The sequence below is a fragment of the Neisseria polysaccharea genome, assembly GCF_963392925.1.
In the GTDB taxonomy this organism is placed as follows: Bacteria; Pseudomonadota; Gammaproteobacteria; order Burkholderiales; family Neisseriaceae; genus Neisseria; species Neisseria polysaccharea.
In genome coordinates this window covers 1-54,765 of sequence record NZ_CAUJNZ010000009.1, presented here as the reverse complement: position 1 = coordinate 54,765, position 54,765 = coordinate 1, and the positions used below count along the sequence as shown (strand labels likewise).

General features: G+C 52.1%; 57 protein-coding genes, 3 tRNA genes, 2 pseudogenes and 1 riboswitch. Of the genes and pseudogenes, 36 read left to right on the top strand and 26 right to left on the bottom strand.

All coding sequences use genetic code 11. The features are described 5' to 3' along the window. Positions 1–578: 578 nt before the first annotated feature. From RDY34_RS07095 to acpP, 3 genes are all read right to left on the bottom strand, one after another. A complete protein-coding gene (locus RDY34_RS07095; protein WP_115437556.1) occupies positions 579–1,706 on the bottom strand; it encodes a glycosyltransferase family 4 protein in 1,128 nt (375 codons plus the stop codon). Between the two features lie 380 nt (positions 1,707–2,086). Continuing rightward, positions 2,087–3,334, bottom strand: coding sequence for a beta-ketoacyl-ACP synthase II (gene fabF, locus RDY34_RS07090; protein WP_003753346.1), 1,248 nt, complete (start codon positions 3,332–3,334; stop codon positions 2,087–2,089). A gap of 155 nt (positions 3,335–3,489) precedes the next feature. Further along, positions 3,490–3,726 (bottom strand): acyl carrier protein, encoded by a 237-nt coding sequence (gene acpP / locus RDY34_RS07085; protein WP_002215574.1) that lies wholly within the window; start codon positions 3,724–3,726, stop codon positions 3,490–3,492. Between the two features lie 231 nt (positions 3,727–3,957). Between acpP and RDY34_RS07080 the strand changes: the two genes are divergently transcribed. Beyond that, positions 3,958–4,965, top strand: coding sequence for a quinone-dependent dihydroorotate dehydrogenase (locus tag RDY34_RS07080; protein WP_025456860.1), 1,008 nt, complete (start codon positions 3,958–3,960; stop codon positions 4,963–4,965). Positions 4,966–4,980: 15 nt separating this feature from the next. After that, positions 4,981–5,160 (top strand): hypothetical protein, encoded by a 180-nt coding sequence (locus RDY34_RS07075; RefSeq protein ID WP_003753341.1) that lies wholly within the window; start codon positions 4,981–4,983, stop codon positions 5,158–5,160. A gap of 132 nt (positions 5,161–5,292) precedes the next feature. Here the strand turns inward: RDY34_RS07075 and RDY34_RS07070 are convergent. From RDY34_RS07070 to RDY34_RS07060, 3 genes and pseudogenes are all read right to left on the bottom strand, one after another. Continuing rightward, positions 5,293–5,819 (bottom strand): annotated as a pseudogene (locus RDY34_RS07070) (IS1595 family transposase); the annotation flags it as partial. Between the two features lie 152 nt (positions 5,820–5,971). Next, on the bottom strand, positions 5,972–6,805 hold the full coding sequence (locus tag RDY34_RS07065) for a DUF4198 domain-containing protein (RefSeq protein ID WP_003753332.1): 834 nt from the start codon (positions 6,803–6,805) through the stop codon (positions 5,972–5,974). A gap of 87 nt (positions 6,806–6,892) precedes the next feature. Further along, positions 6,893–7,039: pseudogene (locus RDY34_RS07060) on the bottom strand (IS1595 family transposase); the annotation flags it as partial. Between the two features lie 79 nt (positions 7,040–7,118). Here RDY34_RS07060 and RDY34_RS07055 point away from each other — a divergent pair. The 4 genes from RDY34_RS07055 (at position 7,119) to RDY34_RS07040 (ending at position 11,412) form a co-directional block, all read left to right on the top strand. Continuing rightward, a complete protein-coding gene (locus tag RDY34_RS07055) occupies positions 7,119–7,472 on the top strand; it encodes a hypothetical protein (protein ID WP_003753328.1) in 354 nt (117 codons plus the stop codon). 209 nt (positions 7,473–7,681) lie between these two features. Further along, positions 7,682–8,140, top strand: a complete 459-nt coding sequence (locus RDY34_RS07050; protein ID WP_308073652.1) for a DUF2247 family protein — start codon at positions 7,682–7,684, stop codon at positions 8,138–8,140. Between the two features lie 102 nt (positions 8,141–8,242). After that, positions 8,243–11,035, top strand: coding sequence for a DNA polymerase I (gene polA / locus RDY34_RS07045; protein WP_308073651.1), 2,793 nt, complete (start codon positions 8,243–8,245; stop codon positions 11,033–11,035). Positions 11,036–11,091: 56 nt separating this feature from the next. Beyond that, complete coding sequence (locus RDY34_RS07040) at positions 11,092–11,412, top strand: hypothetical protein (RefSeq protein ID WP_003753320.1); 321 nt, start codon at positions 11,092–11,094, stop codon at positions 11,410–11,412. Positions 11,413–12,411: 999 nt separating this feature from the next. Here RDY34_RS07040 and RDY34_RS07035 read toward each other — a convergent pair. After that, positions 12,412–12,645, bottom strand: a complete 234-nt coding sequence (locus tag RDY34_RS07035) for a YgdI/YgdR family lipoprotein (RefSeq protein WP_003753310.1) — start codon at positions 12,643–12,645, stop codon at positions 12,412–12,414. A 146-nt stretch (positions 12,646–12,791) separates the two neighbouring features. Between RDY34_RS07035 and RDY34_RS07030 the strand changes: the two genes are divergently transcribed. The 3 genes from RDY34_RS07030 (at position 12,792) to RDY34_RS07020 (ending at position 16,256) form a co-directional block, all read left to right on the top strand. Beyond that, entirely contained in the window at positions 12,792–13,037 is a 246-nt protein-coding gene (locus RDY34_RS07030; protein ID WP_003753308.1) for a helix-turn-helix domain-containing protein, read from the top strand. Positions 13,038–13,157: 120 nt separating this feature from the next. Then, a complete protein-coding gene (gene uvrD, locus RDY34_RS07025) occupies positions 13,158–15,365 on the top strand; it encodes a DNA helicase II (RefSeq protein ID WP_003753306.1) in 2,208 nt (735 codons plus the stop codon). 351 nt (positions 15,366–15,716) lie between these two features. Beyond that, complete coding sequence (locus RDY34_RS07020) at positions 15,717–16,256, top strand: SMI1/KNR4 family protein (protein ID WP_003753301.1); 540 nt, start codon at positions 15,717–15,719, stop codon at positions 16,254–16,256. A gap of 369 nt (positions 16,257–16,625) precedes the next feature. On the opposite strand, the gene pyrH is transcribed toward RDY34_RS07020, so the two are convergent. From pyrH to RDY34_RS07000, 4 genes are all read right to left on the bottom strand, one after another. Then, the gene (gene pyrH / locus RDY34_RS07015; protein ID WP_219224539.1) at positions 16,626–17,345 is read right to left on the bottom strand and encodes a UMP kinase; all 720 of its coding nucleotides are present in this window, start codon (positions 17,343–17,345) and stop codon (positions 16,626–16,628) included. A gap of 243 nt (positions 17,346–17,588) precedes the next feature. After that, the gene (tsf, locus tag RDY34_RS07010) at positions 17,589–18,443 is read right to left on the bottom strand and encodes a translation elongation factor Ts (RefSeq protein WP_002223203.1); all 855 of its coding nucleotides are present in this window, start codon (positions 18,441–18,443) and stop codon (positions 17,589–17,591) included. A gap of 128 nt (positions 18,444–18,571) precedes the next feature. Next, complete coding sequence (gene rpsB / locus RDY34_RS07005) at positions 18,572–19,300, bottom strand: 30S ribosomal protein S2 (protein ID WP_002230071.1); 729 nt, start codon at positions 19,298–19,300, stop codon at positions 18,572–18,574. A 175-nt stretch (positions 19,301–19,475) separates the two neighbouring features. Next, a complete protein-coding gene (locus RDY34_RS07000; protein WP_308073649.1) occupies positions 19,476–19,709 on the bottom strand; it encodes a hypothetical protein in 234 nt (77 codons plus the stop codon). A 77-nt stretch (positions 19,710–19,786) separates the two neighbouring features. Here RDY34_RS07000 and RDY34_RS06995 point away from each other — a divergent pair, with 77 nt between their 5' ends. The 3 genes from RDY34_RS06995 to RDY34_RS06985 all read left to right on the top strand — a co-directional run bounded on the left by RDY34_RS06995 (position 19,787) and on the right by RDY34_RS06985 (position 22,869). Beyond that, positions 19,787–20,368 (top strand): 5-formyltetrahydrofolate cyclo-ligase, encoded by a 582-nt coding sequence (locus tag RDY34_RS06995; RefSeq protein ID WP_301668848.1) that lies wholly within the window; start codon positions 19,787–19,789, stop codon positions 20,366–20,368. 60 nt (positions 20,369–20,428) lie between these two features. Then, the gene (locus RDY34_RS06990; RefSeq protein ID WP_308073647.1) at positions 20,429–21,019 is read left to right on the top strand and encodes a GNAT family N-acetyltransferase; all 591 of its coding nucleotides are present in this window, start codon (positions 20,429–20,431) and stop codon (positions 21,017–21,019) included. A gap of 383 nt (positions 21,020–21,402) precedes the next feature. Beyond that, the gene (locus RDY34_RS06985; protein ID WP_308073646.1) at positions 21,403–22,869 is read left to right on the top strand and encodes a malate:quinone oxidoreductase; all 1,467 of its coding nucleotides are present in this window, start codon (positions 21,403–21,405) and stop codon (positions 22,867–22,869) included. A gap of 186 nt (positions 22,870–23,055) precedes the next feature. On the opposite strand, the gene RDY34_RS06980 is transcribed toward RDY34_RS06985, so the two are convergent. From RDY34_RS06980 to RDY34_RS06950, 7 genes are all read right to left on the bottom strand, one after another. Then, positions 23,056–23,430, bottom strand: coding sequence for an ACP-like domain-containing protein (locus RDY34_RS06980; RefSeq protein WP_096108937.1), 375 nt, complete (start codon positions 23,428–23,430; stop codon positions 23,056–23,058). A gap of 183 nt (positions 23,431–23,613) precedes the next feature. Next, complete coding sequence (locus RDY34_RS06975; RefSeq protein ID WP_003712989.1) at positions 23,614–23,913, bottom strand: helix-turn-helix domain-containing protein; 300 nt, start codon at positions 23,911–23,913, stop codon at positions 23,614–23,616. Between the two features lie 143 nt (positions 23,914–24,056). Then, entirely contained in the window at positions 24,057–24,836 is a 780-nt protein-coding gene (gene map, locus RDY34_RS06970) for a type I methionyl aminopeptidase (RefSeq protein ID WP_003712988.1), read from the bottom strand. A 39-nt stretch (positions 24,837–24,875) separates the two neighbouring features. Then, positions 24,876–25,499, bottom strand: coding sequence for a hypothetical protein (locus tag RDY34_RS06965; RefSeq protein WP_308073645.1), 624 nt, complete (start codon positions 25,497–25,499; stop codon positions 24,876–24,878). 7 nt (positions 25,500–25,506) lie between these two features. Beyond that, positions 25,507–26,115, bottom strand: coding sequence for a BON domain-containing protein (locus RDY34_RS06960; protein ID WP_025456626.1), 609 nt, complete (start codon positions 26,113–26,115; stop codon positions 25,507–25,509). 63 nt (positions 26,116–26,178) lie between these two features. Next, positions 26,179–26,772 (bottom strand): phosphoheptose isomerase, encoded by a 594-nt coding sequence (locus tag RDY34_RS06955; RefSeq protein ID WP_003750235.1) that lies wholly within the window; start codon positions 26,770–26,772, stop codon positions 26,179–26,181. A gap of 4 nt (positions 26,773–26,776) precedes the next feature. After that, positions 26,777–27,124, bottom strand: a complete 348-nt coding sequence (locus RDY34_RS06950; protein WP_003750236.1) for a YraN family protein — start codon at positions 27,122–27,124, stop codon at positions 26,777–26,779. 45 nt (positions 27,125–27,169) lie between these two features. Here RDY34_RS06950 and rsmI point away from each other — a divergent pair, with 45 nt between their 5' ends. Next, entirely contained in the window at positions 27,170–28,045 is an 876-nt protein-coding gene (rsmI, locus tag RDY34_RS06945; RefSeq protein ID WP_003750237.1) for a 16S rRNA (cytidine(1402)-2'-O)-methyltransferase, read from the top strand. 34 nt (positions 28,046–28,079) lie between these two features. On the opposite strand, the gene RDY34_RS06940 is transcribed toward rsmI, so the two are convergent. Beyond that, a complete protein-coding gene (locus RDY34_RS06940; protein ID WP_003750238.1) occupies positions 28,080–28,610 on the bottom strand; it encodes a cytochrome b in 531 nt (176 codons plus the stop codon). Positions 28,611–28,889: 279 nt separating this feature from the next. Between RDY34_RS06940 and obgE the strand changes: the two genes are divergently transcribed. The 7 genes from obgE to RDY34_RS06905 all read left to right on the top strand — a co-directional run bounded on the left by obgE (position 28,890) and on the right by RDY34_RS06905 (position 35,266). After that, on the top strand, positions 28,890–30,044 hold the full coding sequence (gene obgE / locus RDY34_RS06935; protein WP_115437554.1) for a GTPase ObgE: 1,155 nt from the start codon (positions 28,890–28,892) through the stop codon (positions 30,042–30,044). A 53-nt stretch (positions 30,045–30,097) separates the two neighbouring features. Then, on the top strand, positions 30,098–31,045 hold the full coding sequence (locus tag RDY34_RS06930) for a DNA cytosine methyltransferase (protein ID WP_003750484.1): 948 nt from the start codon (positions 30,098–30,100) through the stop codon (positions 31,043–31,045). Then, on the top strand, positions 31,042–32,094 hold the full coding sequence (locus RDY34_RS06925) for a HaeII family restriction endonuclease (RefSeq protein ID WP_025457481.1): 1,053 nt from the start codon (positions 31,042–31,044) through the stop codon (positions 32,092–32,094). Before RDY34_RS06930 ends, RDY34_RS06925 begins: the two co-directional genes overlap by 4 nt. Before the next feature lie 15 nt (positions 32,095–32,109). After that, complete coding sequence (gene cysS, locus RDY34_RS06920) at positions 32,110–33,531, top strand: cysteine--tRNA ligase (protein ID WP_308075263.1); 1,422 nt, start codon at positions 32,110–32,112, stop codon at positions 33,529–33,531. 83 nt (positions 33,532–33,614) lie between these two features. After that, positions 33,615–34,394, top strand: a complete 780-nt coding sequence (locus RDY34_RS06915; RefSeq protein ID WP_308075264.1) for an exodeoxyribonuclease III — start codon at positions 33,615–33,617, stop codon at positions 34,392–34,394. Beyond that, entirely contained in the window at positions 34,381–34,725 is a 345-nt protein-coding gene (locus RDY34_RS06910) for a hypothetical protein (protein ID WP_096108942.1), read from the top strand. The genes RDY34_RS06915 and RDY34_RS06910 overlap by 14 nt, the downstream gene beginning before the upstream one ends. Before the next feature lie 10 nt (positions 34,726–34,735). Continuing rightward, a complete protein-coding gene (locus RDY34_RS06905; RefSeq protein ID WP_115119754.1) occupies positions 34,736–35,266 on the top strand; it encodes an alpha/beta hydrolase in 531 nt (176 codons plus the stop codon). A gap of 93 nt (positions 35,267–35,359) precedes the next feature. Here RDY34_RS06905 and asd read toward each other — a convergent pair whose 3' ends face one another. Further along, positions 35,360–36,475, bottom strand: a complete 1,116-nt coding sequence (gene asd / locus RDY34_RS06900) for an aspartate-semialdehyde dehydrogenase (protein WP_308075265.1) — start codon at positions 36,473–36,475, stop codon at positions 35,360–35,362. Positions 36,476–36,651: 176 nt separating this feature from the next. Between asd and RDY34_RS06895 the strand changes: the two genes are divergently transcribed. Further along, complete coding sequence (locus tag RDY34_RS06895) at positions 36,652–37,233, top strand: RDD family protein (protein ID WP_308029888.1); 582 nt, start codon at positions 36,652–36,654, stop codon at positions 37,231–37,233. A gap of 61 nt (positions 37,234–37,294) precedes the next feature. On the opposite strand, the gene folD is transcribed toward RDY34_RS06895, so the two are convergent. Then, positions 37,295–38,149: a bifunctional methylenetetrahydrofolate dehydrogenase/methenyltetrahydrofolate cyclohydrolase FolD gene (folD, locus tag RDY34_RS06890; protein ID WP_025457474.1), complete on the bottom strand. Its 855-nt coding sequence runs from the start codon at positions 38,147–38,149 to the stop codon at positions 37,295–37,297. A gap of 222 nt (positions 38,150–38,371) precedes the next feature. On the opposite strand from folD, the gene RDY34_RS06885 reads away from it, so the two are divergent. The 7 genes from RDY34_RS06885 to RDY34_RS06855 all read left to right on the top strand — a co-directional run bounded on the left by RDY34_RS06885 (position 38,372) and on the right by RDY34_RS06855 (position 42,694). After that, positions 38,372–38,449: transfer RNA gene (locus RDY34_RS06885), tRNA-Pro, on the top strand. 24 nt (positions 38,450–38,473) lie between these two features. Continuing rightward, positions 38,474–38,550: transfer RNA gene (locus RDY34_RS06880), tRNA-Arg, on the top strand. Positions 38,551–38,577: 27 nt separating this feature from the next. Then, a tRNA-His gene (locus tag RDY34_RS06875) sits at positions 38,578–38,653 on the top strand. 211 nt (positions 38,654–38,864) lie between these two features. Then, positions 38,865–39,371, top strand: coding sequence for a D-glycero-beta-D-manno-heptose 1-phosphate adenylyltransferase (rfaE2, locus tag RDY34_RS06870; protein WP_308074763.1), 507 nt, complete (start codon positions 38,865–38,867; stop codon positions 39,369–39,371). Then, complete coding sequence (locus tag RDY34_RS06865; RefSeq protein WP_308074762.1) at positions 39,368–41,146, top strand: bifunctional biotin--[acetyl-CoA-carboxylase] ligase/type III pantothenate kinase; 1,779 nt, start codon at positions 39,368–39,370, stop codon at positions 41,144–41,146. Before rfaE2 ends, RDY34_RS06865 begins: the two co-directional genes overlap by 4 nt. An 11-nt stretch (positions 41,147–41,157) precedes the next feature. Continuing rightward, positions 41,158–42,024 (top strand): SPOR domain-containing protein, encoded by an 867-nt coding sequence (locus RDY34_RS06860; protein WP_308074761.1) that lies wholly within the window; start codon positions 41,158–41,160, stop codon positions 42,022–42,024. A gap of 490 nt (positions 42,025–42,514) precedes the next feature. Then, complete coding sequence (locus RDY34_RS06855) at positions 42,515–42,694, top strand: hypothetical protein (protein ID WP_042508118.1); 180 nt, start codon at positions 42,515–42,517, stop codon at positions 42,692–42,694. Between the two features lie 93 nt (positions 42,695–42,787). Here the strand turns inward: RDY34_RS06855 and RDY34_RS06850 are convergent, their stop codons facing one another. The 5 genes from RDY34_RS06850 to RDY34_RS06830 form a co-directional block, all read right to left on the bottom strand. Beyond that, positions 42,788–43,576, bottom strand: coding sequence for a thiazole synthase (locus RDY34_RS06850; RefSeq protein WP_308184510.1), 789 nt, complete (start codon positions 43,574–43,576; stop codon positions 42,788–42,790). A 75-nt stretch (positions 43,577–43,651) separates the two neighbouring features. Then, positions 43,652–43,846, bottom strand: coding sequence for a sulfur carrier protein ThiS (gene thiS / locus RDY34_RS06845; RefSeq protein WP_061692960.1), 195 nt, complete (start codon positions 43,844–43,846; stop codon positions 43,652–43,654). Between the two features lie 114 nt (positions 43,847–43,960). Further along, entirely contained in the window at positions 43,961–44,608 is a 648-nt protein-coding gene (locus RDY34_RS06840; RefSeq protein ID WP_107863696.1) for a DUF4304 domain-containing protein, read from the bottom strand. 135 nt (positions 44,609–44,743) lie between these two features. After that, positions 44,744–45,361 carry a thiamine phosphate synthase gene (thiE, locus tag RDY34_RS06835; RefSeq protein ID WP_003749919.1) on the bottom strand — a complete coding sequence of 206 codons (618 nt, stop codon included), beginning with the start codon at positions 45,359–45,361 and terminating at the stop codon, positions 44,744–44,746. A 20-nt stretch (positions 45,362–45,381) separates the two neighbouring features. After that, positions 45,382–46,482 (bottom strand): FAD-dependent oxidoreductase, encoded by a 1,101-nt coding sequence (locus RDY34_RS06830; RefSeq protein ID WP_003749918.1) that lies wholly within the window; start codon positions 46,480–46,482, stop codon positions 45,382–45,384. A 157-nt stretch (positions 46,483–46,639) separates the two neighbouring features. After that, positions 46,640–46,744, bottom strand: a riboswitch (TPP riboswitch). 227 nt (positions 46,745–46,971) lie between these two features. Between RDY34_RS06830 and tldD the strand changes: the two genes are divergently transcribed. The 8 genes from tldD to RDY34_RS06790 all read left to right on the top strand — a co-directional run bounded on the left by tldD (position 46,972) and on the right by RDY34_RS06790 (position 54,424). Beyond that, positions 46,972–48,456, top strand: a complete 1,485-nt coding sequence (gene tldD, locus RDY34_RS06825) for a metalloprotease TldD (protein WP_308074759.1) — start codon at positions 46,972–46,974, stop codon at positions 48,454–48,456. 149 nt (positions 48,457–48,605) lie between these two features. Then, positions 48,606–49,265: an amino acid ABC transporter permease gene (locus RDY34_RS06820; protein WP_308074757.1), complete on the top strand. Its 660-nt coding sequence runs from the start codon at positions 48,606–48,608 to the stop codon at positions 49,263–49,265. Beyond that, positions 49,255–49,923 carry an amino acid ABC transporter permease gene (locus tag RDY34_RS06815; protein WP_118778402.1) on the top strand — a complete coding sequence of 223 codons (669 nt, stop codon included), beginning with the start codon at positions 49,255–49,257 and terminating at the stop codon, positions 49,921–49,923. Before RDY34_RS06820 ends, RDY34_RS06815 begins: the two co-directional genes overlap by 11 nt. A 1-nt stretch (position 49,924) precedes the next feature. Then, on the top strand, positions 49,925–50,656 hold the full coding sequence (locus RDY34_RS06810) for an amino acid ABC transporter ATP-binding protein (RefSeq protein ID WP_308074756.1): 732 nt from the start codon (positions 49,925–49,927) through the stop codon (positions 50,654–50,656). A 74-nt stretch (positions 50,657–50,730) separates the two neighbouring features. Beyond that, the gene (locus tag RDY34_RS06805) at positions 50,731–51,594 is read left to right on the top strand and encodes an amino acid ABC transporter substrate-binding protein (protein ID WP_308074755.1); all 864 of its coding nucleotides are present in this window, start codon (positions 50,731–50,733) and stop codon (positions 51,592–51,594) included. 309 nt (positions 51,595–51,903) lie between these two features. Beyond that, the gene (gene prmC, locus RDY34_RS06800) at positions 51,904–52,725 is read left to right on the top strand and encodes a peptide chain release factor N(5)-glutamine methyltransferase (RefSeq protein WP_308074754.1); all 822 of its coding nucleotides are present in this window, start codon (positions 51,904–51,906) and stop codon (positions 52,723–52,725) included. Between the two features lie 85 nt (positions 52,726–52,810). Beyond that, positions 52,811–54,199, top strand: coding sequence for a Na+/H+ antiporter family protein (locus tag RDY34_RS06795; protein ID WP_002218192.1), 1,389 nt, complete (start codon positions 52,811–52,813; stop codon positions 54,197–54,199). Next, positions 54,200–54,424, top strand: coding sequence for a SlyX family protein (locus tag RDY34_RS06790; protein ID WP_304677282.1), 225 nt, complete (start codon positions 54,200–54,202; stop codon positions 54,422–54,424). Positions 54,425–54,765 lie beyond the last annotated feature (341 nt).

Sequence of the window (54,765 nt, the reverse complement as noted above, 5' to 3'; positions counted from 1 at the left end):
ACCGCTGAAAAAATTTCAAGCGGCATTTTTATCAAATGCAAAAATATCCCGTCATTCCCGCGAAAGCGGGAATCCGGAAACTTAACGCTGCGGCAATTTGTCGGAAACGGCTGAAACTCAAAGAGCTAGATTCCCACCTGCGCGGGAATGACGGCGGGGGCGGTTTGGTGGTTTGGATTGGTTTTGGTGGGCTGAAGCCCACCCTACAGCCCGCCCTACACATCTGAAACTCAACGAACCTGGATTCCCGCTTTCGCGAGAATGACGAGGGTTTGGCGGGAATGCCGAGGGTTTGGGATTTCTGTTTTTGAATTTCTGTTTTTGTGAGAATGGCAAGATTTTCGGTTCTTGTATGGATAACGAGATTTTAGATGGCGGGAATTTGTCGGGAAAACAGCAACCCTCCGCCGTCATTCCCACGAAAGTGGGAATCTAGAAACTCAAAGTTGCAAGAATTTATCGGAAATGACCGAAACTCAACGAACCTGGATTCCCGCTTTCGCGGGAATGACGGGGGTGTGGCGGGAATGACGGGGGTTTATCAGAAATGACCGAAACTCAAAAGTCGGCAGCCTTGTTTACGCCTTCAAAATATCGAGCAATTTCAAATCGACTTTTTCGGCATCGAATTTATCTTTGGCAATCGCATAACTTGCATTCCCCATCAGGCGGACGGCTTCCCTGTTTTCGATAAAATAAATCATTTTTTCGGCCAAGATGCGGGGATTCCAAGGTTCGATCAGGAAGCCGTTGACCTTGTCGGCGACCGTTTCCCTGCATCCGGGGACATCCGTCGTAATCACTGCCCTGCCGACGGCCATTGCCTCCTGAGTGCTTCGGGGAACGCCTTCCCTATAAGACGGCAATACGAATATATGATGCGCCTTTATCACTTCGGAAACATTGTTTACAAAACCGGGGAAACGGATAATATCGCGGGCGGCAAGGCGTTCCAAATCGCCCCCCCCCCCGCGTGATTTGTCGATTGCGCCCAAAGCGGTAAAAACTGTATCGGGGTATTTGTCCTTAACCTGTTCCGCCGCCCGAATAAAATCATCAATCCCTTTTTCTTTCAGAAATCTGCCGATAAAGAGAAATTTTACGGGTTCTTTTTCATCGGGAATATCCGCCTCGGAATAAGGATATTGCCGCAAATCCAGACCGATTCCGCCCAAAATATGGATGTTTTTTATTTTGATGCCGTATTTGTCCGTCAGTTCGTCTTTGTCGTCGGGGTTTAATACAATCAGGCTTTCCAACATCGGCAGGGCAATGCGGTATAAGGCAATCAAAATCCCCTTTATGATTTTTGTTTTTAACGGTATGCCTTCCGGCTGCGGGGTAAATGCGAATCCCAAACCTTCCAGCATCCCGACGATTCTGGGCACGCCTGCCAGTTTTGCGGCAAAAGTGCCGAAAATCACGGGTTTTGCGAAATAAGGGAAAACCAAATCCGGCGATATTTTTTTGAGTTCTTTAAAGATGAGGAAGGTGGATTTTATATCGGAAAACGGGTTCAGCCCGCTGCGGTTTGAACGGTAGGTAACGGGTGTAACCCCCATTTCCCTGATAATATCCAATTCATTATCGGAAAACTCCGATACAAAGGCATACACCTGATGGTTTTTGCCGATTAATTTTTTAATGACGGGGGCGCGGAAACCGTAAATGCTGGATGCGACTGTTGTGATAAAAACGATTTTCATAAGGCGGACACCTTGAATATGGATTGGAAATGCGGTCTGCTACGGCAGGGTTTCATCCTGCAATCCGGCAAGGCTTGGGTTTGCCTGCGTATTATAGTGGATTAAATTTAAACCAGTACGGCGTTGCCTCGCCTTAGCTCAAAGAGAACGATTCTCTAGGGTGCTGAAGCACCAAGTGAATCGGTTCCGTACTATTTGTACTGTCTGAGGCTTCGTCGCCTTGTCCTGATTTTTGTTAATCCACTATATAAGGCGGTTGTTTGCGGTTTGATAAGGCTGATTTGCGTGCCGCGAAGTGCCGGCAACGAGCGGGGTGTTTTGAAAATGCCGTCTGAAACGGTTTCAGACGGCATTTCGATGTCGGCGGCAGCTTTGCGGAATCAGCCTTTGAAGCGTTTGAACACCAGCGTGCCGTTGGTACCGCCAAAGCCGAAGGAGTTGGAAATGGCAACGTCGATTTCCGCGTCGCGCGCTTCGTTGGCGCAGTAGTCCAAATCGCAACCGGCTTCGATATCTTGTTCGACAAGGTTGATGGTCGGTGGAACTTTGCCGTCATGTATTGCCAAAATGCTGTACACGGCCTCCACGCCGCCCGCCGCACCGAGCAGGTGGCCGGTCATGGATTTGGTCGAGCTGACGATGGTTTTGTAGGCGTGTTCTCCCAAAGCGCGTTTGAGGGCTTTGGTTTCGTTGGCATCGCCCAAGGGGGTGGACGTGCCGTGTGCGTTGACGTAATCCACGTCTTCGGGATTCAGTCCGGCATCTTTCAGTGCGCGGGTAACGGCGAGCGCAGGGCCTTCTTCGTTCGGCGCGGTAATGTGGTAGGCATCGGAACTCATCCCGAAGCCGACGATTTCGGCGTAGATTTTCGCGCCGCGTTTTTTGGCGTGTTCCAATTCTTCCAACACCAATACGCCCGCGCCTTCGCCGATAACGAAGCCGTCGCGGCCTTTGTCCCACGGACGGGAAGCGGTGGCGGGGTCGTCGTTGCGGGTGGAGAGGGCTTTCATCGCAGCAAAACCGCCTACGCCCAAAGTGCTGATCGCGCCTTCGGCACCGCCTGCAATCATTACGTCCGCGTCGCCGTATTTGATCAGTCGGGCGGAGTCGCCGATGGCGTGCGCGCCGGTGGTACAGGCGGAAACCATCCCATAGCTGGGACCGCGGTAGCCTTTGAGGATGGTAACGTGTCCGGAAATCAGGTTAATCAGCGAACCGGGGATGAAGAAAGGGTTGATTTTGCGCGCGCCGCCTTCGATTACGGCTTTGCCGGTGGCCTCGATGCTGGGCAGTCCGCCGATGCCGGAACCGATGTTCACGCCGACGCGGTCTTTATCGAGGTTTTCCACATCGTCCAAGCCCGAATCGGCGATTGCCTGCAATGCGGCGGCAATGCCGTAGTGGATGAACACGTCCATCCGGCGTGCTTCTTTCGCGCTGATGTATTGTCCGATGTCGAAACCGCGCACTTCGCCGGCGACACGGCTGTTGATGTCGGATGCGTCAAAGCGGGTAATCGCGCCGATGCCGCTTTTGCCGGCGAGCAGGGTGTCCCAAGCCTCTGCGACAGTGTTGCCGACAGGGGAAACCTGACCTAAGCCTGTAATGACTACTCTTCTCTGACTCATGATAACCTCGCTGTTGGTTGTCGGAATGGGGGCATATGCGGCTGTCGTGCAGATGCCGTCTGAAATTTGCGGCAGGGGTTCAAACAGTTTGCCATATAAGGGAAAAGCCTCTATTGCGCGGTGCAGCAGAGGCTGTTGTGTCGGGCGACGACCGGTTAGCCGTTGTGGGCATTGATGTAGTCGATAGCCAGTTGAACGGTGGTGATTTTTTCGGCATCTTCGTCGGGGATTTCGCAACCGAATGCTTCTTCCAAAGCCATTACCAGCTCTACGGTGTCCAAAGAGTCCGCGCCCAAGTCGTCTTGGAAGGAAGATTCGTTTTTCACGTCGGCTTCATTTACGCCCAGTTGTTCAGCAACAATTTTCTTAACTTGTTGTTCGATGTTTGACATATCAGTCGTTCCTTTATGCCTTGCGGCAGGTTGTTTAAGGGAAATAAATCGGTGGTATTGTACCGACTTTTAATAGAGTTTTCTATCTAATGCTTATTATATCAATATTTGCCGATTTGTACATTTTTGGGTGCGGCGGGTTTTGTCGTTCAAGTTTGACCTGTGTGCCGTATGTTTGGCAGGATTTCGGTTAAAATGACGGCATTTTCATCTGAAGCAGAAAGCCCTGTCATGTATCCACTTGCCCGCCGCATCCTGTTTGCACTCGATGCCGAGAAAGCCCACCACTTCACGCTCGACGCGCTCAACATGGTTTATAAATTGGGTCTGATTCCCGTAACCGACAACCGTACCAAACCTGTAAAACTGATGGGTATGGATTTGCCCAACCCTGTCGGACTTGCCGCAGGGCTCGATAAAAACGGCGAATACATCGACGCATTGGGCGCGCTCGGCTTTGGTTTCATCGAAATCGGCACGGTAACGCCCAAACCGCAGCCCGGCAACCCGCAGCCGCGCCTCTTTCGCGTTCCCGAATATCAAGGCATCATCAACCGCATGGGCTTCAACAACCACGGCATCGATGCCATGATTCAAAACATCGAAAAAAGTAAATTCAGCGGCGTGTTGGGCATCAACATCGGCAAAAATGCAGTTACGCCGATTGAAAACGCCGCCGATGATTATTTAATCTGCCTCGAAAAAGCCTACGCACACGCAAGTTACATTACCGTCAATATTTCCTCGCCCAACACCAAAAACCTCCGCGCGCTGCAAGGTGGCGACGAGTTGAGCGCATTGCTTGAGGCTTTGAAAAACAAACAGGCACAGCTTGCCTCTGTATACGGGAAATACGTTCCGCTCGCCGTCAAAATCGCCCCCGATTTGGATGAAGCACAAATCGAAGACATCGCCCACGTTGTCAAATCCGTCGAAATGGACGGCATCATCGCTACCAATACCACCATCGATAAATCAAGCCTCGGCAGCCATCCGCTCGCAGGCGGGCAGGGCGGTTTGAGCGGTCTGCCCGTTTATGAAAAAAGTAATCGGGTGTTGAAGCTGTTGGCAGACCACATCGACGGCAAGCTGCCGATTATCGGCGTAGGCGGCATTATGGAAGGCGGGGACGCGGCAGAGAAAATCCGCTTGGGCGCGACCGCCGTCCAAGTGTATAGCGGATTGATATACAAAGGCCCGGCATTGGTCAAAGAATGTTTGAAGGCTTTGGCGCGATGACGCGATCCGCCCAAAATGCCGTCTGAAAGCACGTTTTGCCGTTCAGACGGCATTTTCGTTTCCTTTTTCCGCCTACCGCCCCTTGAAAATCCCTTACGCGCCGCCCTGTTTGAAACAAAGCAAACGCCCACCGCGAACCGGACAATCTTGATACGCAGCCAAAGCAAGTCCGGCGGTAAGTTGTTAAACATATGAATAATTGATATAAAAAATAATTTTATGCCGTGGTGGACGGTTTGAGAAAACGCAAAATATTAACGGCGTTGAAATTCATTATGTGGAAAATAAGGATATGGGGATAAAAATAGATGGGACTGTCCTAGATGACTAGGATAAACTCGAATTTACTAATTGTTTTAAGATGGAAATTTGAACTTTTATCTCACTGTTGTTAAAACGCCATTCGCACTCCTTTAAATACAGCCCAAAAATGCTCTTTGGGAATGCCGTTAAACTTGCGTAAATGACGTTTTGCCCGGTTCCAAAAGTTCTCAATTCCATTGATATGGTTTTGTCGTTCAGTAAAATGTGTGCTGTGATTGATACGAAAACGAAGTTTCAGCGAAGCTAAAATGGCTAAATTCGCCCACATCTAATACATCATAGCTACGATAACAATCCGTATAAACAATGCTGTCAGGTTTCACTTGTTCACGGATTATAGGAAATAAAGTAGCGGTTTGAGTATTCGGTACAGTAACCGTATAAACCTTACCATTTCGCTTCAAAAGACCGAATACGGCGACTTTACCGGCAGCACCGCGACCGCGTTTACCTTTGCGTTGTCCGCCAAAATAACTTTCATCTGCTTCTACTTCGCCATCAAACATTTCCAAATGTGGACTGTTTTGATAAAAGTGTGGTTTTGATCGGCTGCAACCGTGTCCGTTTTGCCCAATTAAATGGTGATGAGTTGGAAACATTCTCCTGTTTTTTAGAAATTTGGGTTATGAATTAGAATAAATGAAGGCCGTCTGAAAGTTCAGACGGCCTTTTTTAATGGTTGTTAATGATGATGGTGGGCATGGCGTGCGGCTGCGCGTTTGGTACCGACAGGCACAATCAGCGTTGCGTAAGTATTGTCTTTCTGACATACGCTTTTATCGCCGTAATCGGTCTCGTTCACGACTTTGATTTTCCACAAACCGTCAATCAGAGTAATCACATTGACCACGCCGTTTTTATCGGTTTTGCCGGAGAAGCCTTGAGGTTCGCGGTGGTCATGGGTTGATTCCAAGTCCATTTCCGCCAAAGTGTCCGAGCTGGCGGTAACGGTGGCTTTAACCAAAGGCTCGCCTTTGTATAGGACTTTGACCGGCAAAATACCGCCGGCTTTGACTTCGTTCGGATTTTTCAGCGGAACCAGTTCCAGCTCTTGGCCGATAGGGCGGGTCAATACAGCTTCATCAACTGCGCCGTTGCCCACTTGGACAAAGCTCTTGCCGAACATTTGCGCCTGTTCGCAATAGGTTGAACCGGCCAGCTGTTTCAAGGTTTGCTGTTTCCAGCCGTCTTGGTTTTTCGACCAGAAAGTCGGTTTGTAGGTTGCGCTGACCCAGTAGGAGCCTTCAGGCAAAGCGGCTTTGGAAACGTATTGATAGTTTTCGCCTTTATTTACCAAATCAACGGTTTTCTTTGAGCTGCCGGTCAATTGCAGCGGTTTGAAAATATGTACGCGGTCGTCGGCGATTTTTTCGACATTGGGGAAGTCATGGCTGTAACCCAAATCCGCATGCAGGATTTGGCCGGCAGGCTGATGTGTCGGTGCAGCCACCCAAACATCGTGCGCTTGCGCCACTGCGCCCAATCCCAGCAATCCTAAAAGCATCCATTGTTTCATAGTTTCTACACTCCATTTTGTTGTTGAATGAAAGGCCTTGTATTTTGGCGAGTGGAAACATTACTCTTATTTGCATTTTTTGTAAATAATAAGTAATCGTAAACGATGAGAATAATAGGCTGCGGTATTTTTATTAACGCCTACTAACTCTGCTGCTGTTCTTGCAGTTATACCTGCGACAAATAGCTCAATGAGTTTATTTTGTTTATACTGGCTTAGACGACTTTTTCTCATAGGGATAATTCTAACTTAATTTGAATTTCCCTAGTTATCTAGGACAGCCCCAAATAGATTTTAAGTTTAAGGATTCGATATGTTTAAGGACGAACTAAATGAATTTATCCGATTGATATCCGATCCAGAAAGTGAATTGGATGAATGGTATTTGAGTGATTTTAAAGATGAACATATATGGAAAATGCAAAGTTACGAAGCATTTTCATGTTTGCGTGAAGCAGTCCCCTATTTGTTTGCTTATCCCCGATACGGGTATGAACTGTTGGAGATAATTTCCGCGTTAAAAGAAACATCTGATACGACAGAATTATTTTATGAGCCAGGTATCGTGCCTTTGCTGATTGATTTATATAAAGAAGATAGTTATCTGATAAATATGGTCAAACGGATATTCAACTGTCGTTATGGCAAATTTTCTCCATCCGGATGAAAAAACGGATTGGAGAAATTTGGATGATTTATTCAATGAGTTGGTTTTAGAGGAATTGCAGGCTTCATTTATGGATTGGTATCCGACTGTTGAAGAGGCAATCAGCCGTCATTTGGAAGACTTTTCGTAACAGGCGTCAATCGAAAGGGGCAGAATGACGGGGCAGGCAAACTGATGCGTGAACACGGAGCAGGCAACCGGAGTAAAAAATGAACCTTGATTTAACCGCGCAAAAAGTCCGCCTTTCTTGGAAGGATATTCTGTGGGGATATGAGAGTAAATACTTGGGTTGGGCTGATGTAGTAGCTTATGCCCGAAAAATGACGCTTTCAGATCATGATGAACGCGTGTTCAAGCTATCTTTAATCAACAAATCCAATATTCTTGAATTAAAACCTGTTCTGGAAGATTTGGCTTCGGAAATGAGTGGCTATTCCCCTAAAAATTGGCTGTACGTCCTCTTAAGCGATGTATTCCATAGAAAAGAAGAATTTGAGGATCCTTTGGGGGAAGTTGAAAAAATTTATGCAGATTTCGATTATCCGGAAGAAATAGAATCATTTGTCAGATATATGCCGCCTAAAGACGGTTATATTCCTTCTGCCCACAGCTATGAAGAAAATATTGCCCGGCTGTATCTCAATTGGGCAAAATATTTGGGCAGATAAGGCAGGCCAGATTCAAATGCCGTCTGAAATGGGCTTTCAGACGGCATTTTGATTATCCCTTATAATTAGGTCATTTTTATTTTCTCATCAGCAGATACTATCATGGCAACCATTCACACCCTTCTCCTCGTTGACGGCTCTTCTTATCTCTACCGCGCTTATCACGCGATGGCGCAGTTGACTGCGCCTGACGGTGCGCCGACGGGTGCGCTTTATGGCGTGTTGAATATGTTGCGTCGTCTGCGCTCGGATTATGTGCACGATTATTGCGCGGTGGTGTTTGATGCAAAGGGCAAGAATTTCCGCCACGAGATGTTCCCCGACTATAAGGCGACGCGCCCGCCGATGCCGGACGATTTGCGCCCGCAGGCGGAAGCCTTGCCGGATTTGGTGCGCCTGATGGGCTGGCCGGTATTGGTGATTCCGCAGGTAGAAGCGGACGACGTTATCGGCACTTTGGCTAAGATGGCTAGCGAAGCAGGGTGGAACGTGGTGGTATCTACCGGCGATAAGGACATGGCGCAGTTGGTGAACGAGCGCGTAACGCTGGTGAACACGATGAGCGGCGAAACGCTGGATATTGAAGGCGTGAAGGAAAAATTCGGCGTGCGCCCCGACCAAATCCGCGATTATCTCGCGCTGATGGGCGACAAGGTGGACAATGTGCCGGGCGTGGAGAAGTGCGGCCCGAAAACGGCGGTGAAGTGGCTGGAAGCCTACGGCTCGCTGGCTGGTGTGATGGAACACGCTGCGGAAATCAAGGGCAAGGTCGGCGAAAACCTGCAAGCCGCGCTGCCCCAACTGCCGCTTTCGTATGATTTGGTAACGATTAAAACCGATGTGGACTTGCACACCGAGCTTTCAGACGGCCTCGAAAGCCTGCGCCGCACTTCGCCGAAATGGTCGCAGCTTGCGGTCGATTTCAAACGCTGGGGCTTCCGCACTTGGCTGAAAGAAGCGGAAAGCCGTATGCACGAAGCGGCGGACGGCGATTTGTTCGGCAGCGATACGATAGGCGAACAGGCGGCGTTGGACATGGAAACGTCGTCTGAAAAAATCATAGAACATGCCCCAGCCCCCGAAAAGCTGGATTATCAAGCCGTTACCACCGAAGCGCAGTTTGCCGCCTTGTTGGACAAACTGGCTCAGGCGGACACAATCGGCATCGATACGGAAACCACGTCATTAGACGCGATGAACGCCTCGTTAGTCGGCATCAGCATTGCGTTCCAAGCAGGCGAAGCGGTTTACATTCCCATAGGACACAGCCTGACTGCCGCGCCCGAACAGCTTGATTTGCAAGACGTATTAGGCCGTCTGAAACCGCATTTGGAAAACCCAGCCCTGAAAAAAATCGGGCAAAACCTCAAATACGACCAACACGTTTTCGCCAATTACGGCATCGCCCTGAACGGCATCGCCGGCGACGCCATGCTCGCTTCCTACATCATCGAGAGCCATCTCGGACACGGCTTGGACGAGTTGTCCGAACGCTGGCTGGGCTTGGAAACCATTACCTACGAATCGCTGTGCGGCAAAGGCGCGAAGCAAATCAGTTTTGCCGATGTCGCCATCGGGCAGGCGACCGAATACGCCGCCCAAGACGCCGATTTCGCCCTGCGCCTCGAAGCGCACCTGCGCGCGCAAATGGATGTCAAACAGCTTGAAATGTATGAAAAAATGGAGTTGCCCGTCGCGCAGGTATTGTTTGAAATGGAACGCAACGGCGTGCAAATCGACCGCGCCGAACTCGCCCGCCAAAGCGCGGAACTCGGCACCGAGCTGATGAAACTCGAACAAGAAGCCTACGCAGTCGCAGGCCAGCCGTTCAACCTCAACTCGCCCAAACAGCTTCAAGAAATCCTGTTCGACAAAATGGGCATCCCCACCAAAGGCCTGAAAAAAACCGCCAAAGGCGGCATTTCTACCAACGAAGCCGTGCTCGAACAGCTCGCGCCCGACTACCCCCTGCCTAAAATCATCCTGCAAAACCGCAGCCTGGCAAAACTCAAATCCACCTACACCGACAAACTGCCCGAAATGATTTCGCCCAAAGACGGCCGCGTGCATACCACCTACGCCCAAGCCGTCGCCATTACCGGCCGCCTCGCCAGCAACAACCCCAACCTGCAAAACATCCCCATCCGCACTGCCGAAGGCCGCCGCGTGCGCCGCGCCTTTACCGCACCGCAAGGCAGCGTCATCGTTTCCGCCGACTATTCCCAAATCGAGCTGCGCATCATGGCACACCTCTCCGGCGACAAAACCCTCATCGCCGCGTTCCAAAACGGCGAAGACGTACACCGCCGCACCGCCGCCGAAGTATTCGGCATCGCCCCCGAAAACGTCTCGCCCGAACAACGCCGCTACGCCAAAACCATCAACTTCGGCCTCATTTACGGCATGGGGCAATACGGCCTTGCCAAATCATTGGGCATCGACAACCTTTCCGCCAAAAACTTTATCGACCGCTACTTCGCCCGCTACCCCGGCGTCGCCGAATACATGCAGCGCACCAAAGAACAAGCCGCCGCCCAAGGCTTCGTCGAAACCCTGTTCGGCCGCCGCCTCTACCTGCCCGACATCCGCAACAAAAACGCCAACGCCCGAGCCGGAGCCGAACGCGCCGCCATCAACGCCCCCATGCAAGGCACCGCCTCCGACCTTATCAAACGCGCCATGATAGACGTGTCCCGCTGGCTGGTTTCAGACGACCTGAAGAGCAAACTGATTATGCAGGTGCATGACGAACTGGTACTGGAAGTACCTGAAGCCGAACTGGATTTAGTCAAAGAAAAACTGCCGCAGATTATGGCGAAAGTGGATGAAGGGATGTTGAAAGTGCCGCTGGTGGCTGAGGTTGGCGTAGGGGAGAATTGGGAAGAGGCACATTGAGAATGCACAAGTATTGAACTGTTACGTTTTGATTTATCAAAATTTAAGGAAGTAAAATGCTCGATTCTAATGATTGGAAATCAATAGTATTAAACATTGTTTGCGGTATTGTTACAGCTGTCATTATAGGTATATTTACCGGTTTATGGAAAAAATCCAGATATAAATGTCAAGAATGGGTATCTGGAAATTCTGATCGGATACCTGTTCAAGATACGTCGTTTTATCCTAATGATATAAAAGCCAAGAGGAGGTATGAAGTAAAAAAATTTATTGGCGAAGTGTCTTTTTATACACTTACTTATTTGATTATTTTGGTATCTTTTCCTATGCCAATTTATTCAACGACCCTTTTGGTACAAATCGGCTTTATTTGAGTCAGGCCAAATATATTGGAATGTATTTTCCTGAAATCTCAATGACTGGCGGATACGCTAATATTTTTGTATGGTTCATTACGCTTACCTTATATGTTCCAATTTTTGGACTGTCTAAGTTAATGACAAAGTATTTATGGTATCCGTTGACAAACATATTTTGGGACTATAACGAAAATTTGGATAAAGTTGGATTTCTCATTTTTATTGCTTTGAAATCATTATTTATATCAGCTTGTGTGCAGTGGTTATTTTTTGATACGGAATTTTTGCAGGCATTGGAAAATGTCTTAATTTTAACTGTTTTTTCAATTGTTTTTGCACTATCACAAAATCGACGCCAGTAAGCCGTAGCCTGGATACCTATTTAGTTGCGCGCGACGGTTGAAACCCAAAACCCGCCCCATGCCGTCTGAAGCCCGACAATCCGGGTTTCAGACAGCATCGGGCTCCTGCTGCGTTTTCAGATGGTGCGGATTTGTCGGCCTGAAATGCCGGATACGCATTTTGCCATCATTTGAAGATATTTTAACTGGTTGTGTTTTAGTAATCTGTTGATTTCAATTATCCGCAAGGGGAAAGACAATTATTTTTCAGTTAGGAAGAAAAGCTATCATATTAAATACATTGAAGATAATTATATCTATCAACACTATATTAAAACACAGCCTGTTAATTTATCGGACTAAAACAACTTTATCTGCCCCCGCCTGTTTCGCGGCACTATTTTGAAACGCAGCCGTTTGTTCCAGCGGTGTTTGAACAATCGGTACGACTCCGGCTGTTGCAAGGCGGTTATTCCTAAGTTCGGGCGGCAAACCGCCCTACCGGATACAAAATATTTTCCTCGCCGTTGCGGGATTGAAACCCATCCGGACACCGCCTTGTTTTCAGGATTTGCGGGAAAAAAAGTAATGTGCCCCTTTGGCTGGGTGCAATATATAAGGCTTCCCCGCGCCCGGCCGCGTGCCAACCGTCGTCAGGCGGTCTTGAGCCTGCTTAACGGTATCCCCTCATCAGGCTGTAACCGTTGGCTTTCATGCAGTAGAAAACCAGCTTGGCGGCTTTCTGTTTTTCCAAACGGTTTGCATCGACATCCTTGCGGCAGTAGCCCAATTGGTCGAGTGCCTCTTGCTTGGAGACCCCGTCCTTATGCCAATATACATACGGTGTGGCGCAGGCAGCCAAGAGGGCTGCCGATACCGACATCAAAGCAATACGGTTCACTCTCATTTTTTACCCTTCTGAATAAAATTTAAAAAATTTTGATGTGCCGCATTTGAAATATTATTCTATTTTACAAATTTATTCAACTATAGTTTTATTTTAACAAGCTATAGTTTATTGTTTGAATATTGGGATTTTTCCATACTCCCTGTATGGAAAAACCGACCACCCCAAACCCCTACCGCCTTATCTTCGCCCAAAATATGAGGCAGGTCAGGCGTTTGAAAGAGCTTTCTCAAGAAGAGTTGGCTTTCAGTGCGCGCGTAAGCAAAACCTATATCAGCGAAATAGAACGCGGCAGCCGTTCGGTTTCCATTGATGTGATGGGTCAGATTGCCGATGCGTTGGGTATGCCTTTGGAAGAACTGGTTAGAAAAGACCTGCTGCAACTCAGATAATGTCGGCGCACCCGCCCTATGCCGCCGCCGTCCGCCATCGTACAGTTTCTGTTTTGTTTTCAAACGGCATCCTTCCGTTTCTATTAAAATAGCGCATTCCACTTTTCAGACGGCATCCCTATGTTTCCCGACCAATCCGCCCCCAATCTGCTGCAAGGCTTGAACCCCGAACAACTCTCCGCCGTAACCTGGCCGCCGCAATCCGCCCTTGTGCTGGCGGGCGCGGGCAGCGGCAAAACGCGCGTGCTGACCACGCGCATCGCATGGCTGTTGCAAACCGGTCAGGCAAGCGTGCATAGCATTATGGCGGTAACGTTTACCAATAAAGCCGCCAAAGAAATGCAGACCCGTTTGGGCGCAATGATTCCCGTCAACGTCCGCGCCATGTGGCTCGGCACGTTTCACGGACTCTGCCACCGTTTTCTACGGCTGCACCACCGCGACGCAGGCTTGCCGTCTTCCTTTCAAATCCTCGACAGCGGCGACCAGCTTTCCCTGATCAAACGCCTGCTCAAAAGCCTCAACATCGCCGAAGAAATCATCGCACCGCGTTCGCTGCAAGGCTTTATCAACGCGCAAAAAGAATCCGGCTTGCGCGCTTCCGTGTTGAGCGCGCCCGACCCGCACACAAGCCGCATGATCGAGTGCTATGCCGAATACGACAAAATCTGCCAACGCGAAGGTGTGGTCGATTTTGCCGAACTCATGCTCCGCAGCTACGAAATGCTGCAAAGCAACGAAATCCTGCGCCAGCATTACCAAAACCGCTTCAATCACATTCTGGTCGACGAGTTCCAAGACACCAACAAGCTGCAATACGCCTGGCTTAAACTTATGGCGGGCGGCAACGCGGCGGTATTTGCCGTCGGCGACGACGACCAAAGTATTTACCGATTCCGCGGCGCGAACGTCGGCAACATGACCGCGCTAATGGAAGAATTTCACATCGACGCGCCCGTCAAACTCGAACAAAACTACCGCTCCGTCGGTAATATCCTCACCGCCGCCAACGCCGTCATCGAAAACAACGACGAACGCCTCGGCAAAAACCTGCGCACCGACGCCGAAGCAGGCGACAAAATCCGCTACTACTCCGCCTTTACCGACCTCGAAGAAGCCCAATTCATCGTGGACGAAACCAAAGCCCTCGAACGTGAAGGCTGGGATCTGGACGAAATCGCCGTCCTCTACCGCAGCAACGCCCAATCCCGCGTTATCGAACAAAGCCTGTTCCGCAACGGCATCCCCTACAAAATCTACGGCGGACTGCGCTTTTACGAACGCCAAGAAGTCAAACACGCGCTTGCCTACCTGCGCCTCGCCGTCAATCCAGACGACGATAACGCCCTCTTACGCGTGATTAACTTCCCACCGCGCGGCATCGGCGCACGCACCATCGAAAACCTTCAGACGGCCTCAAACGAACAAGGCATCACCCTTTGGCAGGCTGCCTGCAACGCCGGCGCAAAAGCTACCAAAATCGCCGCCTTCGTCCGCCTGATTGAAGCCCTGCGTAACCAAGTCGGACAAATGCCCCTGTCCGAAATCATCGTCGGCATCCTCAAAGACAGCGGCCTGACCGAACACTACCGAACCCAAAAAGGCGACAACCAAGACCGCCTCGACAACCTTGACGAACTCGTCAATGCCGCCATCGAGTTCAAACCCGAAGACAGCAACTTTGAAACCCTGCCCGATAACATTTCAGACGACCCCGCCTTCCCCATCCTCGCCTTCTTGAGCAACGCCGCCCTCGAATCCGGCGAAAACCAAGCAGGCGCGGGCGAAAAAGCCGTCCAACTCATGACCGTCCATGCCGCCAAAGGCTTGGAATTCAACGCTGTCTTCCTCACCGGCATGGAAGAAGGCCGCTTCCCCAGCGAAATGAGCCTTGCCGAACGCGGCGGCCTCGAAGAAGAACGCCGCCTCATGTACGTTGCCATCACCCGCGCCCGCAAACGCCTCTACATCACCATGGCACAGCAAAGAATGCTGCATGGGCAAACCCAATTCGGCATCGTCTCTCGTTTCGTTGAAGAAATCCCGCCCGAAGTATTGCACTACCTGTTCGTCAAAAAAACCGCCTACGACAGCTACGGTAGCCCGCGCCAAACCACCGTACAACGGGACAAAATCCTCGATGACTTCAAACAGCCCCAAACTTACGCAGGCTTCCGCATCGGACAAAACGTCCGCCACGCTAAATTCGGCACTGGTGTCATCATCGATGCCGTGGACAAAAGCGAATCCGCCCGACTGACCATCAACTTCGGCAAACAAGGCGTAAAAGAGCTGGACACCAAGTTTGCGAAATTGGAAGAGGTGTAAATTTAAAATGTAGGTCGAATACTTGTATTCGACAAAAACATTTGACGCGTCTATCGTTTCCGAAAAACCGCTGTTGGAAATGTCGGATTCAAAAATCCGACCTACGGCAAAAAACGTAGTAAGGACAAGGCAAAAGGCCGTCTGAAAACGGGAAGGGCAATTTTGCCGCAACCGCCGCCGTCATTCCCGCGAAGGCGGGAATCCAGACCTTTCGGTACGGAAACTTATCGGATAAAAGGTTTCTTTAGATTCCACGTCCTAGATTCCCGCCTGCGCGGGAATGACGGACGGTAAAAGCCGGGTATAGATACCCACCCTCTGTTATCACTGAAATCAATAAGGAAGAACATTATGTCCCAAGTTTTTAAAGATTTTGATTTGCCCTCTGTGTGGGAATCCGACAGTTGGGCAGATGAAAACTACAAAGAAGCCCCGTTTACCCCTGAAATTTTGGCTGCCGTAGAAAGTGAGCTAGGCTATAAATTGCCGCAAAGTTTTATTGAATTGATGGGAGTACAAAACGGCGGGATATTTATAAAAACCTGTTTTCCAACCACGCAGAGAAATTCGTGGGCGAAAGATCATGTGCAAATTTGCGAGGTATCGGGCATCGGTTTTGAAAAAGAAGGAAGCCTGTGCGGCGAAACAGGGCAAAAACTTTGGCTGGAAGAATGGGAGTATCCTCCTATCGGCGTGTATTTTGCCAACGACCCGTCAGGCGGTCATGCCCTGTTTGCCTTGGACTATCGGGAGTGTGGAAGAGACGGAGAGCCGAAAGTGGTGTTTGTCGAACAAGAATTGGATTTTGAAATAGTCGAACTTGCCCCCGATTTTGAAACCTTTATCCGCAGCTTGCGGTATGAAGATGAGTTTATTGACGAAGAAATATAAAACGGCGGTTGAAAAACTGAAATCATCAAGTGAAAACGGGCGAAATAACGGGTAACCGTTTGAATCCTTAAGGGAAACAGTTTGGCGGAACGTGCCGCCTGTTTTCGGCGGTTTTGTCGGTGCTTAGGTCAAACCTTTACGGCGTTGCCCTTATGCCGATTTTGTCCGCCTGCTGCAAGGCGGTTTGTCTAATGAAAGGAAAAATGCCGTCTGAACATTGTTCAGACGGCATTTTCAAATGGAAGGCAATATAGTCGGCATATGAAAAATTGATGCGTGAGGCAGGATGGGTTTAGGCTTGTTAATCTCCATATAATAAATGGCTGTCTGAAGCCCATATGCGACTATATCTGCCGGCCTTATGGGCAATCAGCAGTGAACCAGCGTGCCCTCGTCTTCGCCGGTAATGACGCGTTTGAGCGAGCCTTCTTTGGCGATGCCGAAGACGACAATATTGAGCTTGCGTTCGCGGCAGAGCGCAAAGGCGGTCGCGTCCATGACTTTGAGGTTTTTGTTCAAGGCTTCGTCAAAAGTAATGGTTTCGTAGCGTGTTGCGGATGAGTCTTTTTTGGGGTCTGCGGTGTACACGCCGTCGACGTTGGTGGCTTTGAGCATCACGTCGCAGTTCATTTCTGCGCCGCGCAATGCGGCGGCAGTGTCGGTCGTGAAGAACGGGTTACCGGTACCGGCGGCGAAAATCACGACTTTGCCTTCTTCCAAATATTGGATAGCTTTGGGGCGGGCGTAGGTTTCGGCGATTTGCTGCATAGACAGTGCGGATTGTACGCGCGCTTTGATGCCCAAGGTTTCAAATGCGTCTTTGAGTGCCAAGGCGTTCATCACGGTCGCCATCATACCCATGTAGTCGGCAGTGGCGCGGTCCATACTGCCTGCTTGGGCGGATACGCCGCGGAAAATGTTACCGCCGCCGACAACGATACCGACTTGCACGCCCATTCTCACGATTTCGGCAATTTCGCCGACAGTTTGAACGATGGTATCGTGATTGATGCCGAATGGATCGGAACCCATCAGGGATTCGCCGGAGAGTTTCAGTAATACGCGTTTGTATTTGATTTGCTGTGTCATAAGATATTCTGCTTTCTCGTTGGGGATGTTGCCGGCTTCCGGACGGGATGCCGTCTGAAAGGTGTATGCCTTGGCGGGGCGTATGCGGCGTGCCGGCGGTATGAAAACGGGCGGCTGAATTTGCCGCCGCTGTTTTCGGGCGGCGCGGGCATTTGAACCCTGCCGCCGGAAAATATGGGCCTTTCCCAAAAAAAAGCACCCTGATTCGTTTGGAATCTAGGTGCTTTCTTTTTCATAAGTGCCTTACACTTTAGCAGCGGCAGCAACTTCGGCTGCGTAGTCAACAACGGCTTTCTCGATACCGTCGCCTACTTTGTAGCGTACGAAGCTGATCACTTCAGTGCCGTTTTCTTTAGCGAATTGGGCAACAGTTTGGTCAGGGTTCATCACGAATGCTTGGCCGTTCAGAGTGATTTCAGCCAAGAATTTGCGGATACGGCCTTCAACCATTTTAGCGGCGATGTCGGCAGGTTTGCCGGAAGCGATAGCTTGTTCGGTGTAGATGTGGCGTTCTTTTTCAACGGTTTCAGCATCTACTTCGGCTTCGCTTACGCATTGTGGTTTAGCGGCAACAATGTGCATACCGATTTTGCGTGCTACGTCTTCAGAGCCTTTGTACTCAACCAATACGCCTTCGGTAGCCAATGCACCGTGGATGTAGGCAACCAGTTGGTTGGCAGTATCGATCACTTGGAAGCGGCGAACAGACATGTTTTCGCCCAATTTAGCGATGATGGCTTTGCGTTCTGCTTCAACCAGTTCGCTCAGTTCTTCAACAGAAGCCGGTTTTTTCTCGGCAGCAGTTTTAGCAACGAAGTTGGCAAATTCTACGAAGCCGGCGTCTTTAGCAACGAAGTCGGTTTCGCAGTTTACTTCGACCAATGCGCCGACATTGCCGTTGATCGCGTAAGCCAATACGCCTTCGGCAGCAGTACGGCCAGCCAGTTTACCGGCTTTCGCACCAGATTTAATACGCAGGATTTCTTCGGCTTTGTCGAAGTTGCCTTCAGCTTCAACCAAGGCTTTTTTGCATTCCATCATGCCCAGGCCGGTAGCGGCGCGCAGGTCGGCAACCATTTTTGCAGTAATTTCTGCCATTTTGAATCTCCTAGATTTTTGGGAAATACGGAAAGGATTTTCCGCATTCGGGAATCGTGTGCCGCGAACGGATGTTCAGACGGCATATTTGAGAAAAGGGGCATAACGCCCCTCTTCCGTGTACCGAATTACTCGGCAGCAGCTTCTTGGGCAGCGGCTACAGTTTCTTGCAGCGCTTGGTTTTTGCCTTCCAAAACTGCGTCAGCGATGCCGCGGCAGTACAGGCGGATAGCTTTAGCGGAGTCATCGTTACCAGGGATAACGTATTTCACGCCGTCAGGGCTGTTGTTGGTATCGACTACGGCGATAACAGGGATGCCCAATTTTTCAGCTTCAACCAGAGTACCTTTTTGGTAGCCGGTATCGATAACGAAAATCGCGTCAGGCAGGCCTTTCATGTTTTTGATACCGCCCAAAGAACGTTCCAGTTTTTCAACGTCGCGTTGCATTTCCAGAATTTCTTTTTTGTTGAAACCGCCTTCAGCAGCGTTTTCCAGGGCAGCAGTTTTTTCTTCCAGGCGTTTGATGGATTGCTTAACGGTTTTGTAGTTAGTCAGCATACCACCCAACCAGCGGTAATCAACGAAAGGCATACCGGCACGGGTAGCTTCTTCGCGGATGATGTCGCGGGCTTGGCGTTTGGTACCTACGAACAATACTGTACCTTTGTTGGCAACCAGACGACGTACGGCTTCTTGCGCCTCTTGGAACATCGGCAGGGTTTTTTCCAAGTTTACGATATGGATTTTGTTGCGCGCGCCGAAAATGTATTGTGCCATTTTCGGGTTCCAGAAACGGGTTTGGTGACCGAAGTGAACACCGGCTTCAATCATCTGACGCATAGTAATTTGAGACATGTTATTTCCTTGAAAGGGTTAAGAGCACACATTCAATCGCATAGAACTTGATAGGCGGCGCCTATTGTCAAGCACCCTTCGGCGAAAGTGGGCATAAGTTTTAAAAAATAAAAGAGTGTTTCCGAAATGGAAAACTGACGGATTATAGCGGATAAGATGCCGTCTGAAAAGGGATTCAGGGTTTTGTGCCGCTGTCTTTTTGCCGTTGTGCGCGCTGCTGTTCGAATTCTGCCTGTTCCTGCCGTTTCATCCGGCGGTTGCGGCGGCGGATGGTCACGACAAAGACCGTGAACACGGTGGGCAACACTGCCCAAAAAAACAAATAAATCAACGCGCGCGCAATACTCGGCTGCGCGGCGGAAAACATCACGGCAACAAAAAGATAGCCGATGGCGACGATGTGCCACATTGTGTGCGTCCTGTTTGAATGTTAACAAAATCGTTATAATCGCAACATTCTACCGTAATCCTGAAAGGCCGTCTGAAATGAGGAATGAGGAAAAACGCGCCCTGCGCCGCGAATTGCGCGGGCGGCGTTCGCAAATGGGGCGGGACGTGCGGGCGGCGGCAACGGTAAAAATCAACCGCCTGCTCAAACGTTATATTAAAAAAGGGCGGAAAATCGGCGTGTATTGGCCGATGGGCAAGGAATTGCGTTTGGACGGCTTTGTCCGTGTCGCGCAAAAACGCGGTGTAAAACTTTATCTGCCTTATATCGAACCGCGTTCGCGGCGGATGTGGTTTACGCCGTATCCTGAAAGCGGAATGGAACGGGAGCGCATACGGGGCAGGGCGAAGTTGAACGTGCCGCAGTTTGCAGGGCGCAAAATCCGCGTGCACGGTTTGTCGGTATTGCTCGTCCCGCTTGTCGGCATAGACCGCGAAGGCTACCGCTTGGGGCAGGCAGGCGGCTATTATGATGCGACGCTTGCGGCGATGAAATACCGTTTGCAGGCAAAAACCGTGGGCGTAGGCTTTGCCTGCCAACTGGTCGGCACGCTGCCGCGCGAGGCGCACGACCTGCCGCTGGACGGTTTTGTGTCGGAGGCGGGGATATTGTGTTTTTAGCCGTTCAGACGGCATTTTGAACGGAAATGCCGTCTGAAGGCGGAATATTGGGAGAAAAGGATGTCGGAAAGGATAATACTGCCGGTCTTGTCATTGGGCGGCGTTCGTCTCGAACCGTTGGATGTGCATCATGAAACGGGTTTGCGCGAGGCGGTTTGCGATGGGGAGGTTTGGAAGCTGGGGGTAACGTCCGCGCCCCATCCGGATAGGGTGGCAGACTATATCGGGACAGCATTGGCAACGCGTTTAGCGTTTGCGGTTGTCGATGAAGAGGCGGACAGGGTGGTCGGGACAACGGCGTATTATCATTTTGAACCGCAGATTCCGCGTTTGGACATTGGGTTTACATGGTATGCGGTATCGGCACGGCGGACACGGATAAACACCTGTTGCAAAATCATGCTGTTGGATTACGCATTTGATGTTTTGGCTTGCCGTTGCGTGGGATGGCGCACGGATATTCTGAACCTTGCCTCGCAACGTGCCATCGAACGGCTGGGCGCGGAAAAAGACGGCGTGCTGCGTATGCATATGCTCCGTAAAGACGGCAGTGTGCGCGATACGGTTGTATACAGTATGCTGAGGGAAGATTGGTGCAAAAACAGGGAAATCCTGACCGGCAGGTTGGCGGGATATGGCGTGCAGGTGTGAGGCAGTATTTTCAAATTTAAAAAACTTAACGCAATATGCTGACAATCTTTTAAAAATTAATATATAAACAATTTTGGTTTTTTATCTATTAATAATTTGATATATATAGATAAATAACTATTTTTATTTTTCATTTCGCAGTTCTCGGGCTTGGCGGGCGACAGAAAAACTTTGCATTTCCCAGTAAAATCCACTACATTCACGATAACATATTACAAGCCCCTGAAGCGGTGTCGGAAGCCATACTTGCAACGCATTCCAACCCCGAAACAGCGTGCTCGGACACACACCATTGCCGGTTTCCCCTGCTTTTGCGATTCAGGCGTTTGTAGTACGGCAAATAACCATAAGGGCAGAAGATGCCTGTTTTTTAGGAGTAAACCATGGCTGAAGCGACAGACGTTGTCTTGGTGGGCGGCGGCATTATGAGCGCGACTTTGGGCGTTTTGCTCAAAGAACTCGAACCGTCTTGGGAAATCACCCTGATTGAACGCTTGGAAGATGTGGCGTTGGAATCGTCAAACGCGTGGAACAACGCCGGCACGGGGCATTCCGCCCTGTGCGAGCTGAATTACGCGCCGTTGGGTGCAAATGGGATTATCGATCCGACGCGTGCCCTCAATATTGCCGAACAGTTCCATGTCAGCCGTCAGTTTTGGGCGACGCTGGTTGCGGAAGGCAAGTTGGAAGATAATTCTTTCGTCAATGCCGTGCCACATATGTCTTTGGTGATGAATGAAGACCACTGCCGTTACCTGCAAAAACGCTATGATGTGTTTAAAACGCAGAAACTTTTCGAAAATATGGAATTTTCCACCAATCGGAACAAAATTTCCGATTGGGCTCCGCTGATTATGCGCGGCAGGGACGAAAACCAACCCGTCGCCGCCAACTACTCCGCCGAAGGCACGGATGTCGATTTCGGACGGCTGACGCGCCAAATGGTGAAATATTTGCAGGGCAAGGGCGTAAAAACCGAGTTCAACCGCCACGTCGAAGACATCAAACGCGAATCCGACGGCGCGTGGGTGCTCAAAACCGCCGATACCCGCAACCCCGATGGGCAGCTCACCCTCCGCACCCGCTTCCTCTTCCTCGGCGCGGGCGGCGGCGCGCTGACCCTGCTGCAAAAATCCGGCATCCCCGAAGGCAAAGGCTACGGCGGCTTCCCCGTGTCCGGCCTGTTCTTCCGCAACAGCGCCCCTGAAACCGCCGAACAACACAACGCCAAAGTGTACGGGCAGGCTTCCGTCGGCGCGCCGCCGATGTCCGTCCCGCACCTCGACACACGCAACGTGGACGGAAAACGCCACCTTATGTTCGGCCCTTACGCAGGCTTCCGTTCCAACTTCCTCAAGCAAGGCTCGCTTATGGATTTGCCGCTGTCCATCCATATGGACAACCTCTATCCTATGCTGCGCGCCGGCTGGGCGAATATGCCGCTGACCAAATACCTGCTGGGCGAATTGCGTAAAACCAAAGAAGAACGCTTCGCCTCCCTGCTGGAATACTACCCCGAGGCAAATCCCGACGACTGGGAACTCATCACCGCAGGGCAGCGCGTCCAAATCATTAAAAAAGACTCCGAAAAAGGCGGCGTGCTCCAGTTTGGTACGGAGATTGTCGCACACGCCGACGGCTCGCTCGCCGCATTGCTGGGCGCGTCGCCGGGCGCATCGACCGCCGTGCCGCTGATGATTCGGCTGATGCACCAATGCTTCCCCGAGCGCGCCCCGTCTTGGGAAGGCCGTCTGAAAGAACTGGTACCGGGTTACGGCATCAAGTTGAACGAAAACCCTGAAAGGGCGGATGAAATTATCGCCTATACCGCGAAAGTATTGGATATTTAAACCGAATCTTTCAAGAAAAGCCGTGCCCCATATGGTGTTGATGCCGTCCCTGCCAGTTATGCCCTTCATCCGGCAGGGCAGGTTTTGATACACGGGGCAGGTAATCGTTTTTTCCCTTTTGCGAATAATGGAACGGTCAAAAAAACAGCGTTTTCATTTCTGAAAACGCTGTTTTTTGTTGCCTGATTAACGTGGGGAACAGTCTTTGAAGACGATTTGGTTGTCAGGTGCGGTAATCATAATGGGCTGTTTGCGGTAGGATTTGCCATCCATCACGCCGGTACCCAAAACATAACCGCCTTCTTTGCCGTAGAATGTTTCCACATTGTCGGATTTGTCCAAATTGACAGGCATTTGCACGCGTTTGCCGTTGATGACGGCGGAAGCGTATGTGGTCAGACCCTGTTTGTTGAAGCCGTAGGTTACTTTGACTTTTTTACCTTGCTGGCAGACGTAGCTGACGGTTTTTTTGGCAACGGTAGGATTGTCCGTGCCGGCGGCGGCAGCCATACTGCCGAGTGCGATTGCGGAAGACAGGATTGCGGTGGTCAGAAGTTTCATTTTTATTCCTTTGGATAGATGTGGAGTTTGCCCGTTTCGGACTGTTTGACATTCTAATGTCGGCGTATCCTGAAATAAACAGGAAATTGGATAAAGTTTGTAAAAAGGCAGGTTCGGCATTTCAGACGGCATTGTTGGCGTTTTTCGGAAATGAAAAACCTCCGAGCATCCGGAGGTTGCGGTTTAACCTTGTTTTTTTCTTTCGGCCTTGGTCTGTTTGGACAACTCGGCATACAGGTCGGGATGGTGTTTTTTTAACAGGGCGGCGATTTCCATATCTTTTTTGTTGACTTTCGCCAAATCGAGGCATTCGATATGGACGAGGCGGAGCAGTTCGCGTACGGGTTTGGGCATCTTGCGGCCGGTTTCGTAGCGCGAGCCTCCGGATTGGGTAACGCCGACCTTGCCCCAAAAGTCTATCTGGTTCAGCCCGGTCTTTTTGCGGATGGCTTTAACATCTTCAATCTCTTCAAATACTTTCATGGGAATTCCTTTTAGAGTTTGTTTGGTTGCCGCGTAAATTTTAATTTACTTTATTTTTGTAATGTGCCGAGTCAAACCTATTTTTATATTGCATATTATATCTTCGTTTCTTTCAGACGGCATTGTTTATTTCTATAGGGGGGTTAGGGTTTGCCGGTAGCCGGGCTGACGGTAAGGATTTCGTAGCCGGTTTCGGTAACCAAAACTTCGTGTTCCCACTGGGCGGAGAGGGAGCGGTCTTTGGTAACCACCGTCCAGCCGTCGTTGAGGATACGCAGGTGGCGTTTGCCTTGGTTGATCATCGGTTCGACGGTAAAAATCATACCAGGTTTTAGAACGGGACCTTGTCCTTTTTTTCCGTAGTGCAAAACTTGCGGGGCTTCGTGGAAACCGCGCCCGATGCCGTGTCCGCAAAATTCCTGTACGACGGAATAGCCAGCGTTTTCGGCAACCTGTTGGCAGGCGTAGCCTACGTCGCCCAGCGTCGCGCCGGGTTTGACGGCTTCGATGCCCGCCATCATGGAGGCGTGGGTTACGTCAATCAGCCGTCGGGCGATGGGGGAAACTTTGCCGACGGTAAACATACGGCTGGAGTCGCCGTGGAAGCCGTCTTTTTTGATGGTGAGGTCGATGTTGATAATGTCGCCTTCTTTAAGGGGTTTGTCATCGGGAATGCCGTGGCAGATGACGTGGTTGACGGAGGTGCAGCAGGATTTGGGGTAGGGCGGGTTGCCGTAGTGCAGGGGGGCGGGATAGCCGCCTTGGACGTTGACGTGGTAGTCGTAAACGAGTTTGTCGATTTCGTCGGTGGTTACGCCGGGTTTGACGAATTGACCGATGTAGTCGAGGGCTTCGGCGACGAGTTTGCCCAGCTCGCGCATTTTTTCGATTTCTTCGGGGGTTTTGATGATGATGCCGTTCATAATGCTTCCTTGTATTGCGGGTGTGCCTGCCGCGCCGGGTCAGAAGAGGTTGTCGAGAATTTCTTTATGGGGTTTGGGCGGCGTGTTTTTCGGGGTGTCCGGTTTGGTATGGTTTTCTTTGGGCGTTTCTTTGGGCTGCGCCTGTTTTTCGGGTGTTTCTTTTTTGGGCTCGGGACGGGGGATGTTTGTGGGCAGTACGGGGGTTTCGTTGAGTGTTTTTTCAGCTTGTGTTTCGGCGGCGGTTAACGGATCGGCTGCCCGATCCGCATCCGAAGGACGCGGTTTGGCACGGTTTTTTTTGGCAGGAGCGGGAAGGGGCGGTTTGCCGCCGCTTTCGTTTTCATCGTCCGCACTTTCGGGTTCAGACGGGGCTGGTTCGGGATGTGCCGCGCCTTGTCCGACTGCGCCGTTGGGCAGCCAGAATTCGGTTTCGCGGGGGCTGTCGGTGTGTTGCGGTTCGGTTTGGAGGGTTTTGTCGCCGTTCGGGTTGAATGTGCTGACGATGCCTACTGCCAATGCGCCGATGGCGGTGATACAGATGAGCAATACGGCGCGTATCAGGATTTTCGGGGTCAGCCTGAAGGGTTTGTTTGGTTTTTTTGCCATTTTGATTGTGCTTTTGGGGTGTCGGGCAATGCCGTCTGAAGGCGGTTCAGACGGCATTGCCGAGTCAGCGTTGGACGTAGTTTTGGTAGAGGGTAATGACTTTTTGTACGCCGACGGTGGTGCTGACTTTTTGGGTAATCTGCGCCTGTTCTTCGGGGGTGAGGATGCCCATAACGTAGGTTACGTTGCCGTAGGTAACGATTTTGACACGCGCCTGTGTGGCGGGGCTGATGCCCAGCAGCGTGGCGCGGACTTTGGATGTGTTCCATATGTCGCCAGCGATGTCGCCCGCAGTGCGCGGCAGGGAGGCGACGGTAATGTAGTTGTACACGCCTTCGGCGGCCTGTTCGGCACGTGCAATCTGACCGACGAACTGTTTTTCGCCTTCGGTGGCGACTTGTCCGAGCAGCAGCAGGTGGCGGTTGTAGCCGACGACGGAGATTTGGGGCGTGTAGCCTTTGGTTTGGTTGTTTTGGCGCAGGTAGGAACGGGCGGTGGTTTCAATACGCAACGCCATTACGTTGTCGTCGGTTTGCGCGCCGGTGGTGCGGCGGTCGATGACGGATTTGGTGCCGACGGCGGCGCTTCCGATTACTGCGCTGACGCAGCCGCTAAGGGCAAGGCTGAAAATGGCGGTAATGAGTATGCGGACGGTGTGCGGTTTGAGTTTCATCGGGGGCTTCCTTTCTTGGGCGTTTCAGACGGCATTGCTTTGCGCCATGCCGTCTGAAAAGGGTTACATTCCTTCAAACAATACGGAGTCGATACAGTCGCACATGGCGTGTATCAGCAAAATATGGTTTTCCTGAATGCGGGCAGTTCGAGGATAGGGAACGTTGAGTAAAACGTCGGTATCTTTGAGTATGGCGGCGATTTTGCCGCCGTCGCGGCCGGTCAGGGCGATGACGTGCATATCGCGTTCGTGTGCCGCTTTGATGGCTTCGATGACGTTGGCGGAATTGCCGGAGGTGGAAATGCCGACCAATACGTCGCCTGCACGTCCGAGCGCGCGCACTTGTTTGCTGAATACGTGGTCGAAACCGTAGTCGTTGCCGATGGCGGTCAGCGCGGACGTGTCGGTGGTCAGGGCGACGGCGGCGAGTTCCATACGTTCTTTTTCAAAACGGCCGGTCATTTCGGCGGCGAAGTGTTGCGCATCGGCAGCCGAACCGCCGTTGCCGCAGGCCAGGATTTTGCCGTCATTCATCAGGCATTGCAGCATCAGCTCGGCAGCCTGTACGGTCGGCTCGACCAGTACTTTTTCGGCTTCCTGCTTGGCACGGATGCTTTCGGCAAAATGGGCGGCAACGCGTTCTTGTAATGTCGTCATATCGTCAACCTGTAATATTCTGTATCCACTCGGGCGGGCGGTTTCCTTCGATAAGTACCGCATCGAGGCGGCACGGTACGTTTGTCAACCTGTTCTGTTGCAGATAATACTCTACACTTCGTTGCAGTTTCAATAATTTGGACGGCGAAATGCTATATGCGGCACCGCCGAACCGTTGGTTTTTGCGGTATTTTACTTCAACAAACAGAATCATGCCGCCGTTTTTGACAATTAGGTCGATTTCGCCGTAGGCGCAGTGCCAGTTGCGGGCAAGCAGCGTACAGCCTTGGGATAGGAGGAAGGCGAGCGCGGCATCTTCCCCTGCCTCGCCCTGTTTGTGGTTTAAGCGCATAATCGGTTTAGCCTTTATAATGTCTGTTTTTCAGACGGCATTCTTATGTTTCAGAAACACTTGCAGAAAGCCTCCGACAGCGTCGTCGGAGGAACATTATACGTGGTTGCCACGCCCATCGGCAATTTGGCGGACATTACCCTGCGTGCTTTGGCGGTATTGCAAAAGGCGGACATCATCTGTGCCGAAGATACGCGCGTTACCGCGCAGCTTTTGAGCGCGTACGGCATTCAGGGCAAACTCGTCAGCGTGCGCGAACACAACGAACGGCAGATGGCGGACAAGATTGTCGGCTATCTTTCAGACGGCATGGTTGTGGCACAGGTTTCCGATGCGGGTACGCCGGCCGTGTGCGACCCGGGTGCGAAACTTGCCGGCCGCGTGCGCGAGGCTGGGTTTAAAGTTGTCCCTGTTGTCGGCGCAAGCGCGGTGATGGCGGCTTTGAGCGTGGCTGGCGTGGCGGAATCCGATTTTTATTTCAACGGTTTTGTACCGCCGAAATCGGGAGAACGCAGGAAACTGTTTGCCAAATGGGTGCGGGCGGCATTTCCTATCGTCATGTTTGAAACGCCGCACCGAATCGGGGCGACGCTTGCCGATATGGCGGAACTGTTCCCCGAACGCCGTCTGATGCTGGCGCGCGAAATTACGAAAACGTTTGAAACGTTCTTAAGCGGCACGGTTGGGGAAATTCAGACGGCATTGTCTGCCGACAGCAACCAATCGCGCGGCGAGATGGTGTTGGTGCTTTATCCGGCGCAGGATGAAAAACACGAAGGCTTGTCCGAGTCCGCGCAAAATGTGATGAAAATCCTTGCTGCCGAACTGCCGACCAAACAGGCTGCCGAGCTTGCTGCCAAAATCACGGGCGAGGGAAAAAAAGCTTTGTACGATCTGGCTCTGTCTTGGAAAAACAAATAGTGCCGGACGGGCCGGCACCATAGTGCGAACGGAATCAGCGGACACGACCCGTCATATGGTACAGAACATCTCTGCCCTGAATACGGTGGATGACGACCATGGCGATATGTCCGACGACGACGGCAAACAGCAGCCAACCGAGATTGCCGTGCAACAGGTTACCCAAATTTGCCATCCATTCGATTTTTTCAGGCGAACCCTGCATCAGCTCGATTCCGAATACTTTCAGAGGACCGCGTCCGCTGCCGTATTGTCGGATCATGCCGATAACAGGAACGGCAAGCATCAACAGGTATAAGATACGGTGACCGACCGCTGCCGCCTTGCTGTCGCTTTGCGGACGACCGGTACGGTTGGCAGCCGCCCAAATAATACGGAATACGATAAGCAGCAGGGTAAGGAAACCGAAAGATTTATGCAGGCCGAACAAGTTGCCCGCCCATTCGGCATCTTCATAAGCCGTCCATAAGGCAATTGTGGTCAGAATGCCGACAAATCCGATGACGGTCAGCCAGTGCAGGGTACGGGTTAGCGTGTCGTAAACGGCAGGTTGGTTTGTATTCATAAAAAAATCCTTATCATAATGTAACGGTTTGAACGGACATTCCGTCGGGTCGGAATGTCAAAAAGGCGCGATTGTACAAAAGAAGTTGGATATATTTTGTTTGCAGGCTGAAGATTTGCTTAAAAATTCATTAAGATGGGCGGAGCAAATAGTTTTGGTACGGCGTGTTGAAATACCGCTTATCCCTTATAATAACGTCCGAAATTCTGTTCAGACGGCATCAAAACACACGCCATGCCGTCTGAACCCCCATTTGAAACCAACAAACAAGAGCATTGAATGAAATTTATCGACGAAGCAAAAATCGAAGTCGCCGCAGGCAAAGGCGGTAATGGCGCAACCAGTTTCCGCCGCGAAAAATTCGTACCCCGCGGCGGCCCGGACGGTGGCGACGGCGGCAAAGGCGGCAGTGTCTGGGCGGAAGCCGACGAAAACACCAACACCCTCGTCGAATACCGCTTCGTCAAACGCTACCAAGCCAAAAACGGCGAAAAAGGCCACGGTTCCGACCGTTACGGCGCAGGTGCGGACGACATCGTCCTCAAAATGCCCGTCGGCACCCTCATCCGCGACCTCGACACTGACGAAATCGTCGCCGACCTGACTTATCACGGTCAGCGCGTCTGTCTCGCCAAAGGCGGCAAAGGCGGCTTGGGCAACATCCACTTCAAATCGTCCGTCAACCGTGCGCCCAAACAATCCACGCCCGGCGAAGAAGGCGAAACCCGTTCCCTGCAACTCGAACTCAAAGTCCTCGCCGACGTCGGCTTGTTAGGCATGCCCAACGCCGGTAAATCCACCCTGATTACCGCCGTATCTGCCGCGCGTCCTAAAATCGCCAACTACCCCTTCACTACCCTGCATCCAAACTTGGGCGTCGTGCGCATCGACGAAAACCACAGCTTCGTCATGGCCGACATCCCCGGTCTGATTGAAGGCGCGGCAGAGGGCGCAGGCCTCGGCCATCGTTTCCTTAAACACTTATCACGCACCGGCCTGCTGCTGCACGTCGTCGATTTGGCGCCCTTCGACGAAACCGCCAACCCCGCCGAAGAAGCCCTCGCCATCATCAACGAATTACGCAAATACGACGAAGAACTCTACGGCAAACCGCGCTGGCTGGTACTGAATAAACTCGATATGCTCGATGAAGAAGAAGCCCAAGCGCGTACTGCCGCCTTTCTCGAAGCCATCGGCTGGGACTACCCGAAACCGGACGACCGCTTCCAATTCGACATGGAAACCCCGCGCTTCTTCCAAATCAGCGCGCTGACCCACCAAGGCACGCAGGAATTGGTACACCAAATCAACCAATATCTGACCGAGAAAAAACGCTTGGAAGTTGAAAAAGTCGAAGCGGAGAAAGCGGCGGCAAACGTTGAAATTATCGAACAGCAGCCTAAAACGGATACGGGCGTGTTTAAGCCGGAGTAAAAGGACAATGCCGTCTGAAAGTTTTCAGGCGGCTCATTCTGCAGAGATGTGCTATGTACAAAACAATAGATTTATTTTCAGGCATTGGCGGAATACGCCTAGGCTTTGAAAAATACGGGTGCACCAATGTATTCTCATCGGAATGGGACAAATATGCCCGACAAATGTATGAAGCAAACTTTGGAGAAAAACCTTTTGGCGACATTAACGGCATCGATCCTTCAGATATTCCCGATCATGATATTCTGCTTGCGGGATTTCCGTGCCAACCTTTCAGTATCGCAGGTAAGGGATTGGGATTTGAAGATACGCGCGGGACATTGTTTTTCAATATTGCCGAAATCCTGAAAACCAAACAGCCGAAGGCTTTTCTTCTGGAAAACGTTAAGCGGCTGACTACGCACGATTCGGGCAGGACTTTCCGTATTATTTTAGAAACCCTTAAACAGCTTGGTTATACGGTTTATTTTAAGGTTTTAAATACTTTGGATTTCGGATTGCCGCAAAAACGCGAAAGAATTTATATTGTTGGTTTTTCAGACAACATCCCTTTTTACTTTCCCGAACCCATAAACCAATATCGGCCATTGGGCGATCTGCTGGAAAACGATCGAGATGTCGAACCAAGCTATTTTTTATCAGATGCCTTGAAACAAAAACGTTTGGCAGCCTTAAAAAAAGCCCCTCCCACCCCATCAATTTGGCATGAAAATATTGGCGGGAATGTTTCCGCACTTCCATATTCCTGTGCCTTAAGGGCCGGGGGAAGTTACAATTATTTGGTGGTAAACGGAGTAAGAAGGCTAACAGGAAGGGAAATGTTAAGATTACAAGGTTTTCCCGATGATTTTGAAATCAATATCCCCTACTCGCAAGTCAGGAAAGTTGCCGGAAATTCTGTATCCGTTCCTGTAATAGAAGCCATCGCGGAAAATATGCTCGCTTCTCTTTCCGGCAAGGTCGAACAAAAAGGGCAATTGGATTTATTGGAGGCAGGATGACGTTTGAAGAACAACAAGCCGAAGAAGCATTGGACGGCATTATCAAAAAATCCCGTATCCACCTTTATAAACCCATTCAAATTGCAGAAATTTTATATCATGACCGTTGTATAAAACAGTTGGATTTTTTAAATTTAGATACTTACCGCAACCAATCTAAACGCTGGAGGGATGAAATCTGCCGTCGGTTTTTAGGGCGGATTTCTACTTCATCGGCAAAATTCCAAGATAATCTGTTTGAAAAAAATGCAATGCCGCCTGAAAAACTAGCGGTATTGGGAACATTAAACAGACAGTCGGACGGCGGGGTAGAATCGTACATTTATAAACAGTTTTTCAATCGTTTTTCCCAAATGAGCGAAGCATTGGCTTATGTCGGCAATACAGACAGATACTCCTTCCAACTGTCTGAATTTCTAAATTTATTTTGGCTCGAGCCGGGATTGAAAAGAAGTATAGACAAGATATATGAAATCGTTGTTTATGCGTTGTTTGATGCATTGGTTTCAGAATTAGGCATAACGGTTTCAATTGATTTTCCTAAGGAAAACCTGTCTTTATGGGAGGAATATCAAGATTTTGCCGAAAAAATCATCACTATGCCGAAAAATGGGCATTTAAAACTTCCTGCAAAAATCCATCGTGTAGGCGTAACCAATGCTGCCGATAGAGGGTTGGATATGTGGTCTAACTTCGGATTGGCCATACAGGTCAAACATCTCTCTTTAGACGAAGAGTTGGCAGAAGATATTGTATCCTCCATTAGCGCAGATAGAATTGTCATTGTCTGCAAAAAGGCAGAACAATCGGTGATTGTTTCATTACTGACGCAAATAGGCTGGAAAAGCCGAATTCAAAACATCGTAACCGAGGATGATTTGATAAGTTGGTACGAAAAAGCATTGAGAGGCCAATATCCGATTGCAGAAGCGTTGTTGGAAAATATTAAAACTGAAATTATGCGTGAATTTCCTGCCGTTAATGAAGCCAATGAATTTTTAGATTTCGCCCAAAATCGCGGATATGACATTACTGTTACTCATTTCTAAACTTACTTGATGAATATGACCACCATCTACAACACCCTTACCCGCCAAAAAGAACCCTTCACCCCCATCGACCCTGAAAACGTGCGTATGTACGTCTGCGGTATGACCGTTTACGATTACTGCCATTTGGGACACGCCCGCGTGATGGTGGTGTTCGACATGATTGCCCGCTGGTTGCGCGAGTGCGGCTATCCGCTCACTTATGTGCGCAACATCACCGACATCGACGACAAAATCATTGCCCGCGCGGCTGAAAACGGCGAGACCATTGGCGAACTGACCGCGCGTTTCATTCAGGCGATGCACGAAGATGCCGATGCTTTGGGCGTGTTGCGTCCGGACATCGAACCGAAGGCAACGGAAAACATTCCGCAAATGATTGCCATGATTGAAACCCTGATTCAAAACGGCAAGGCATATCCCGCCGCCAACGGCGACGTTTACTATGCCGTGCGCGAGTTTGCCGCTTACGGACAATTATCGGGTAAATCGTTGGACGACCTGCGCGCAGGCGAGCGTGTGGAAGTCGATGGTTTCAAACGCGATCCGCTTGATTTTGTGTTGTGGAAAGCCGCCAAAGCAGGCGAACCGGCGTGGGAAAGCCCGTGGGGCAGGGGACGGCCGGGTTGGCACATCGAATGTTCCGCGATGAGTGAAAACCTGTTCGGCGATACTTTCGACATCCACGGCGGCGGCGCGGATTTGCAGTTTCCGCACCATGAAAACGAAATCGCCCAAAGCGTCGGCGCGACGGGGCATACCTGCGGCCATCATCACGCGCAAACCCACCACGGGCAAAGCATTGCCAGCCACGTCAAATACTGGCTGCATAACGGCTTTATCCGTGTGGACGGCGAAAAAATGTCCAAATCGCTGGGTAACTTCTTCACCATCCGCGAAGTGTTGAAACAATACGACCCCGAAGTCGTGCGTTTCTTTATTTTGCGCGCCCACTACCGCAGTCCGTTGAATTATTCCGACGCGCATTTGGATGATGCAAAAGGCGCGTTGACGCGTTTGTATACGACTTTGAAAAATACGCCGCCCGCCGATCCGATGCCGTCTGAAGCCGGCGATGACTACACGCGCCGCTTTTATGTTGCGATGAATGATGATTTTGATACGGTGAAAGCGGTGGCGGTGTTGTTCGAACTTGCCGGCGAAGTGAACAAAACCAATAACGCGCAACTGGCAGGCCGTCTGAAAGCCTTGGGCGGCATTATCGGACTGCTGCAACGCGATCCGACCGAGTTCCTGCAAGGCGGCGCGGTTTCAGACGGCCTTTCCAACGAAGAAATCGAAGACTTGATCGCCCGGCGCAAACAGGCGCGCGCGGATAAAAACTGGGCGGAGTCCGACCGCATCCGCGACCTTCTGAACGAACACAAAATCATTCTGGAAGACAACGCCGGCGGCACGACTTGGCGGCGCGGTTAAAATCCATCGAAAAGGGTAAATGTGCCGCATTTTGCCCTTTTTTTGTTCAGACGGCATTTTTATTGTGAGAACTTATTTTTATTATGCTTAAAATCATTTCCGCCAACGTCAACGGCATCCGCTCCGCTTACAAAAAGGGATTTTACGAATACATCGCCGCATCGGGCGCGGACATTGTCTGCGTGCAGGAACTCAAAGCGCAGGAAGCCGATTTGTCTGCCGATATGAAAAATCCGCACGGGATGCACGGCTATTGGCATTGTGCCGAAAAACGCGGTTACAGCGGCGTGGCGGTGTATGGCAAACGCAAACCCGACAATGTGCAAATCGGTATGGGCATTGAAGAATTCGACCGCGAAGGGCGGTTTGTGCGTTGCGATTTCGGCAGGTTGAGCGTCATTTCGCTTTATTTGCCCAGCGGCAGCAGCGCGGAAGAACGCCAGCAGGTGAAATACCGTTTCCTCGATGCGTTTTACCCTATGCTCGAAGCGATGAAAAACGAAGAGCGCGACATTGTCGTCTGCGGCGACTGGAACATCGCCCACCAAAACATCGACCTGAAAAACTGGAAAGGCAACCAGAAAAATTCGGGCTTCCTGCCTGAAGAGCGCGAGTGGATAGGCAAGGTTATCCACAAACTCGGTTGGACGGATATGTGGCGTACGCTTTATCCCGACAATCCGGGCTACACTTGGTGGAGCAACCGCGGGCAGGCGTATGCGAAAGATGTCGGGTGGCGTATCGATTATCAGATGGTTACGCCCGAACTTGCCGCCAAAGCCGTGTCCGCACATGTTTATAAAGACGAAAAATTTTCCGACCATGCGCCGCTGGTCGTGGAGTATGACTATGCTGCCGAATAAAGTTTTGGGTAAATATGATTGGAATGTGGACGGAAAAACAGGAATAGGCGCGGCGTGGGTCGTGGCGGCATTTGTGCTGCCTATGTCGGTGTGGGCGGTGTTTATGCTGGCGCGGATGCAGGGCTGGCTTGCGCCGACCAAGGCAAATCCGACGTGGGCGTTGGTGTGGCTGCTGATTTGTCTGCCCTGCCTGCTGATTGCGGCCAAATGTTTGGGTTGGAAAGGCTGGCGGCGGGCGGTGAATATTTTTGCCTGCCTGACCGTGTGCGCCATATTGAGCGTACCCGCTTCGCTGCTCATCGCCTTTACCCTCCGGGACCTGCTGAAATAGGCGCGGCGGTATGCAGGGTTTCGAACTCGAAGATTTGACGCTTTGGCTGATACGCGATGCCGGAGAGGATCAGATGTGGATAGACCGTTGGGCGGTCAGTTATCCCGTCGTGCAGATGTCCGAAGCATCCGCAAACGGCAGCACGGAAGCGTGGCAGACCGCGCTTCAGACGGCATTTGAACGCATATGCGGCAAACACGTCGCCGTTGTCGCACACGGAGCGGGCGCGGCCGCATTTTTGGCGTGGCTGTATCGGGCAGACATCCTGACACGGAAGAAAATCGCCAACATCATCCTTGTACCGCAGCGTCCCGATGTTTTTCCCGACGATGCGGAACACACTTTCCAACGCGTCCGCTGTCCCTGCCGTGCCGCATTGGTGGTGTCCGAACACGGCGGCGTGCCGCACGGTTGGGCGCAAAAACAGGCGGATTTGTGGAACGCCCGCCTGTTGGTTTCCCCGCATTCGGGCAGTTTGAACGGTATGCTCGGCGGCTGGCAGTGGGGTATGAAGCTGATGCAGGAAATGTTGCTGGCGTGAACGCTTGCCTTATCGGAATTTCGGTCAACCGGGGTTGCAAGGAAAATGCCGTCTGAAACAGGCTTCAGACGGCATTTTTTATTCACATCCGGTTTACAGGCTGCCCAACACGATACGCAGCACGCGGCGCAGCGGTTCGGCCGCGCCCCACAAAAGTTGGTCGCCGACGGTGAACGCGCTGATGTATTCGCCGCCCATACCCAGTTTGCGGATGCGTCCGACAGGGACGGACAGTGTGCCGGTAACTTTGGCTGGGGTCAGCTCGCGGATGCTGGCTTCTTTTTCGTTGGGGATGACTTTCACCCAGTCGTTTGCGCCTGCCAAAATGGCTTCGATTTCAGAAACAGGCAAGTCTTTTTTCAACTTCAGAGTGATGGCTTGGCTGTGGCAGCGCATAGAACCGATGCGGACGCACAAGCCGTCGATTACGGTCGGATTGCCGCTGCGACCGAGGATTTTGTTGGTTTCCGCGCCGCCTTTCCATTCTTCTTTGGACTGGCCGTTGCCCAAATCCACGTCGATCCACGGAATCAGGCTGCCGGCGAGCGGTACGCCGAAATTGGCTTTCGGATAGTCTTCGCTGCGCAGGAAATCGGACACTTTGCGGTCGATGTCGAGAATCGAGCCGGCAGGATCGGCAAGCTCGTCCGCCACTTGGGCGTGAACCGCGCCCATACCGCTGATGAGTTCGCGCATATTTTTCGCGCCCGCGCCGGAAGCGGCCTGATAGGTCATACTGGTCGCCCATTCGACCAAATCGTTTTGGAACAGGCCGCCCAGCGCCATCAGCATCAGGGAAACGGTACAGTTGCCGCCGATGTAGTTTTTCACGCCGTTTTTCAAACCGTTGTCGATGACGTTGCGGTTGACGGGGTCGAGGACGATAATCGCGTCGTCTTTCATACGCAGTGAGGATGCCGCGTCAATCCAGTAGCCGTTCCAGCCGCTGTCGCGCAGGGCTTGGAAGACGGATTTGGTGTAATCGCCGCCTTGGCAGGTAACGATGATGTCCATTTTGGCGAGTTCGGCAACATTGTTGGCATCCAATAACGTCTTCGCCGCCTGACCGAAATCAGGTGCCGCGCCGCCGACGTTGGAAGTGGTGAAGAAAAACGCTTCGGGAATGTGGGCGAAGTCGTTTTCTTCTTGCATACGCTGCATCAAAACCGAACCGACCATGCCGCGCCAGCCGACGAAACCTACTTTCATTGTGTTGCTCCTTGAGGAAAAATCGTTAATAAAATTATGTATGGCGTAAAGGAAGCGTTTTAACGCCGTATTGGGAAAATGTAAAGTTCTTTATCGAATTTTCTTTTTGGGATTGGCGTTTGCAGCAGCAGGGCGGTAGAATGCCATCTGTTTAAGAACAATTATCAGGAACGGATATGGAAGAAAAAAACGACTACACCGACGCGGCATCCGACAACCGCAACGGACAGGAAATTGAAGTCGGAATTGCTGGCGCAGGCGACCGGATACTTGCCGCGCTGCTGAACCAATTGTTTACCTTTTTGATTCTGCTGATTCCGTTTGCCGGACTGATTGTCTTCGCCGTCAAGAATGAAGGCAGAATCGTCGGCAGTGAGGAAATAGTCGGACTGCTTTTGGGCATGACTTCCTTTTGGGTAGGACTGGCGGGCATTTTGGCGTACACCGTCATCCAAATCTACTATATGAGCCGGGACGGGCAGTCATTGGGTAAGAAAATCATGAGAATCAGGGTGTTGAAAACCGACGGCCGCAATCCGGGTTTTGTCGGCACGGTTTTGGTACGCGAAATCGCATGGTCGGTTTTGGTTGCCATTATTGCCGCCGTTATCGGTCTTGCAGTAGGTGACAACGGAGAAAACGCTATCAACCTGCTGGCATTTCTTGCCAACTTTGTCCTGCTCTTTATGGTCAAACGCGACCGCCGCACGCTTTACGACATACTGGCGGATACGGTTGTCGTCAAGCTGCCCAAATAAACGGACACGGCAAAATGCCGTCTGAAAGCCTTTCAGACGGCATTTTTATCTTCAGAACCGCTCAAGCATCGTGCAGCAAAGCCGCGTGCAGGGTGTTTTCCATCAATGTGGCAATCGTCATCGGACCCACGCCGCCGGGAACGGGCGTAATCATCGCTGCCCGTTCTTTTGCCGTTTCAAATTCCACGTCGCCGCACAGGCTGCCGTCGTCCAGACGGTTGATGCCCACATCAATAACGACCGCGCCGGGTTTGATCCATTCGCCTTTGACAAAGTTCGGAATGCCTACGCCGACCACCAAAATATCGGCCCCGGCAACCTCGTCTGCCAGATTTTCGGTCGCACTGTGGCAGACCGTTACCGTTGCGCGCGCCAGCAGCAGTTCCAAAGCCTGCGGGCGGCCGACAATATTCGATGCGCCGACCACGACCGCTTTTTTCCCCTTCGGATCAATACCGTAAGCCTCCAAAAGCGTCATCACGCCCTTAGGCGTACACGGGCGCATCAGCGGCATTTTGACCGCCAGCCTGCCGACATTGTAAGGATGGAAGCCGTCCACGTCCTTATCCGGCGAAATACGTTCCAAGACCGCCTGGCTGTCGAGGTGCTTCGGCAGTGGAAGCTGAACCAAAATACCGTCCACTTCGGAATCGGCGTTCAACCGGTCGACCAGTGCCAGCAGTTCTTCCTGCGATGTTGATTCGGGCAGTTCGTAAGACAGCGATTTGATGCCGCATTTTTGGCAGGCGGTTTTCTTGTTGCGGACATAAACCGCGCTGGCAGGGTCGCCTCCGACCAAAACCACGGCCAGGCAAGGCGTGTGCAGATTGTCCTGTTGGCGTTGCGCCACCGCTTCGGCAATCGCCTGCAGGCGTTTTTGCGAAACTTCTTTACCGTTGATCAGTTGTGCCGACATATCCGTCCTTTTGTTAAACAGGTAGAAAATGCTGAAAATTATCGCATTTTTCGTATATTTTTACAGCAGAATGCCGAAAATAAATTTGCCCTGAAATAAAATACGGCTGTTTGGACGGATTAAATATTTTTTCAAATCAAAAAACTATATTTTTCATCTTGGTGTTTTGAAAATAAATGTTGACGCATCTTTCCCTGAACTGTATAGTTCGTTTCTTCAAGTCGGGGCGTAGCGCAGCCCGGTTAGCGCATCTGCTTTGGGAGCAGAGGGTCGTGAGTTCGAATCCCACCGCCCCGACCAATCAATCAGCACGAATCGGCATGAGCGCCCGTAGCTCAACCGGATAGAGCACCGACCTTCTAAGTCGGGGGTTACAGGTTCGATTCCTGTCGGGTGTGCCAAGAATTTGATTGAAAACCGTTTTTATGGTGGCTGTAGCTCAGTTGGTAGAGCCCCGGATTGTGATTCCGGTTGTCGTGGGTTCGAGCCCCATCAGCCACCCCAGATAAAGGCCCGTACTTTTCGGTACGGGTCTTTTTCCGTTTGCGCGTACTGTCCGCACCGTCGTACCGGTGCGTCGGTATGCCGTCTGAAAGCCGGGCCGGTCATACGGAAACCGCTTCAGACGGCATTTGCGCCGCCGGCTTTGCCTTTCGCATATGCTTCTGTATCATGTGGGTTTTTCTGTCTTTTATGGTTTTTGTCGGAGGCTTTGATGGTTGACGGTTGGTCTGCTCCTGATTTTGAATCGAAAATCTGTCCGCCCGAGGCATTGTCCGAACGGTTGGCTCGGTTGCCGCGCCCGCTGGTGTTTACCAACGGCTGTTTCGACATCCTCCACAGGGGGCACGTTACTTATCTGGCGCAGGCGCGTTCGGCAGGGGCGGCGTTGGTACTGGCGTTGAATACCGATGCTTCGGTGCGGCGTTTGGGCAAGGGCGGCGACCGCCCGGTCAATCCTTTGGAGAACCGTGCCGCCGTTGCCGCCGCGTTGGAAAGTGTGGATTTGGTTACTTGGTTTGACGAGGATACGCCGGCGGCGTTGATTGAGGCGGTCAAACCTGAGATTTTGGTCAAGGGCGGCGATTGGGCTGCGGATAAGATTGTCGGTGCGGCAGAAACGCTGGCGCGCGGCGGTCAGGTGTTTTCAATTCCGTTTCTGCACCAGACTTCGACAACGAAGACTTTGGCAAAAATCCGTGCGGCAGAGGGCGGAAAATGACGGTTTTGAAGCTTTCGCACTGGCGGGTGTTGGCGGAGCTTGCCGACGGTTTGCCGCAACACGTCTCGCAACTGGCGCGTGTGGCGGACATGAAGCCGCAGCAGCTCAACGGTTTTTGGCAGCAGATGCCGGCGCACATACGCGGGCTGTTGCGCCAACATGACGGTTATTGGCGGTTGGTGCGCCCCTTGGCGGTTTTCGATGCCGAAGGTTTGCGCGAGCTGGGGGAAAGGTCGGGTTTTCAGACGGCATTGAAGCACGAGTGCGCGTCCAGCAACGACGAGATACTGGAATTGGCGCGGATTGCGCCGAACAAGGCGCACAAAACCGTATGCGTGACCCACCTGCAAAGTAAGGGCAGGGGGCGGCAGGGGCGGAAGTGGTCGCACCGTTTGGGCGAGTGTCTGATGTTCAGTTTCGGCTGGGTGTTTGACCAGCCGCAGTATGAGTTGGGTTCGCTGTCGCCTGTTGCGGCAGTGGCGTGCCGGCGCGCCTTGTTGCGTTTGGGTTTGGAAACGCAAATCAAGTGGCCAAACGATTTGGTTGTCGGACGCGACAAATTGGGCGGCATTCTGATTGAAACGGTCAGGACGGTCGGCAAAACGGTTGCCATCATCGGTATCGGCATCAATTTCGTGCTGCCCAAGGAAGTGGAAAACGCCGCTTCCGTGCAATCGCTGTTTCAGACGGCATCGCGGCGGGGAAATGCCGATGCCGCCGTGTTGCTGGAAACGCTGTTGGCGGAGTTGGACTCGGTGTTGTTGCAATATGCTCGGGACGGATTTGCGCCTTTTGTGGCGGAGTATCAGGCTGTCAACCGCGACCACGGCAAGGCGGTATTGCTGTTGCGCGACGGCGAAACCGTGTGCGAAGGCACGGTTAAAGGCGTGGACGGACAAGGCGTTCTGCACTTGGAAACGGCAGAGGGCGAACAGACGGTCGTCAGCGGCGAAATCAGCCTGCGGCCCGACGACAGGCCGGTTTCTGTTCCGAGGAAGCGGGAACCGGAACGTTTTTTGCTGTTGGACGGCGGTAACAGTCAGCTCAAGTGGGCATGGGTGGAAAACGGCATATTTACAGCAGTCAGCCGTGCACCGTACCGTGATTTGTCCCGTTTGGGCGCGGAGTGGGCGGAAAGGGCGGATGACCGCGTCCGTATTGTCGGTTGCGCCGTGTGCGGGGAATCAAAAAAGGCACAGGTTCAGGAACAGCTCGCAAGTACAATCGAATGGCTGCCGTCTTCCGCTCAGGCTTTAGGCATACGTAATCACTACCGTCATCCCGAAGAACATGGTTCCGACCGTTGGTTCAACGCCTTGGGCAGCCGCCGCTTCAGCCGCAACGCCTGCGTCGTCGTCAGTTGCGGCACGGCGGTAACGGTTGACGCGCTCACCGATGACGGGCATTACCTCGGCGGGACCATTATGCCCGGCTTCCACCTGATGAAAGAATCGCTTGCCGTCCGAACCGCCAACCTCAACCGCCCCGCCGGCAAGCGTTATCCTTTCCCGACCACCACAAGCAACGCCATAGCCAGCGGTATGATGGATGCGGTTTGCGGCTCGATAATGATGATGCACGGCCGTTTGAAAGAAAAAACCGGGGCGGGGAAACCGGTCGATGTCGTGATGACCGGCGGCGGCGCGGCAAAAGTCGCAGAAGCCCTGCCGCCTGCATTTTTGGCGGAAAATACCGTGCGTGTGGCGGACAACCTCGTCATCCATGGGCTGCTGAACCTGATTGCCGCCGAAGGCGGGGAAGATGAACATATTTAGGGAATACAGAGATGAAATGGTTATTTATCCTTTTGGTTGCGATTAATATTGCCGTATTCGGCGGTACGGTAGGCTACAAACTGACACTGAAACAGGCCGGCAAAATACCGGAGGCACAGAATGCCGCAAACAATTTGCAGGTTCAACCAGTTGCCCCAACTATGCCGGTTGTTCGGAATATTCCGGCATCCGGTTCTGCCGTTCAGGCGGCATCTGAATCGGATACAGGCGTACTGCTTGGTGCAAGCGACATCCTGACCGAAGAACAGGCGGAGCAGTTGCGCTTGAAGAAAGAAGCGGAGCAGAAAAGGCTCAAAGAGAAAAAACAGCGCGAGGAAAAAGCCCGCCGCGAAAAACTCGCCGCCGAAAAGGCGCAGGCGGAACGCGAAAACGGCGCGGCGGATGCCTTATGCGCCGCGCAGGCAAGCCTCACGATGGACGAAGACGACTACCACCGGATCAAAGGGCTTTTGGGCAAATGGTCGCACGTTGCCAGCAGAAGTGTCGAAAAACGCACCGCCCAAGCCAAATCCGCCGGCAAAACCTACCGCGTCGTCCTGCCCGTTTCAGCCGATGCCGAAAATCAGGCGGCGGAGCTGTCTGCCAAAGGTTTCAACCCCATACCGTTTGACGGCGCATTGAGTTTGGGTGTCGGCAGCAGCCGGGAAAACGCCCAAGCCCTGCAAAGCCGGCTTGCCGGCGCGGGATTCGGTGGGGCATATATTGTTGAACGCGCTGCCGAAACCGGCCGGCAGGACGATTCTTTGAGCGTGTCGCGTATGACGGTTTTGTTTACCGGCGTGAATGTCGCCGATGCGGACGAAATCCGTAAAATCACGTCCCCATACGGCAAACTGAACCTCAAGTCTTGCAAATAGGCGCGAAAGCCGGACAATAAATGCCAAACCCACCGCGAAGGTGGGTTTGGCATTTCGGTTTTGAGTATCTGATATATAAAAAGGGAATGTATGTCTCGTATATGCCGACTCCAAGTGTGAAAGTGAATGATGAGGGAATACAGTGTTTAATGGTTCGGAATTGACGACTTCCGAGTGGTTTTAATTATACGCTAATAATAATAATTATCAATAAAAATTTAAAAATAAATGTGGATTTTTTGTAATGCTATGAAAAATAAACAAATTAAACTATTCGCCGATGTTTGTGATTTGGGTCGGCAAACTTTCATTGTGCCGGACAAATCGGGGTCGGCAGGCATAGCTGAGGGCTTCGTGCCTGACAGAAATAAGGTTGCCCGTGTTTGAACATCCGTCCAATTTGGCGCGGACAGGGTTGTCATTCGGGGGTGTTTGAGCGTGGATTCGGGGATGCAAAAGCGGTAAAACCGTTGCGGATGAAGGCTTACGGATGGCTTTAGGTATTTTTAAATGTATTCAAACAACAACAAAACGCTTCTTCTGTTGCCGTACTTGGGGCTTGCGCGGCAGCCTGCGCACCGTGGAGGCCGGATGTTTCGTTGGTTGCGGTGTCGGGGCGGGCGGCAAGGTTTTCCGGCCGGTTTCCCTGTTCCTCACGACAAAGCCGTGATGCCGGGGAATGGCGGTTTGTCCGTTTCAGGCTGCCGCCGTTTTGAGCCACGATGCCGTCTGAAGCCTTCAGACGGCATTTTTGCCGCCTTTTTCAATATTCCGCCGAATGCCAAAACGGTTGTCCGACTGTCGGCGTACTGGCTTGCGCTTTGGTGCGAGCCTCGACCGGTTCGGCTTCAAATGCCAGCCGTCCGGATTCGACGGCGAGTGCGAAGGCGTGCGCCATATTGACCGGATCGCCGCTGCGGGAAACGGCGGTGTTCAAAAGCACGCCGTCAAAGCCCCATTCCATCACTTGTGCCGCCTGTGAGGGCAAACCCAAGCCCGCGTCGATAATCAGCGGCGTGTAGGGCAGGCGTTCGCGCAGGACGTTCAACGCGTAGGCGTGAACCGCGCCCAAACCCGTGCCAATCGGGGCCGCCCACGGCATCAACGCCTGACAGCCTGCGTCGAGCAGGCGGCGGCAGGCAATCAGGTCTTCGGTGCAATAAGGCAGCACTTTGAAGCCGTCTTTAATCAGGATTTCTGCCGCTTCGACAAGTTGGAACACATCCGGCTGCAAGGTGTCGTCATCGCCGATGAGTTCCAATTTTATCCAATCGGTTTCAAACACTTCGCGCGCCATTTGCGCCGTCGTTACCGCTTCCTGCACGCTTTGGCAGCCTGCCGTGTTCGGCAGGACGGGAACGCCGGTTTCTTGAAGCAGCGACCAAAACCCCTGACCGTGCGCCTCGCCGCCGCTTCCCGCGCGGCGCAATGAGACGGTAATCATCGCGGGTTGGGCGATACGGACGGATTGTTTGAGGATTTCAGGGGTCGGGTAGGCAGCCGTGCCGAGCAGCAGCCGCGAGGGGAAAGTTTCTCCGTATAGGGTGAGCATAAAAATTCCTTGATATGTTTGGGATACGATGCCGTCTGAAAGCCGGCGGCGTGCCTTTGGGGCTTCAGACGGCATTCAGCCGCCGACGACGGGGCGGACGATATCGATTTTGTCGTTTTCGTTCAAAACCGTTTCCGCATACGCGCCTTTGGGGACGAAAACGGTGTTCACCGCCACGGCAAAAGGCTGTTGCGGCGCGGTTTGGGCGATGAGGTCGGCAACGGTCGTGCCGTGAAGTTCGGCGGGTTCGCCGTTTAAGATGATGTTCATGGTTTCTCGATATTTCGGTGTTTATAGAGGTTTTTAGACGACCTTTGTAAATGTTGGGTTGCAAGCGAACCTGCAACATTTGCGTCCATTAATATTTTTATGTTCAATTATTTATTATTTTTCTATTTCAATCCCATTAATATAGGCAAATTTAATCATAGTATCTCCAACAAATTCACATATGTCTAATGAAATGCTTTCCTTTGGTAATTCATTCAAAGAATTATAAAAACCAATATACTTTTTTCTTAATTTGTCTTTTTTGATTATTTTATTAAAATACTGCTGCGCCTTAGCTTTTCCGCTAAAATAATAGATGTAATACAATAAATTATAGTCATTCATATCCTCATTTATAATTTTTTCAATATTGGTTTCTGTGTCCTCAAAATCGTCAAATAACGGTATTATATGCTCCCTTATAAGTTTGCTAACATCCTCTACCGTATATTTATAGCTTGCTCCTGCTAACTGCCACCAAATCCAAGGTTTTCTATTTATCAAGCTCCCCAACTCTCCGCCATATATAAAACCATTATTGATATTTGCCTTTTTCATATCTTTTGAGTAAATGGCGATATGTGGAATAAATTGCACGCTACACTGATAATTGTGCCTATCAGCCTGAAAATAGATTTCAAATGTAATATCCCTGTTTTTAGATACTCTCTTTAATTTCTGCCCCTTAGAAATTATCTTAAAATCAGGAAATTTACTTGCTATTTCTTGCCATGCTTTTTCACATAACTCTCTTGGTTTCATTGTTATCAAATTGCTCCTTATGTATCTTTTTAAAATTTTAAAATATGATAAAAATGAATAAAATAAAAAATAAATTCCTCTGTAAATATATTATTTGGTACGTCTGGTTTTAGACTTTATTATTTTCAGACGACCTTATTCATTCCACAAAGCCTGAAACGCTTTAACCACGGCTTCGGGGTTTGTCGCTTCGGTAACGGCACGGACGACGGCGAGTGAGGAAACGCCGGTTGCCAATACCTCTTCAGCATTGTTCAAATCGATGCCGCCAATGGCGACGACGGGCGTGCCGCCTGCCTGTTTCACATATTCGCGCAGTTTGTCCAAGCCTTGCGGGGCGGTGGGCATTTGCTTGGTCGTGGTCGGGAAAATCGCGCCGCTGGCGACGTAGCTGGGGTGTACGGACAGGGCGCGGTCGAGTTCGGCAACGGAGTGCGTACTCAAACCCAAGCGCAAACCGGCGGCGGCTATGGCGGCAAGGTCGGCGGTGTCCATGTCTTCCTGCCCGAGATGCACGCCGTATGCGCCCGCTTCTATCGCCTCGCGCCAGTGGTCGTTGATGAAAAGCTGCGTGCGGCTGCCACGGCAGGCGGCGACGCAGCGGGCGATTTCACGTTTCAATTCATCGCCGTGCAGGGTTTTGCAGCGCAGTTGCACCGTGTCGGCACCTGCTTTGACCATGCGCTCCACCCAATCGGCGGTGGGAACAACGGCGTAGAATTTGAGCGGAGATTTCACGGGTGGGAAGGTCATGGGGTTCCTTTCAGACGGCTTTAATCTTGTCTTCGGATATACGCCAAACCGCTTTCTTCATCACGTTCGGGCGCGTCTTTTCCGTCAAACAGTGCCACTGCCAATCTGACGGCGGCGGCGGTTACGGCGGGGGAAATCATAAAGCCGTGGCGGAAAAGGCCGTTGATTTCAATCAGGCGTTGGGCGCGGCTGTAACGGATTTCGGGGTTGTGGTGATTGAGCGTGGGGCGCAGTCCGGCGGCGATTTCGAGGATTTGCGCCTCGCCGAAGGCGGGGTGGACGGCATAGAGTGCGGATAAAAGTTCCAACCCTGAACGTACGCCGGCGGGGGCTTGGCTTTCGCTTTCGATTTGGGTCGCGCCGATGACGAAGACGTGGTTTTCTTTCGGGGCGATGTAGAGCGGATAACGCGGGTGCAGCAGGCGCACGGGGCGGTTGAGCGTGATTTCGGGTGTGTAAACCCGTGCCACTTCGCCGCGTATGCCGCGCAGGGTGCTGGTGTGTTCGGCAGAAGCATTCCAAGCGGTTTTTGCGCCGTAACCGCGGCAGTCGATCAGCCAGTCGTATTGGGCTTGCAAGTCTTCGGGAGCGCATTCGTGTTCCCAATGGCAAGGGACGTTCAGTTCGTCCAAAGCGTCGGCAAGTGCAGACAATATTTGCCGCCCGTCGAGCTGTCCTTCGGTCGGCAGGTAGATGCCGTCTGAAAAACGTCCGCCGAGTTGCGGTTCGCGTTCGGCGATGTCGTCAGCGTGCCAACGGACGATTTCGTCATCCGCTACGCCGCCGCGTTTGAGATGGCGGACGAACTCGCTGGATAATGGCTTGTCCTGTCCGTGCCACACAATCAGGCTGCCGTTTTCCTGCATCATCGTGTGCGTGTTCAGAAGGCATCGGATGCCGCGCCAAAGCGGAATGCTCTGCCTGCCCAGCCTGATGACTTCAGGCGTGGCTTCGACCGCTTCCGCCGCAGGCGCGAGCATGGCGGCGGCAACATAAGCGGCGGCGTGTTCGCCTTGGCGGGTGCCTTTGTCGAAAAGTGCAATCTGATAACCTTGTTCTGCAAGCTGCAGTGCGGTCAGCCTTCCGGAAAGGCCGCCGCCGAGGATGGCGATACGGGTCATGACGGGTTCCTTTGCAGGTATCGCGATTTGTCGGAAAAAAGGCGTGCCGCCGCTGCGGCGGGTGAGGGTTGTTGTGAGGCATTGCCCGACATATCAAGTCCTTAAGAAACATGAAAATGGGGCGGGGAAGTGCGGAAGAGGGAACGGAAGCCCGAAAGGGCAGGGAGGTTTTGTTTCCTACGCAGGCATTACCCCGACAGGTTCTACGGATTCTGCTTTCGCAATCTCAGCCGCCCGATGGGCGGCACTCCGACAAGAAGGCTTTAAGTTTACACAAAGCAACGTGCGTTGGCAAAATTCTTACATTTTCGGCGGCACGGCGCATTTCTATAGTGGATTAACAAAAATCAGGACAAGGCGACGAAGCCGCAGACAGTACAGATAGTACGGAACCGATTCACTTGGTGCTTGAGCACCTTAGAGAATCGTTCTCTTTGAGCTGAGGCGAGGCAACGCTGTACCGGTTTTTGTTAATCCACTATATAACAAATGCCGTATAATCAAGCCCCTGATTTTTTATGCGCCGACACTATGCATCCGACCTATTCCGCCGTACAGGCACGGCTGCTCGAAGCCAACCGCCTTTCCCCCGAACTGCTCGCCAAAAGCCTGTGCATCATCGGCGCGCACCACGTCGATTATGCCGACATCTACTGCCAGCGCACCGCCTATGAAAGTTGGCATTTGGAAGAAGGCATCGTCAAATCGGGCAGCTTCCAAATCAATCAGGGCGTGGGCGTGCGCGCCGTTTCGGGCGATAAAACCGCCTTTGCCTACGCCGACAGCCTGTGCATCGATTCGATAAACCGTTCCGCCCGCGCCGTCCGTGCGATTGGGGCGGCAGGCGGCAAGGTGTCCGCCAAAATGCCGTCTGAAACGCGCGGCAAGCCGGTTTGTTCCGCGTCCGACCCCATTGCCGGCCTCGATTCCGCCGCCAAAGTCGCGCTGTTGAACAAAGTCGAAGCAATCGCCAAAGCCGCCGATCCGCGTATCGTGCAAGTGATGGCCGGTTTGACCTGCGAATACGATATGGTGTACATCGCCCGTTTGGACGGTAAACACGCTGCGGATATTCGTCCGATGGTGCGCCTGAACGTTACCGTCATCGCCAAACAGGGCGAGCGTCGCGAGCAGGGCAGCGCGGGCGGCGGCGGACGCTACGACTTGGCTTATTTCGATGAAACTTTGGTACGGCAGTTTGTCGATTCCGCTGTCAAACAAGCCCTGATTAATCTCGAATCCCGTCCTGCGCCTGCCGGTGAGATGACCGTCGTTTTGGGCAACGGCTGGCCTGGCGTGTTGCTGCACGAAGCGGTCGGACATGGTTTGGAAGGCGATTTCAACCGCAAAGAAACCAGCGTTTTCTCCGGACGAATCGGCGAGCGCGTGGCCGCCAAAGGCGTTACCGTTGTGGATCAAGGCGATATTGCCGACAGACGCGGCTCGCTCAATATCGACGACGAAGGCAACGAAACCCGCCGCACTGTATTGATTGAAGACGGTATTTTGGTTGGCTATATGCAGGACGAAACCAATGCCCGCCTGATGGGCACGCAATCGACCGGCAATGGTCGCCGTGAAAGTTACGCTTCCGCCCCTATGCCGCGTATGACCAACACCTTTATGGAAAACGGCGGCTACGAACCCGACGAAATCATCGCGTCCATCGACAAAGGCATTTACGCCGTTAACTTCGGCGGCGGACAAGTGGACATTACCAGCGGCAAATTCGTGTTCAGTGCATCCGAAGCGTGGTGGGTGGAAGGCGGCAAGCTGCAATATCCCGTCAAAGGCGCGACCATTATCGGCAACGGCCCCGAAGTGCTGAAACACGTTTCCATGATAGGCAACGATACTGCGTTGGATAGCGGTGTCGGCGTGTGCGGCAAAGAAGGGCAGAGCGTCCCCGTCGGCGTGGGACAACCGACCTTGCGGATTGATGCCGGACTGACTGTCGGCGGTAGCGAAATCTGACGCGGAATCCGGTACGATGCCGTCTGAAAGGTTTTCAGACGGCATCGCCTTATTCTTTTTTCCGATGTTTGATATTCCCAAGCATTCTTTAACATTATCTTGCAAGTTCATTAAAATACCGCCTTTCGTTAAGCTGATTTCTGATTCTGATGAACTGGCCTTATTTAATCGATGCCGTACCCAAATTCGCCGATGCGGCAAAGCTGACGCTGGAATTGTCGGTATATGGCATCGTTTTGTCGTTGCTGTTCGGCCTGCCCGTTGCCGTGGTTACAGCATACCGCATCCGCCCCTTCTACGCATTGGCACGCGCCTATATCGAGCTGTCGCGCAATACGCCCCTGCTGATCCAATTGTTTTTCCTGTATTACGGCCTGCCGAAAATGGGCATTAAATGGGACGGTTTCACCTGCGGCGTAATCGCACTGGTTTTCTTAGGCGCAAGCTACATGGCGGAAGCCGTCCGCGCCGGCATCCTCGCCGTACCAAAAGGGCAGGTAGAAGCGGGCAAGGCAATCGGTTTGAGCCGCTTTCAAGTGTTCCGCTATGTCGAATTTCCGCAGGCTTGGGCGGTCGCTTTTCCGGCTGTTGCCGCCAATATATTGTTTTTAATGAAAGAAACATCCGTCATCAGCGCGGTCGGTATTGCGGAATTGTTGTTTGTTACCAAAGATGTGATTGGTATGGACTACAAAACCAACGAGGCTTTGTTTTTGTTGTTTGCCGCTTATTTGATTATCCTGCTGCCTGTATCTTTGTTGGTACGGCGATTGGAAAACCGCATACGGAGTGCGAAATATGGCGTTTGAATGGCTGTTTGAAGGAAAAAATGCGGCACGGTTGGGCGAAGGCCTGCTCTTAACGGCACAAATTTCTTTAATCTCTGTTGCGGCTTCTTGCGTATTAGGCACGCTGTTCGGTTTGGTTTTGCGTTCGCGCAACCGGCTTGTCCGCTTTATCGGACGGTTTTATCTCGAAACCATCCGCATCGTGCCGATTTTGGTGTGGTTGTTCGGACTGTATTTCGGTTTGTCCGTGTGGACGGGCATACACATCGGCGGATTTTGGGTCTGCGTTTGGGTTTTCACGCTTTGGGGCATCGCCGAAATGGGCGATTTGGTGCGCGGCGCACTGGAATCGATTGAAAAACACCAGGTCGAATCGGGTCTTGCGCTCGGCTTGAGCCGCCGCCAAGTGTTCCGATACATCGAATTGCCGCAAAGTGTCCGCCGCGCTTTGCCGGGGGCGGTTAATTTGTTTACGCGAATGATTAAAACCAGTTCGCTCGCCTCGCTTATCGGCGTGATTGAAGTGGTCAAAGTGGGGCAGCAAATTATTGAAAACTCGCTGCTGACGCAGCCCAATGCTTCATTTTGGGTTTATGGACTGATTTTTATGCTGTATTTTTTATGTTGCTGGCCGCTGTCGCTGCTGGCGGCAAAGCTGGAACAAAAATGGGAACACTGATATGGCTTTATTGAGCATCCGCAACCTGCACAAACAATACGGCGGCGTAACCGCCATCCAATCTTTAGACTTGGACTTGGAAAAAGGCGAAGTGATTGTGTTGTTGGGTCCGTCCGGCTGCGGCAAATCCACCCTCCTGCGCTGCGTCAACGGTTTGGAGCCGCACCAAGGCGGCAGCATCGTGATGGACGGCATCGGCGAATTCGGCAAAGACGTTTCCTGGCAAACCGCCCGGCAAAAAGTCGGTATGGTCTTTCAAAGCTATGAATTGTTTGCCCATATGACCGTCATCGAAAACATCCTCTTAGGCCCGGTAAAAGTACAAAACCGCAACCGCGCCGAAGCGGAAGCACAAGCTGACAAATTATTGGAACGCGTCGGTTTGTCCGACCGCAAAAACGCCTATCCGCGCGAACTTTCCGGCGGACAAAAACAGCGCATCGCTATTGTCCGCGCCCTGTGCCTGAATCCGGAAGTCATCCTGCTGGACGAGATCACTGCCGCACTCGACCCCGAAATGGTGCGCGAAGTCTTGGAAGTGGTTTTGGAACTCGCCCGCGAAGGGATGAGTATGCTCATCGTAACCCACGAAATGGGGTTCGCCCGCAAAGTTGCCGACCGCATCGTCTTTATGGACAAAGGCGGCATTGTCGAATCGTCCGACCCCGAAACCTTTTTTTCCGCACCAAAAAGCGAACGCGCCCGCCAATTTCTGGCAGGTATGGACTACTGATTTACCGCAAACCGTCCGAACCCCCTTTCAGACGGCATTTCATCCCAAGCAAACATTCAAAAAGGAGATTCCCAATGAAACTGAACGCCAAACTCAAAGCCCTGTTGGCTTCCGCCGCCATCGCCGTCGGTCTGACCGCCTGCGGAGGCGGCAGCAGCGGCTCCGGCGATGCCCAATCTTCACAAAGCAGCGGTGCGGCAACCGTTGCCGCCATCAAGGAAAAAGGCGTGATCCGCATCGGCGTATTCGGCGACAAGCCCCCGTTCGGCTATGTTGATGCCAACGGCAAAAACCAAGGCTTCGACGTTGAAATCGCCAAAGACCTCGCCAAAGACCTGCTCGGCAGCCCCGACAAAGTCGAGTTCGTCTTAACCGAGGCCGCAAACCGCGTCGAATACGTCCGCTCCGGCAAAGTCGACCTCATCCTCGCCAACTTCACCAAAACTCCCGAACGCGCCGAAGCCGTCGATTTCGCCGATCCCTATATGAAAGTGGCGTTGGGCGTGGTTTCCCCCAAAGGCAAACCGATTACCGACATCGCGCAACTGAAAGACCAAACCCTGCTGGTCAACAAAGGCACGACCGCCGACGCTTTCTTCACCAAAAACCATCCCGAAGTCAAATTATTGAAATTCGACCAAAACACCGAAACCTTCGACGCGCTGAAAGACGGACGCGGCGTAGCACTCGCCCACGACAACGCCTTGCTGTGGGCGTGGGCGAAAGAAAACCCGGATTTTGAAGTCGCCATCGGTAATTTAGGCCCTGCCGAATTTATCGCCCCCGCCGTTCAAAAAGGCAACGCCGACCTCCTGAACTGGGTCAACGGCGAAATCGCCGCCATGAAAAAAGACGGCCGTCTGAAAGCCGCTTATGAAAAAACCCTGTTGCCCGTGTATGGCGAAAAAGTCAAACCGGAAGCATTGTTGGCGGAATAAGTTTGTTTGACAAGAAAATCCGCATCCGCATTTGAAGGCGGGTGCGGATTTTTTTCAGCCGCCGCAAATATCGCAAATTCAAAGGAAAACCAACTATGTCATTGTTTTTTTATTTATTCCGTTGTTGCCGCTTGCGCGGAATAACGGCGGAGCGTTTCTGTTATTCGGATAAATTCCTACGGTATCGGAACGGCGATAAGGTGTTTTTCTTTATTATATAATTTCAATGCAAAATGATATTTTCTGAATCAGCGTGCCGCAAAGCCGGAAAAAATGTTCGAGCCGCATCGGCGGCAGACGGGATAAAAAATGACGTTTGACGAATGGTTGGGCTTGTCAAAACTGCCTAAAATTGAAGCAAGAATGCTGCTGCAATATGTTTCGGAATATACGCGTGTGCAGTTGTTGACGCGGGGCGGGGAAGAAATGCCGGACGAAGTCCGACAGCGGGCGGACAGGCTGGCGCAACGCCGTCTGAACGGCGAGCCGGTTGCCTATATTTTAGGTGTGCGCGAATTTTATGGCAGACGCTTTACAGTCAATCCGAGCGTGCTGATTCCGCGCCCCGAAACTGAACATTTGGTCGAAGCCGTATTGGCGCGCCTGCCCGAAAACGGGCGCGTGTGGGATTTGGGGACGGGCAGCGGCGCGGTTGCCGTAACCGTCGCGCTCGAACGCCCCGATGCGTTTGTGCGCGCATCCGACATCAGCCCGCCCGCCCTTGAAACGGCGCGGAAAAATGCGGCAGATTTGGGCGCGCGGGTCGAATTTGCATACGGTTCGTGGTTCGACACCGATATGCCGTCTGAAGGGAAATGGGACATCATCGTGTCCAACCCGCCCTATATCGAAAACGGTGATAAACATTTGTCGCAAGGCGATTTGCGGTTTGAGCCGCAAATCGCGCTGACCGACTTTTCAGACGGCCTAAGCTGCATCCGTACCTTGGCGCAAGGCGCGCCCGACCGTTTGGCGGAAGGCGGTTTTTTGTTGCTGGAACACGGTTTCGATCAGGGCGCGGCGGTGCGCGGCGTGTTGGCGGAGAATGGTTTTTCAGGAGTGGAAACCCTGCCGGATTTGGCGGGTTTGGACAGGGTTACGCTGGGGAAGTATATGAAGCATTTGAAATAATTGTTTGCAAAATTGGCGGGTTTCCCGTTATTGGGTTATGATGTGTTTCGATATGTAAACATTTATAGGTTTGGAGCGATAAACAATGAATGCAGTCGTAGTTGCCGTAATCGTGATGCTGGTGCTGTCGCTGTCGCGCGTGCACGTGGTATTGAGCCTGACGGTCGGCGCGTTTGTCGGCGGCGCGGTGGCGGGTATGCCGCTGCAAAACATTGCCGATGCGGCGGGACAGGTCAGCCAGGCGGGGATTATCCCCGTGTTCAACAAAGGTTTGGAAGGCGGCGCGAAAATTGCGCTTTCTTATGCGATGCTCGGCGCGTTTGCGATGGCGATTACCCATTCCGGCCTGCCGCAGCAGCTTGCCGGCGCGGTCGTCCGCAAGCTGAACCGGGGCGGTATGCCCGACAGCGTGCGTTCGGGCGAGGGCGCGGTCAAATGGCTGCTGCTTTCCATCATCCTTGTGATGGGCATTATGAGTCAGAACATCATCCCCATCCACATTGCCTTTATCCCGATGATTGTTCCGCCGCTGCTTTTGGTGTTCAACCGCCTGAAAATCGACCGCCGTCTGATTGCGTGCGTCATCACTTTCGGGCTGGTTACGACTTATATGTTCCTGCCTTACGGCTTCGGCGCGATTTTTTTGAACGAAATCCTGTTGGGCAACATCCATTCCGCCGCGCCGCAGCTTGATGTGAAAAACATCAACGTGATGGCGGCAATGGCGATTCCCGCGTTGGGAATGCTGGCCGGACTCCTGCTGGCGTTTGTCCACTACCGCAAACCGCGCCTGTACCAAAGCAACAATGCCGATACGGCGGGCAACGCCGATGCGGCAAACCGTCCGCAGCCGTCCGCCTACCGCAGCCTGGCCGCCGCCGCCGCCATTGCCGTATGCTTTGCCATCCAGTTGATGTATGAAGACTCGCTGGTGTTGGGCGCGATGCTCGGTTTCGCCGTATTTATGATGTTGGGCGTCATCAACCGCGACAAGGCAAACGACGTATTCGGCGAAGGCATCAAGATGATGGCGATGGTCGGCTTCATTATGATTGCCGCGCAGGGTTTTGCCGCCGTGATGAATGCGACCGGGCATATTCAGCCGCTGGTGGAAAGCAGTATGGCGATATTCGGCAACAGCAAAGGTATGGCGGCGTTGGCGATGCTGGTGGTGGGGCTTTTGGTAACGATGGGCATCGGTTCGTCCTTTTCCACTTTGCCGATTATTGCCGCGATTTATGTGCCTTTGTGTGTCGGTTTGGGTTTTTCGCCGCTTGCCACCGTCGCCATTGTCGGCACGGCGGGGGCGTTGGGCGATGCCGGTTCGCCTGCGTCCGATTCCACGCTGGGTCCGACGATGGGGCTGAACGCCGACGGGCAGCACGACCACATCCGCGATTCCGTTATCCCGACCTTCATCCACTACAACATCCCGCTGCTGATTGCCGGCTGGATTGCCGCGATGGTGCTGTAAATGGACGCGGTTCAAGAGTTGGAACACCGCATCACAGAGCTGGAAATCCAATCCGCGCTTCAGGAGGACGTAATCGCCCGCCTGAACGCGATGGTGGCAGAATTGCGGCAGACGCTGGATTTGCAGCAGGCTCAGTTGAGGCTGCTGTATCAAAAAATGCAGGACAGGAATCCCGACGCGCAAGAGCCGTATTCTCTGCGCGATGAGATTCCGCCGCATTATTGATGCGCCGCCGTATCCGGATTTCCTTAAAAAAGGCTGTGTTTGAATATTCCGCCGATGTAAACCTAAGATGTAACTTTAATCAGTCGGACAAAATGCCTTTTATCCGATGGAACCGTTTTCCGCCCGAACGGAAATAAGCGGCTCCCCCCCGCTGCAAACAGATAAAACCAACCGGGTATTCATACACAGCCAAAAAAAAGCCGTCCGAACCCAAAGGGGACAGACGGCCAAACACATTACGGGGAAAACGTCTTACTCAATGAGTCTGCGAAACAGACATTGCTAAAACAACTGCAATTATAAGGTAAGTTTATTTTTTTTTTTTTTTTTTTTTTTTAAAA

What these genes read in the sequence shown, in the direction of transcription:
- RDY34_RS06840 (WP_107863696.1), bottom strand. Translation starts at nt 44,608, where the DNA reads ATGAAACCAAGAGAGTTATGTGAAAAAGCATGGCAAGAAATAGCAAGT.
- RDY34_RS07075 (WP_003753341.1), top strand. Translation starts at nt 4,981, where the DNA reads ATGCCGTCTGAAAGCACGTTTTGCCGTTCAGACGGCATTTTCGTTTCC.
- RDY34_RS06925 (WP_025457481.1), top strand. Translation starts at nt 31,042, where the DNA reads ATGACGTTTGAAGAACAACAAGCCGAAGAAGCATTGGACGGCATTATC.
- polA (WP_308073651.1), top strand. Translation starts at nt 8,243, where the DNA reads ATGGCAACCATTCACACCCTTCTCCTCGTTGACGGCTCTTCTTATCTC.
- RDY34_RS06850 (WP_308184510.1), bottom strand. Translation starts at nt 43,576, where the DNA reads ATGCTCACCCTATACGGAGAAACTTTCCCCTCGCGGCTGCTGCTCGGC.
- RDY34_RS06795 (WP_002218192.1), top strand. Translation starts at nt 52,811, where the DNA reads ATGAATGCAGTCGTAGTTGCCGTAATCGTGATGCTGGTGCTGTCGCTG.
- RDY34_RS06820 (WP_308074757.1), top strand. Translation starts at nt 48,606, where the DNA reads ATGAACTGGCCTTATTTAATCGATGCCGTACCCAAATTCGCCGATGCG.
- rsmI (WP_003750237.1), top strand. Translation starts at nt 27,170, where the DNA reads ATGTTTCAGAAACACTTGCAGAAAGCCTCCGACAGCGTCGTCGGAGGA.
- RDY34_RS06960 (WP_025456626.1), bottom strand. Translation starts at nt 26,115, where the DNA reads ATGAAACTCAAACCGCACACCGTCCGCATACTCATTACCGCCATTTTC.
- RDY34_RS06860 (WP_308074761.1), top strand. Translation starts at nt 41,158, where the DNA reads ATGAAATGGTTATTTATCCTTTTGGTTGCGATTAATATTGCCGTATTC.
- RDY34_RS06985 (WP_308073646.1), top strand. Translation starts at nt 21,403, where the DNA reads ATGGCTGAAGCGACAGACGTTGTCTTGGTGGGCGGCGGCATTATGAGC.
- RDY34_RS06955 (WP_003750235.1), bottom strand. Translation starts at nt 26,772, where the DNA reads ATGACGACATTACAAGAACGCGTTGCCGCCCATTTTGCCGAAAGCATC.
- RDY34_RS06930 (WP_003750484.1), top strand. Translation starts at nt 30,098, where the DNA reads ATGTACAAAACAATAGATTTATTTTCAGGCATTGGCGGAATACGCCTA.
- RDY34_RS06905 (WP_115119754.1), top strand. Translation starts at nt 34,736, where the DNA reads ATGCAGGGTTTCGAACTCGAAGATTTGACGCTTTGGCTGATACGCGAT.
- prmC (WP_308074754.1), top strand. Translation starts at nt 51,904, where the DNA reads ATGACGTTTGACGAATGGTTGGGCTTGTCAAAACTGCCTAAAATTGAA.
- RDY34_RS07040 (WP_003753320.1), top strand. Translation starts at nt 11,092, where the DNA reads ATGCTCGATTCTAATGATTGGAAATCAATAGTATTAAACATTGTTTGC.
- RDY34_RS06965 (WP_308073645.1), bottom strand. Translation starts at nt 25,499, where the DNA reads ATGCCGTCTGAACCGCCTTCAGACGGCATTGCCCGACACCCCAAAAGC.
- uvrD (WP_003753306.1), top strand. Translation starts at nt 13,158, where the DNA reads ATGTTTCCCGACCAATCCGCCCCCAATCTGCTGCAAGGCTTGAACCCC.
- RDY34_RS07095 (WP_115437556.1), bottom strand. Translation starts at nt 1,706, where the DNA reads ATGAAAATCGTTTTTATCACAACAGTCGCATCCAGCATTTACGGTTTC.
- asd (WP_308075265.1), bottom strand. Translation starts at nt 36,475, where the DNA reads ATGAAAGTAGGTTTCGTCGGCTGGCGCGGCATGGTCGGTTCGGTTTTG.
- RDY34_RS06855 (WP_042508118.1), top strand. Translation starts at nt 42,515, where the DNA reads ATGGCTTTAGGTATTTTTAAATGTATTCAAACAACAACAAAACGCTTC.
- RDY34_RS06815 (WP_118778402.1), top strand. Translation starts at nt 49,255, where the DNA reads ATGGCGTTTGAATGGCTGTTTGAAGGAAAAAATGCGGCACGGTTGGGC.
- RDY34_RS07030 (WP_003753308.1), top strand. Translation starts at nt 12,792, where the DNA reads ATGGAAAAACCGACCACCCCAAACCCCTACCGCCTTATCTTCGCCCAA.
- RDY34_RS07000 (WP_308073649.1), bottom strand. Translation starts at nt 19,709, where the DNA reads ATGTGGCACATCGTCGCCATCGGCTATCTTTTTGTTGCCGTGATGTTT.
- acpP (WP_002215574.1), bottom strand. Translation starts at nt 3,726, where the DNA reads ATGTCAAACATCGAACAACAAGTTAAGAAAATTGTTGCTGAACAACTG.
- RDY34_RS06810 (WP_308074756.1), top strand. Translation starts at nt 49,925, where the DNA reads ATGGCTTTATTGAGCATCCGCAACCTGCACAAACAATACGGCGGCGTA.
- RDY34_RS06990 (WP_308073647.1), top strand. Translation starts at nt 20,429, where the DNA reads ATGTCGGAAAGGATAATACTGCCGGTCTTGTCATTGGGCGGCGTTCGT.
- RDY34_RS07020 (WP_003753301.1), top strand. Translation starts at nt 15,717, where the DNA reads ATGTCCCAAGTTTTTAAAGATTTTGATTTGCCCTCTGTGTGGGAATCC.
- RDY34_RS06805 (WP_308074755.1), top strand. Translation starts at nt 50,731, where the DNA reads ATGAAACTGAACGCCAAACTCAAAGCCCTGTTGGCTTCCGCCGCCATC.
- RDY34_RS06910 (WP_096108942.1), top strand. Translation starts at nt 34,381, where the DNA reads ATGCTGCCGAATAAAGTTTTGGGTAAATATGATTGGAATGTGGACGGA.
- tsf (WP_002223203.1), bottom strand. Translation starts at nt 18,443, where the DNA reads ATGGCAGAAATTACTGCAAAAATGGTTGCCGACCTGCGCGCCGCTACC.
- RDY34_RS06915 (WP_308075264.1), top strand. Translation starts at nt 33,615, where the DNA reads ATGCTTAAAATCATTTCCGCCAACGTCAACGGCATCCGCTCCGCTTAC.
- RDY34_RS07080 (WP_025456860.1), top strand. Translation starts at nt 3,958, where the DNA reads ATGTATCCACTTGCCCGCCGCATCCTGTTTGCACTCGATGCCGAGAAA.
- map (WP_003712988.1), bottom strand. Translation starts at nt 24,836, where the DNA reads ATGAACGGCATCATCATCAAAACCCCCGAAGAAATCGAAAAAATGCGC.
- RDY34_RS07035 (WP_003753310.1), bottom strand. Translation starts at nt 12,645, where the DNA reads ATGAGAGTGAACCGTATTGCTTTGATGTCGGTATCGGCAGCCCTCTTG.
- RDY34_RS07055 (WP_003753328.1), top strand. Translation starts at nt 7,119, where the DNA reads ATGTTTAAGGACGAACTAAATGAATTTATCCGATTGATATCCGATCCA.
- RDY34_RS07065 (WP_003753332.1), bottom strand. Translation starts at nt 6,805, where the DNA reads ATGAAACAATGGATGCTTTTAGGATTGCTGGGATTGGGCGCAGTGGCG.
- RDY34_RS06830 (WP_003749918.1), bottom strand. Translation starts at nt 46,482, where the DNA reads ATGACCCGTATCGCCATCCTCGGCGGCGGCCTTTCCGGAAGGCTGACC.
- pyrH (WP_219224539.1), bottom strand. Translation starts at nt 17,345, where the DNA reads ATGACACAGCAAATCAAATACAAACGCGTATTACTGAAACTCTCCGGC.
- rfaE2 (WP_308074763.1), top strand. Translation starts at nt 38,865, where the DNA reads ATGGTTGACGGTTGGTCTGCTCCTGATTTTGAATCGAAAATCTGTCCG.
- RDY34_RS06940 (WP_003750238.1), bottom strand. Translation starts at nt 28,610, where the DNA reads ATGAATACAAACCAACCTGCCGTTTACGACACGCTAACCCGTACCCTG.
- obgE (WP_115437554.1), top strand. Translation starts at nt 28,890, where the DNA reads ATGAAATTTATCGACGAAGCAAAAATCGAAGTCGCCGCAGGCAAAGGC.
- rpsB (WP_002230071.1), bottom strand. Translation starts at nt 19,300, where the DNA reads ATGTCTCAAATTACTATGCGTCAGATGATTGAAGCCGGTGTTCACTTC.
- RDY34_RS06950 (WP_003750236.1), bottom strand. Translation starts at nt 27,124, where the DNA reads ATGCGCTTAAACCACAAACAGGGCGAGGCAGGGGAAGATGCCGCGCTC.
- RDY34_RS06895 (WP_308029888.1), top strand. Translation starts at nt 36,652, where the DNA reads ATGGAAGAAAAAAACGACTACACCGACGCGGCATCCGACAACCGCAAC.
- RDY34_RS06865 (WP_308074762.1), top strand. Translation starts at nt 39,368, where the DNA reads ATGACGGTTTTGAAGCTTTCGCACTGGCGGGTGTTGGCGGAGCTTGCC.
- RDY34_RS06980 (WP_096108937.1), bottom strand. Translation starts at nt 23,430, where the DNA reads ATGAAACTTCTGACCACCGCAATCCTGTCTTCCGCAATCGCACTCGGC.
- thiS (WP_061692960.1), bottom strand. Translation starts at nt 43,846, where the DNA reads ATGAACATCATCTTAAACGGCGAACCCGCCGAACTTCACGGCACGACC.
- folD (WP_025457474.1), bottom strand. Translation starts at nt 38,149, where the DNA reads ATGTCGGCACAACTGATCAACGGTAAAGAAGTTTCGCAAAAACGCCTG.
- tldD (WP_308074759.1), top strand. Translation starts at nt 46,972, where the DNA reads ATGCCGTATAATCAAGCCCCTGATTTTTTATGCGCCGACACTATGCAT.
- fabF (WP_003753346.1), bottom strand. Translation starts at nt 3,334, where the DNA reads ATGAGTCAGAGAAGAGTAGTCATTACAGGCTTAGGTCAGGTTTCCCCT.
- RDY34_RS06995 (WP_301668848.1), top strand. Translation starts at nt 19,787, where the DNA reads ATGAGGAATGAGGAAAAACGCGCCCTGCGCCGCGAATTGCGCGGGCGG.
- RDY34_RS06975 (WP_003712989.1), bottom strand. Translation starts at nt 23,913, where the DNA reads ATGAAAGTATTTGAAGAGATTGAAGATGTTAAAGCCATCCGCAAAAAG.
- thiE (WP_003749919.1), bottom strand. Translation starts at nt 45,361, where the DNA reads ATGACCTTCCCACCCGTGAAATCTCCGCTCAAATTCTACGCCGTTGTT.
- cysS (WP_308075263.1), top strand. Translation starts at nt 32,110, where the DNA reads ATGACCACCATCTACAACACCCTTACCCGCCAAAAAGAACCCTTCACC.
- RDY34_RS06790 (WP_304677282.1), top strand. Translation starts at nt 54,200, where the DNA reads ATGGACGCGGTTCAAGAGTTGGAACACCGCATCACAGAGCTGGAAATC.
- RDY34_RS07050 (WP_308073652.1), top strand. Translation starts at nt 7,682, where the DNA reads ATGAACCTTGATTTAACCGCGCAAAAAGTCCGCCTTTCTTGGAAGGAT.